This window comes from Stenotrophomonas sp. Steno-C15, assembly GCF_056393265.1.
The window spans coordinates 1-56,438 of sequence record NZ_JBWJPF010000023.1 but is presented as its reverse complement, the minus strand read 5'-3'; the positions used below and the strand labels follow the sequence as shown (position 1 = coordinate 56,438).

General features: G+C 67.7%; 50 protein-coding genes and 1 riboswitch (1 of these 51 running past the window's edge). Of the genes, 25 read left to right on the top strand and 25 right to left on the bottom strand.

What is annotated here, in order from left to right; translation table 11 throughout:
- From AC06FB_RS15620 to ahcY, 3 genes are all read right to left on the bottom strand, one after another.
- Nucleotides 1–74, bottom strand: the 5' portion of a protein-coding gene (locus AC06FB_RS15620) for a hypothetical protein (RefSeq protein WP_459040713.1). Its footprint begins 412 nt before the window's first position; the window shows 74 of its 486 coding nt (coding positions 1–74); the start codon lies at nt 72–74; the stop codon falls past the left edge of the window.
- Nucleotides 74–547, bottom strand: coding sequence for a Cys-tRNA(Pro) deacylase (gene ybaK / locus AC06FB_RS15615; protein WP_180875710.1), 474 nt, complete (start codon nt 545–547; stop codon nt 74–76). The genes AC06FB_RS15620 and ybaK overlap by 1 nt, the downstream gene beginning before the upstream one ends.
- 224 nt (nt 548–771) lie before the next feature.
- Nucleotides 772–2,217, bottom strand: a complete 1,446-nt coding sequence (gene ahcY / locus AC06FB_RS15610) for an adenosylhomocysteinase (protein WP_053516439.1) — start codon at nt 2,215–2,217, stop codon at nt 772–774.
- Nucleotides 2,218–2,253: 36 nt separating this feature from the next.
- A riboswitch (S-adenosyl-L-homocysteine riboswitch) is annotated at nt 2,254–2,337 on the bottom strand.
- Nucleotides 2,338–2,455: 118 nt separating this feature from the next.
- On the opposite strand from ahcY, the gene AC06FB_RS15605 reads away from it, so the two are divergent.
- Nucleotides 2,456–4,972: a S9 family peptidase gene (locus tag AC06FB_RS15605; RefSeq protein WP_478053871.1), complete on the top strand. Its 2,517-nt coding sequence runs from the start codon at nt 2,456–2,458 to the stop codon at nt 4,970–4,972.
- A gap of 169 nt (nt 4,973–5,141) precedes the next feature.
- Nucleotides 5,142–7,853: a phosphoenolpyruvate carboxylase gene (ppc, locus tag AC06FB_RS15600; protein ID WP_459040770.1), complete on the top strand. Its 2,712-nt coding sequence runs from the start codon at nt 5,142–5,144 to the stop codon at nt 7,851–7,853.
- 67 nt (nt 7,854–7,920) lie between these two features.
- Here ppc and AC06FB_RS15595 read toward each other — a convergent pair whose 3' ends face one another.
- On the bottom strand, nt 7,921–8,427 hold the full coding sequence (locus tag AC06FB_RS15595) for an acyl-CoA thioesterase (RefSeq protein WP_053516435.1): 507 nt from the start codon (nt 8,425–8,427) through the stop codon (nt 7,921–7,923).
- Between the two features lie 140 nt (nt 8,428–8,567).
- Nucleotides 8,568–9,779, bottom strand: coding sequence for a methionine adenosyltransferase (gene metK / locus AC06FB_RS15590; protein ID WP_053516433.1), 1,212 nt, complete (start codon nt 9,777–9,779; stop codon nt 8,568–8,570).
- A 337-nt stretch (nt 9,780–10,116) separates the two neighbouring features.
- Here metK and olsF point away from each other — a divergent pair, with 337 nt between their 5' ends.
- The 3 genes from olsF to AC06FB_RS15575 all read left to right on the top strand — a co-directional run bounded on the left by olsF (nt 10,117) and on the right by AC06FB_RS15575 (nt 13,767).
- Nucleotides 10,117–11,826: a bifunctional ornithine lipid synthase OlsF gene (olsF, locus tag AC06FB_RS15585; RefSeq protein WP_340045051.1), complete on the top strand. Its 1,710-nt coding sequence runs from the start codon at nt 10,117–10,119 to the stop codon at nt 11,824–11,826.
- Nucleotides 11,823–12,626, top strand: coding sequence for a UDP-2,3-diacylglucosamine diphosphatase (locus tag AC06FB_RS15580; protein WP_053516431.1), 804 nt, complete (start codon nt 11,823–11,825; stop codon nt 12,624–12,626). The genes olsF and AC06FB_RS15580 overlap by 4 nt, the downstream gene beginning before the upstream one ends.
- Before the next feature lie 64 nt (nt 12,627–12,690).
- On the top strand, nt 12,691–13,767 hold the full coding sequence (locus AC06FB_RS15575; protein WP_053516430.1) for a metal-dependent hydrolase: 1,077 nt from the start codon (nt 12,691–12,693) through the stop codon (nt 13,765–13,767).
- A gap of 27 nt (nt 13,768–13,794) precedes the next feature.
- On the opposite strand, the gene AC06FB_RS15570 is transcribed toward AC06FB_RS15575, so the two are convergent.
- The 6 genes from AC06FB_RS15570 to AC06FB_RS15545 form a co-directional block, all read right to left on the bottom strand.
- Nucleotides 13,795–14,799, bottom strand: coding sequence for a glycosyltransferase (locus AC06FB_RS15570; RefSeq protein ID WP_346475611.1), 1,005 nt, complete (start codon nt 14,797–14,799; stop codon nt 13,795–13,797).
- 11 nt (nt 14,800–14,810) lie between these two features.
- Nucleotides 14,811–16,670, bottom strand: a complete 1,860-nt coding sequence (locus AC06FB_RS15565; RefSeq protein WP_346475610.1) for a DUF7657 domain-containing protein — start codon at nt 16,668–16,670, stop codon at nt 14,811–14,813.
- Nucleotides 16,671–16,833: 163 nt separating this feature from the next.
- A complete protein-coding gene (locus AC06FB_RS15560; RefSeq protein WP_053516428.1) occupies nt 16,834–17,661 on the bottom strand; it encodes a methyltransferase domain-containing protein in 828 nt (275 codons plus the stop codon).
- 51 nt (nt 17,662–17,712) lie between these two features.
- Nucleotides 17,713–18,708 carry a tRNA dihydrouridine synthase DusB gene (gene dusB / locus AC06FB_RS15555; protein ID WP_053516426.1) on the bottom strand — a complete coding sequence of 332 codons (996 nt, stop codon included), beginning with the start codon at nt 18,706–18,708 and terminating at the stop codon, nt 17,713–17,715.
- Between the two features lie 240 nt (nt 18,709–18,948).
- Complete coding sequence (locus tag AC06FB_RS15550) at nt 18,949–19,914, bottom strand: ribokinase (RefSeq protein ID WP_053516425.1); 966 nt, start codon at nt 19,912–19,914, stop codon at nt 18,949–18,951.
- Between the two features lie 25 nt (nt 19,915–19,939).
- On the bottom strand, nt 19,940–21,238 hold the full coding sequence (locus AC06FB_RS15545; RefSeq protein WP_053516424.1) for a NupC/NupG family nucleoside CNT transporter: 1,299 nt from the start codon (nt 21,236–21,238) through the stop codon (nt 19,940–19,942).
- Nucleotides 21,239–21,430: 192 nt separating this feature from the next.
- Between AC06FB_RS15545 and AC06FB_RS15540 the strand changes: the two genes are divergently transcribed.
- The 5 genes from AC06FB_RS15540 to AC06FB_RS15520 all read left to right on the top strand — a co-directional run bounded on the left by AC06FB_RS15540 (nt 21,431) and on the right by AC06FB_RS15520 (nt 26,734).
- The gene (locus AC06FB_RS15540; RefSeq protein WP_053516475.1) at nt 21,431–22,402 is read left to right on the top strand and encodes a potassium channel beta subunit family protein; all 972 of its coding nucleotides are present in this window, start codon (nt 21,431–21,433) and stop codon (nt 22,400–22,402) included.
- A gap of 190 nt (nt 22,403–22,592) precedes the next feature.
- A complete protein-coding gene (hemP, locus tag AC06FB_RS15535; protein WP_005412278.1) occupies nt 22,593–22,787 on the top strand; it encodes a hemin uptake protein HemP in 195 nt (64 codons plus the stop codon).
- Nucleotides 22,788–22,937: 150 nt separating this feature from the next.
- Nucleotides 22,938–25,130: a TonB-dependent hemoglobin/transferrin/lactoferrin family receptor gene (locus AC06FB_RS15530; protein ID WP_478053870.1), complete on the top strand. Its 2,193-nt coding sequence runs from the start codon at nt 22,938–22,940 to the stop codon at nt 25,128–25,130.
- Between the two features lie 4 nt (nt 25,131–25,134).
- Nucleotides 25,135–25,734, top strand: coding sequence for a ChuX/HutX family heme-like substrate-binding protein (locus AC06FB_RS15525; protein WP_065175798.1), 600 nt, complete (start codon nt 25,135–25,137; stop codon nt 25,732–25,734).
- A 73-nt stretch (nt 25,735–25,807) separates the two neighbouring features.
- Nucleotides 25,808–26,734 (top strand): DUF6607 family protein, encoded by a 927-nt coding sequence (locus tag AC06FB_RS15520; protein ID WP_253119377.1) that lies wholly within the window; start codon nt 25,808–25,810, stop codon nt 26,732–26,734.
- A gap of 104 nt (nt 26,735–26,838) precedes the next feature.
- On the opposite strand, the gene AC06FB_RS15515 is transcribed toward AC06FB_RS15520, so the two are convergent.
- Complete coding sequence (locus AC06FB_RS15515; RefSeq protein WP_262101057.1) at nt 26,839–29,346, bottom strand: ABC transporter permease; 2,508 nt, start codon at nt 29,344–29,346, stop codon at nt 26,839–26,841.
- Nucleotides 29,343–29,990, bottom strand: coding sequence for an ABC transporter ATP-binding protein (locus AC06FB_RS15510; protein ID WP_111186297.1), 648 nt, complete (start codon nt 29,988–29,990; stop codon nt 29,343–29,345). Before AC06FB_RS15510 ends, AC06FB_RS15515 begins: the two co-directional genes overlap by 4 nt.
- 75 nt (nt 29,991–30,065) lie before the next feature.
- On the opposite strand from AC06FB_RS15510, the gene AC06FB_RS15505 reads away from it, so the two are divergent.
- The 3 genes from AC06FB_RS15505 (at nt 30,066) to AC06FB_RS15495 (ending at nt 32,940) form a co-directional block, all read left to right on the top strand.
- Nucleotides 30,066–30,710: an arylesterase gene (locus tag AC06FB_RS15505; RefSeq protein WP_053516417.1), complete on the top strand. Its 645-nt coding sequence runs from the start codon at nt 30,066–30,068 to the stop codon at nt 30,708–30,710.
- 88 nt (nt 30,711–30,798) lie between these two features.
- Nucleotides 30,799–31,512 (top strand): response regulator transcription factor, encoded by a 714-nt coding sequence (locus tag AC06FB_RS15500; protein ID WP_002811889.1) that lies wholly within the window; start codon nt 30,799–30,801, stop codon nt 31,510–31,512.
- Nucleotides 31,513–31,668: 156 nt separating this feature from the next.
- Nucleotides 31,669–32,940 carry a sensor histidine kinase gene (locus AC06FB_RS15495; RefSeq protein ID WP_445393851.1) on the top strand — a complete coding sequence of 424 codons (1,272 nt, stop codon included), beginning with the start codon at nt 31,669–31,671 and terminating at the stop codon, nt 32,938–32,940.
- Nucleotides 32,941–33,206: 266 nt separating this feature from the next.
- Here the strand turns inward: AC06FB_RS15495 and AC06FB_RS15490 are convergent, their stop codons facing one another.
- Entirely contained in the window at nt 33,207–33,908 is a 702-nt protein-coding gene (locus tag AC06FB_RS15490; protein WP_322523228.1) for an SGNH/GDSL hydrolase family protein, read from the bottom strand.
- Between the two features lie 212 nt (nt 33,909–34,120).
- Between AC06FB_RS15490 and AC06FB_RS15485 the strand changes: the two genes are divergently transcribed.
- The 3 genes from AC06FB_RS15485 to AC06FB_RS15475 all read left to right on the top strand — a co-directional run bounded on the left by AC06FB_RS15485 (nt 34,121) and on the right by AC06FB_RS15475 (nt 36,724).
- Nucleotides 34,121–34,516, top strand: a complete 396-nt coding sequence (locus AC06FB_RS15485; protein ID WP_053516413.1) for a diacylglycerol kinase — start codon at nt 34,121–34,123, stop codon at nt 34,514–34,516.
- 33 nt (nt 34,517–34,549) lie between these two features.
- Nucleotides 34,550–35,299 (top strand): TerC family protein, encoded by a 750-nt coding sequence (locus AC06FB_RS15480; RefSeq protein WP_004144462.1) that lies wholly within the window; start codon nt 34,550–34,552, stop codon nt 35,297–35,299.
- 264 nt (nt 35,300–35,563) lie between these two features.
- Nucleotides 35,564–36,724: an MFS transporter gene (locus AC06FB_RS15475; RefSeq protein WP_478053869.1), complete on the top strand. Its 1,161-nt coding sequence runs from the start codon at nt 35,564–35,566 to the stop codon at nt 36,722–36,724.
- A 107-nt stretch (nt 36,725–36,831) separates the two neighbouring features.
- Here AC06FB_RS15475 and AC06FB_RS15470 read toward each other — a convergent pair whose 3' ends face one another.
- Nucleotides 36,832–38,667 carry a hypothetical protein gene (locus tag AC06FB_RS15470; RefSeq protein ID WP_478053868.1) on the bottom strand — a complete coding sequence of 612 codons (1,836 nt, stop codon included), beginning with the start codon at nt 38,665–38,667 and terminating at the stop codon, nt 36,832–36,834.
- Between the two features lie 503 nt (nt 38,668–39,170).
- Between AC06FB_RS15470 and AC06FB_RS15465 the strand changes: the two genes are divergently transcribed.
- Genes AC06FB_RS15465 through AC06FB_RS15435 form a run of 7 tightly spaced genes read left to right on the top strand, consistent with a single transcriptional unit; the run spans nt 39,171 to nt 43,977 of the window.
- Nucleotides 39,171–39,791 (top strand): LemA family protein, encoded by a 621-nt coding sequence (locus AC06FB_RS15465; protein ID WP_478053867.1) that lies wholly within the window; start codon nt 39,171–39,173, stop codon nt 39,789–39,791.
- 3 nt (nt 39,792–39,794) lie between these two features.
- Complete coding sequence (locus AC06FB_RS15460) at nt 39,795–40,682, top strand: TPM domain-containing protein (RefSeq protein WP_414488135.1); 888 nt, start codon at nt 39,795–39,797, stop codon at nt 40,680–40,682.
- Complete coding sequence (locus AC06FB_RS15455) at nt 40,682–41,176, top strand: TPM domain-containing protein (protein WP_065182836.1); 495 nt, start codon at nt 40,682–40,684, stop codon at nt 41,174–41,176. The genes AC06FB_RS15460 and AC06FB_RS15455 overlap by 1 nt, the downstream gene beginning before the upstream one ends.
- Nucleotides 41,177–41,236: 60 nt before the next feature.
- Nucleotides 41,237–42,121, top strand: a complete 885-nt coding sequence (gene lgt / locus AC06FB_RS15450) for a prolipoprotein diacylglyceryl transferase (RefSeq protein ID WP_053519680.1) — start codon at nt 41,237–41,239, stop codon at nt 42,119–42,121.
- Nucleotides 42,118–42,912, top strand: a complete 795-nt coding sequence (locus tag AC06FB_RS15445; RefSeq protein WP_193396228.1) for a thymidylate synthase — start codon at nt 42,118–42,120, stop codon at nt 42,910–42,912. The genes lgt and AC06FB_RS15445 overlap by 4 nt, the downstream gene beginning before the upstream one ends.
- Nucleotides 42,909–43,472, top strand: coding sequence for a hypothetical protein (locus AC06FB_RS15440; protein WP_478053866.1), 564 nt, complete (start codon nt 42,909–42,911; stop codon nt 43,470–43,472). Before AC06FB_RS15445 ends, AC06FB_RS15440 begins: the two co-directional genes overlap by 4 nt.
- A 13-nt stretch (nt 43,473–43,485) precedes the next feature.
- Nucleotides 43,486–43,977: a dihydrofolate reductase gene (locus AC06FB_RS15435; RefSeq protein ID WP_478053865.1), complete on the top strand. Its 492-nt coding sequence runs from the start codon at nt 43,486–43,488 to the stop codon at nt 43,975–43,977.
- Between the two features lie 59 nt (nt 43,978–44,036).
- Here AC06FB_RS15435 and AC06FB_RS15430 read toward each other — a convergent pair whose 3' ends face one another.
- From AC06FB_RS15430 to AC06FB_RS15385, 10 genes are all read right to left on the bottom strand, one after another.
- A complete protein-coding gene (locus tag AC06FB_RS15430) occupies nt 44,037–44,684 on the bottom strand; it encodes a DUF1287 domain-containing protein (protein WP_164153075.1) in 648 nt (215 codons plus the stop codon).
- Complete coding sequence (locus AC06FB_RS15425) at nt 44,681–45,703, bottom strand: symmetrical bis(5'-nucleosyl)-tetraphosphatase (protein ID WP_128990584.1); 1,023 nt, start codon at nt 45,701–45,703, stop codon at nt 44,681–44,683. The genes AC06FB_RS15430 and AC06FB_RS15425 overlap by 4 nt, the downstream gene beginning before the upstream one ends.
- A gap of 15 nt (nt 45,704–45,718) precedes the next feature.
- Nucleotides 45,719–46,102 carry a Co2+/Mg2+ efflux protein ApaG gene (gene apaG / locus AC06FB_RS15420; RefSeq protein WP_053519676.1) on the bottom strand — a complete coding sequence of 128 codons (384 nt, stop codon included), beginning with the start codon at nt 46,100–46,102 and terminating at the stop codon, nt 45,719–45,721.
- Between the two features lie 13 nt (nt 46,103–46,115).
- Complete coding sequence (gene rsmA / locus AC06FB_RS15415) at nt 46,116–46,919, bottom strand: 16S rRNA (adenine(1518)-N(6)/adenine(1519)-N(6))-dimethyltransferase RsmA (RefSeq protein WP_065182841.1); 804 nt, start codon at nt 46,917–46,919, stop codon at nt 46,116–46,118.
- A complete protein-coding gene (pdxA, locus tag AC06FB_RS15410; protein WP_478053864.1) occupies nt 46,916–47,896 on the bottom strand; it encodes a 4-hydroxythreonine-4-phosphate dehydrogenase PdxA in 981 nt (326 codons plus the stop codon). Before pdxA ends, rsmA begins: the two co-directional genes overlap by 4 nt.
- A gap of 3 nt (nt 47,897–47,899) precedes the next feature.
- Nucleotides 47,900–49,243 carry a peptidylprolyl isomerase gene (locus AC06FB_RS15405; RefSeq protein WP_478053863.1) on the bottom strand — a complete coding sequence of 448 codons (1,344 nt, stop codon included), beginning with the start codon at nt 49,241–49,243 and terminating at the stop codon, nt 47,900–47,902.
- A complete protein-coding gene (gene lptD / locus AC06FB_RS15400) occupies nt 49,240–51,696 on the bottom strand; it encodes an LPS-assembly protein LptD (protein ID WP_080375337.1) in 2,457 nt (818 codons plus the stop codon). The genes AC06FB_RS15405 and lptD overlap by 4 nt, the downstream gene beginning before the upstream one ends.
- A gap of 89 nt (nt 51,697–51,785) precedes the next feature.
- Nucleotides 51,786–52,724, bottom strand: a complete 939-nt coding sequence (locus AC06FB_RS15395) for a histone deacetylase family protein (protein WP_065176230.1) — start codon at nt 52,722–52,724, stop codon at nt 51,786–51,788.
- A 9-nt stretch (nt 52,725–52,733) separates the two neighbouring features.
- A complete protein-coding gene (locus AC06FB_RS15390; RefSeq protein WP_065176231.1) occupies nt 52,734–53,288 on the bottom strand; it encodes a cob(I)yrinic acid a,c-diamide adenosyltransferase in 555 nt (184 codons plus the stop codon).
- 8 nt (nt 53,289–53,296) lie between these two features.
- A complete protein-coding gene (locus AC06FB_RS15385) occupies nt 53,297–53,881 on the bottom strand; it encodes a hypothetical protein (protein WP_053519669.1) in 585 nt (194 codons plus the stop codon).
- 109 nt (nt 53,882–53,990) lie between these two features.
- Between AC06FB_RS15385 and ubiH the strand changes: the two genes are divergently transcribed.
- Both ubiH and AC06FB_RS15375 read left to right on the top strand, forming a co-directional pair.
- Nucleotides 53,991–55,199: a 2-octaprenyl-6-methoxyphenyl hydroxylase gene (gene ubiH, locus AC06FB_RS15380; protein ID WP_065176232.1), complete on the top strand. Its 1,209-nt coding sequence runs from the start codon at nt 53,991–53,993 to the stop codon at nt 55,197–55,199.
- On the top strand, nt 55,196–56,377 hold the full coding sequence (locus AC06FB_RS15375) for a UbiH/UbiF family hydroxylase (protein WP_197600877.1): 1,182 nt from the start codon (nt 55,196–55,198) through the stop codon (nt 56,375–56,377). Before ubiH ends, AC06FB_RS15375 begins: the two co-directional genes overlap by 4 nt.
- Nucleotides 56,378–56,438: the final 61 nt, after the last annotated feature.

Here is a 56,438-nt window from a genome sequence, read left to right as displayed (position 1 = left end):
AGATCCTGCAGCAGCACGTCGGCCTGTGCATCGTCGAGCCGGGGTATCGGCGCTGCGGACCACGGCCAGCGCATCAGCGGGCCTTGCCGATGGCGGCGTAATGGCCGGCCGTAAGGCGCAGCAGGTCGGCCGGCGCCAGTTCCACTTCCAGTCCACGACGCCCGGCGCTGACATGCAGGCTGGGCAATACCTGCGCACTGGCATCCAGGAACGTGCGCAGGCGCTTCTTCTGCCCGAGCGGGCTGATGCCACCGACCACGTAGCCGGTGGCGCGCTGGGCGGCGTCGGCAGCGGCCATCTCACACTTCCGGCAGCCGGCTGCTTCCGCCAACGCCTTCAGGTCCAACTGGCCGGCCACCGGCACGATCGCCACCAGCAGCTCGTGGGTTTCGGTGCTGGCCAGCAGGGTCTTGAATACCTGTGCCGGGTTGAGGCCCAGCTTGTCGACGGCCTCGCCACCATACGATTCGGCGTGGGCATCGTGCACGTAGCTGCGTACGGTGTGGGCGATCTTCTCGCGCTTGAGCAGGGTGATGGCCGGAGTCATGGGCGCATCGTAGCGTGGGGCGACGCGGCTGCCTTGACCGAGGCTGTTGCCATGATCTGGTAGCGCCGGACCATGCCCGGTGGCGTGGAGATCGTATTGCCTGCGTGTCGATGAGCAGGCGCCCTGTACCCGCCGGGCATGGCCCGGCGCTACCGGCGTGCCGAATGCAGAACGGGCGCCCGAAGGCGCCCGTTCTTTCTGCTTCCGTTACCCCGGGCGCGGCATCAGTAGCGGTAGTGGTCCGGCTTGAACGGGCCTTCCACCGGCACGCCGATGTAGTCGGCCTGTTCCTGGGTCAGGGTGGTCAGCTTCACACCGATCTTCTCCAGGTGCAGGCGTGCCACTTCCTCGTCCAGCTTCTTCGGCAGCAGGTAGACCTTCTTCTCGTAGTTGTCCTTGTTCGCCCACAGGTCGATCTGTGCCAGGGTCTGGTTGGCGAAGCTGTTGGACATCACGAAGCTCGGGTGGCCGGTGGCACAGCCCAGGTTCACCAGGCGGCCCTCGGCCAGCAGGAAGATCGCATTGCCGTTCGGGAAGACGTACTTGTCGACCTGCGGCTTGATGTTGACGTGCTTGATGCCCGGGTAGGACACCAGCGCATCGACCTGGATCTCGTTGTCGAAGTGGCCGATGTTGCAGACGATGGCCTGGTCCTTCATCGCGCTCAGGTGCTCGATGCGGATGATGTCCTTGTTGCCGGTGGTGGTGACGTACAGGTCGGCGCGGCCCAGGGTCGATTCGATGGTGTTGACTTCATAGCCTTCCATCGCTGCCTGCAGGGCGCAGATCGGATCGATTTCGGTCACGACCACGCGTGCGCCGTAGGCACGCAGCGAGGCGGCGCAGCCCTTGCCGACGTCACCGTAACCGCAGACCACGGCCAGCTTGCCGGCCAGCATCACGTCCATGGCACGCTTCAGGCCATCGGCCAGCGACTCGCGGCAGCCGTACAGGTTGTCGAACTTGCTCTTGGTGACCGAATCGTTGACGTTGATCGCCGGAATCAGCAGGGTGCCGGCCTGGGCCAGCTGGTACAGGCGGTGCACGCCGGTGGTGGTCTCTTCGGAGACGCCCTTCCAGTCCTTGACCACGCGGCCCCAGTAACCCGGGCGCTCCTTGGCCACGCGCTTGAGCAGGTTCTTGATGACCTGTTCCTCGTGCGAGGAGGAGGCGGTGTTGACCCAGTCACTGCCGTTTTCCAGCTCGTAGCCCTTGTGGATCAGCAGGGTGACGTCGCCACCGTCATCGACCACCAGCTCCGGACCGGTCAGGGTGCCGTCGGCCAGGGTGAAGGTGAGCGCGTCCAGGGTGCAGTCCCAGTACTCTTCCAGGGTCTCGCCCTTCCAGGCGAACACCGGGGTGCCGGTGGCGGCGATGGCCGCAGCCGCATGGTCCTGGGTCGAGAAGATGTTGCACGAGGCCCAGCGCACGTCGGCGCCGATGTCCTTCAGCGTTTCGATCAGCACCGCGGTCTGGATGGTCATGTGCAGCGAGCCGGTCACACGCACGCCCTTCAGCGGCAGCTCGGCCTGGTACTTGCGGCGGATCGACATCAGGCCCGGCATTTCATGCTCGGCGATGTCCAGTTCCTTGCGGCCCCAGTCGGCCAGGGTGATGTCGCGGATCTTGTAATCGCCTTCGGTGGAGAAGGTCTTGGCAACAGCGTTCATGCAGTAGCTCCGGTTGTGGGCGAGCGGGTGCTCGCATCTAGCCGGGCGCCGTTGTTACAGAGCCACCTCACCGAGCCTGGCCGGCCTCATGGGGGTCCGGTCGCAGCGCCCCTCGGGAGGGGAGAACGGCCATTATATCGCGCGCCCGGTGTTTCATCGGCGTGACCCAACCATCGGCAGATGGGCGCCTGTGCACGGACTGTTAAGGTCGGGTTTTAACGCACCCTCAGGTGGAACGATGAGCATGCATGTACGCCGCAACCGGCGCTTGACCGGCCTGGTCCTGTCCATGGCCCTGTTGGCGGTGGCCCCGCTGGCCTGGGCGGCAGCGCCGCAGCCTGCGGCGGCCCAGGCCCAGGGGGCAAACGGCTACGAGCTGCCCTCGGCCGAGCTGCAGGCGGTGGTCGACGCCCCGCGTGCGCCCTCGCTGTACCTGTCGCCGCGCCGCGATGTGGCCGCGCTGATGCAGATGCCGTCGCTGCCGTCGATCCAGGTGGTGGCCCAGCCGGAACTGAAGCTGGCAGGCCTGCGCATCAACCCGCGCACGTTCTCCGACAGCCGTTTCAGCTTCGGCGAGAAGCTGTGGCTGATGAGCGTGGCCGACGGCAGGGAGCGGCAGATCAGCGGCCTGCCGGGCACGCTGTCGATTGCCAGCCTGGCATGGTCGCCGGACCAGAAGTGGCTGGCCTTCAATCAGGTCGACGCCGCCAGTGGCGCCAATGAACTGTGGCTGGTGGATGTGGCCGCCGGCAGCGCCCGTCGCCTGGTCGCCGGCCTGAACACGGTGATCGGCAGCGGCTACCAGTGGCTGCCGGACAGCCGTGGTCTGGTGGTGTTCACCCGCCCGGCCAACCTCGGCGCCGCCCCGGCCGCCGACGGCATTCCCACCGGCCCCGCCGTGCAGCAGACCAGCCAGGGCGGCGGCGTGGTGTCGATCCGTACCTATCAGGACCTGCTGAAGAACGAGGCCGACGCGCGCCAGTTCGACTACTACGCCACCACCCAGCCGATGGAAGTCAGCCTGGATGGCCGCACCCGCGCGATCGGCGCGGCGGGCATCTTCATGGGCTTCTCGGTATCGCCGGATGGCCGCTTCGTGCTGCGCCAGCCGGTGCAGCGGCCTTACTCCTATGTGGTGCCGGTCAGCAGCTTCCCGCGCCGCATTGAAGTGATCGACCGTGCCAGCGGCCAACTGGTGCACACCGTGGCCGTGCGCCCGCTGGTGGAAGGCCTGCCGACCGGCAACGACGCCGAAGTGACCGGCGTACGCGACATCATCTGGCGCGGCGATGCCGATGCCACGCTGGTCTGGGCCGAGGCCCAGGACGGTGGTGATCCGAACCGCGACGCCAAGGTGCGCGACGCCGTGCTGATGCAGGCCGCCCCGTTCGACAGGCCGCCGGTGACGCTGGCCCAGCTCGGCAGCCGTCTGGCCGGCATCAGCTGGGGCCGTGGCGACCTGGCCCTGCTCACCGAGTCGTGGTGGAAGACCCGCAGGACCAAGACCTGGTTGATTGCCCCGGACAACGCCGGTACCGAGCCGCGCCTGCTGTGGGATCGTGATGCGCAGGACCGCTATTCCGATCCGGGCCGGCCCCAGCTGTCCAGCGACGATCGCGGCCGCTCGCTGCTGCAGACCAGCCCCGATGGTGGCAGCCTGTATCTGGTTGGTGCCGGTGCTTCGCCGGAAGGTGACCGTCCGTTCGTGGACCGCTTCGACATCGCCAGCGGAAAGGCCTCCCGCCTGTTCCACTCGCAGGCGCCGAACTATTCGGTGCCGGTGGCATTGCTGGACAACCAGGGCAGCTCGCTGCTGCTGAGCCGTGAAAGCCCGGACGAGCCGACCAACTTCCATGTGCAATCGCTCACCGATGCCGGCGCGGCACCGCGCGCGCTGACCCACTTCCCGCATCCGCTGCCGCAGCTCAAGGGCGTGCAGAAGGAGCAGATCCGCTACAAGCGTGCCGACGGCGTGGACCTCACGGCCACGCTGCTGCTGCCGCCGGGCTACGATCCCACGCGCGACGGCCCGCGCCCGCTGCTGATGTGGGCCTACCCGGGCGAGTTCAAGAGCGCCGCGGCCGCCAGCCAGGTCACCGATTCGCCGTACCGTTTCAACGCGATCAGCTACTGGGGGCCGCAGGCCTTCCTGGCCAAGGGCTATGTGGTGCTGGCAAGTCCTTCGATGCCGATCATCGGCGAGGGCGACAAGGAACCCAACGACACCTATATCGAACAGCTGGTGGCCAATGCCCAGGCTGCGGTGGACGAAGTGGTGCGCCGTGGCGTGACCGACCGCGACCATATCGCCATCGGCGGCCATTCCTACGGTGCGTTCATGACCGCGAACCTGCTTGCGCATACGCGCCTGTTCAAGGCCGGCATCGCCCGCAGTGGTGCCTACAACCGTACGCTGACGCCGTTCGGCTTCCAGGCCGAAGAGCGCAACTACTGGCAGGCGCAGGACGTGTATCAGAAGATGGCGCCGTTCAACTATGCGGACCGGATCAAGGATCCGATCCTGTTCATTCACGGCGTGGATGACAACAATTCCGGCACCTTCCCGATGCAGAGCGAGCGCATGTTCGCCGCGGTGAAGGGACTTGGAGGGACGGCGCGCCTGGTGATGCTGCCGAACGAATCGCACGCCTATCGTGCACGCGAATCGATCATGACCATGCTGGCCGAGAGCGAGCGCTGGCTGGAGCAGACCATCGGCCCGGCAGCCTCGGGCAAGACGAAGAAGAAGCGCTGACACGTGCATGCCGGCGGCCCCTGCGACGGGGCCGCCCCGGCCCGGTTGCCTCCCACATCGGCAGCGCTGGCGTTGCATGCAGATGAAACCATTTCTGCATCGCAGCACAGCCCCCGATCTGGGATAGGCTTGGATCCAGGATCCGTTGACCGAGGCCCGTGCGTCGCCGATGAACGAGTACCGCAGCAGCATCGAGTTTGCTTCTCCCGATCTTCCGCTCCGCGATGACGTGCGCCGGCTCGGCGCGCTGGTCGGCGACCTGCTGGTCGAGCAGGTTTCGGCAACCTTCCTCGACGATGTCGAGGATGTGCGCACGCGGGCCATCGCCCGCCGCGAAAACCAGGCGCCGCTGTCGGAGCTGGCCGATGGTCTGGCCGGTCGCACGCCGCAGCAGGCCGAGACGATGGTGCGGGCGTTCAGCACCTACTTCCAGGTGGTCAACATTGCCGAGCGCGTGCACCGCATCCGCCGCCGCCGCGACTACCAGCGTGCCGGTACTGCCGCGCCGCAGCCGGATGGCCTGCAGGATGCGCTGCAGCACCTGAAGGCGCAGGGCGTGACGCTGGATGAGTTGGCGCAGTGGCTGCCGCGCATCGATATCGAACCGGTGTTCACTGCGCATCCGACCGAAGCCGTGCGCCGCGCACTGCTGGAGAAAGAGCAGCTGATGGTGGCCAGCCTGGTCGACAACCTCGACGGCCAGCGCACGCCGGGCGAGGCGGCAGCGGATGCTGCACGCTTCCGCATGGCGCTGACCGCTTCCTGGCAGACCACCGACTCCTCGCCGGTGCGGCCGACGGTCGATGACGAGCGCGAGCATGTCGGCTTCTATCTGGTGCAGGTGCTGTACCGGGTGATACCCGTGCTGTACGAATCCCTGCAGCAGGCGCTGCGTGATACCTATGGCGAAGAACTGGCGCTGCCGCGCCTGCTGCGTTTCGGCACATGGGTGGGCGGCGACATGGACGGCAACCCGAACGTGGACGCCCGCACCATCCGCAGCACGCTCGATGCCCAGCGACAGGCAGTGCTGGGGCGCTACCAGAAGGAACTGCTGCAGCTGGCCAGCCTGCTCAGCCAGTCCACCGAGCGGGTGGGCGTGAGCGATGCGCTGCAGGCGCGCGTGTCGCACTACCAGCAGCTGTTGCCGAAGGTGCAGTCGCGCCCGCGGCACGCCGACATGCCGTACCGGCTGCTCAACGACCGCATGCGTGCGCGCCTGCAGGCCACCCTGGACGATGCAGAGGGGGCCTATGCAGGTCCGGACGAGCTGATCGACGATCTGCAGCTGATCCTCGACAGCCTGCGTGCCAACCGTGGCGAGCATGCCGGCGGATTCGCCGTGCAGCGACTGTTGTGGCGGGTGAAGACGTTCGGCTTCCATCTGGCGCGGCTGGACGTGCGGCAGGAATCGAGCGTGCATGCGCGCGCGCTGGCGGCGGTGCTGGGCGGCGAAGCGGCGTGGGACGGATTGGATCCATTGGCCCGCGCCGGCCTGTTGGGGCCACACGCCAGCGGCGAGCAGCCGCTGCCGGTGGGCGATGACGAGGGCAACCAGCGACTGGATGCGGTGTTCGCGGCGCTGGCCGACGCGCGCGCGCGGCATGGCAGCGAGGCGCTGGGCAGCTACATCATCTCGATGGCACATGACCGCAGCGATGTGCTGGCCGTGCTGGCGCTGGCGCGCCGCGGCGGATTGGCTGACGAGGACGGCGCGGTGCCGCTGGACATCGCACCGCTGTTCGAGACGGTGGACGATCTCAAGCGCGGTACCGCGACGCTGCGCGACCTGCTGGCCGATCCGGTCTATCGCGCTCATCTGCGGGCACGCGGTGATGTGCAGATGGTGATGCTGGGTTACTCCGACAGCAGCAAGGACGGCGGCATCGCCGCCTCGCGCTGGGGCCTGCAGCGTGCGCAGGTGGAACTGCTGGACGTGGCGGCGGAGGCCGGCATCCGCCTGACCTTCTTCCACGGCCGTGGTGGTTCGATCAGCCGGGGCGGTGGCAAGACCACGCACGCGGTGGACGCGTCGCCACGTGGCAGCATCGATGGTCGCCTGCGCGTGACCGAGCAGGGCGAGGTGATCCACCGCAAGTACGGCATCCGCGCGCTGGCGCTGCGATCGCTCGAGCAGGCCACCGGTGCGGTGCTGCGGGCCAGTCTGCGTCCGCGTGCCGCGGAACCTCGCGAGGAGGGCTGGCGACCGGTGATGGACGTGGTCGCCGCCACCAGCAGCGAGGTCTATCGCGCCTTCGTCGGCCAGGCCGGTTTCATGGATTACTTCCGAACGGCGACGCCGATCGATGTGATCGAGCGGATGACGCTGGGTTCACGGCCGTCGCGTCGTCTCGGCCAGGATGCGGCACTGGGCAACCTGCGTGCGATCCCGTGGGTATTCGCCTGGAGCCAGGCCCGCGCGGTGATTCCCGGCTGGTATGGCGTGGGCAGCGGCCTGCAGGCGGCGGTGGATGCCGGCCATGAACCTGTCCTGCGCGACATGGCGCGCGACTGGCCGTTCTTCCGCACCTTCCTGGACGACATCGCAATGGTGCTGTCCAAGGGCGATATCACCATCGCCGAACAGTTCTCGCGTCTCTCCGGTGACCTGCACGGGCGCTTTTTCCCGCAGATCCAGCACGAACTGGCGCTGACCCGCCGCTGGCTGCTGGCACTGATGGACCAGCAGACCTTGCTGGAGCACGATGCGCGGCTGGCGCTGTCGATCCGACTGCGCAATCCCTACGTCGATCCGATCAGCGTGCTGCAGGTGGACCTGCTGCAGCGCTGGCGCGAAAGCGGGCGGGAGGACGAAGAACTGCTGCGCGCGCTGGTGGCCTGCGTGAATGGTGTTTCGCAGGGCGTGCAGAACACCGGGTGATCCGCATCCGCCGGGCATGGCCCGGCGCTACCCGCCTCGGTGGGTGCGGGGCTTGCCCCGCACGCTCTCACTCTTCAGGCGAAGGCGGATTGGACGCCAGCAGTTCCAGGTGCCGTTGCTCCATTTCCTGCCGCAGCTGGCGCCGGATCAGCGCGGCGGCCTGCCGGCGCTTCTCGTCCGAACTGGCGGGCTGCAGCGGGGGGACAGGCGTTGGCCGCCCCTCTTCGTCCACCGCCACCATGGTGAAGAAACAGCTGTTGGCGTGGCGCACGCTGCGCTTGAGGATGTCCTCGGCCACCACCTTGATGCCGATCTCCATCGACGAGGTGCCGGTGTAGTTCACCGAGGCCAGGAACGTCACCAGTTCGCCCACCGCGATCGGTTGGCGGAACATCACCTGGTCCACCGACAGGGTGACCACGTAGCTGCCGGCGTAGCGGCTGGCACAGGCGTAGGCAACCTGGTCGAGCAGGCGCAGGATGGCGCCGCCGTGGACCTTGCCGGAGAAGTTGGCCATCTCCGGCGACATCAGCACGGTCATGGACAGCTGGTGGGTTTTGAGTTCGGTCGACATGCACCGATTGTATCGGCGTGGCGCAGCTCGTGTAGAGCCGAGCCCGTGCTCGGCTGCTCTCGGCGCAGGCAAAAGAAAGCCGAGCATGGGCTCGGCTCTACAGAAAGCAGAAGGGCCGCTTGCGCGGCCCTTCGTCTGTCTTACTTCAGCTTCGCATCGGCGCGCAGGGCGGCGGCACGATCGGTCTTCTCCCAGGAGAAGGCCGTGGCGTTGACCGTCTCGCCGGCACCGTTGAGGTAGCTGAACTCCTTCGGCTTGCGGCCGAAGTGGCCGTAGGCCGCAGTCTGCTGGTACATCGGGTGGATCAGGTCCAGCATCTTGATGATGCCGTACGGGCGCAGGTCGAAGTGCTTGCGGATCAGCTTCTCGATCTTGTCGTCGCTGATTTTGCCGGTGCCGAAGGTGGTGACCGAGATCGAGGTCGGCTCGGCCACGCCGATGGCGTAGGAGACCTGCACTTCGCAGCGGTCGGCCAGGCCGGCGGCGACCACGTTCTTGGCGACGTAGCGGGCAGCGTAGGCGGCCGAGCGGTCAACCTTGGACGGATCCTTGCCGGAGAACGCGCCGCCACCGTGACGGGCCCAGCCGCCGTAGGTGTCGACGATGATCTTGCGGCCGGTCAGGCCGCAGTCGCCCACCGGGCCGCCGATCTCGAACTTGCCGGTCGGGTTGATGTGGAACTTGGTGCCCTTGTGCAGCCACTTGGCCGGCAGCACCGGCTTGATGATCTCTTCGCGGACGGCCTCGATCAGGTCCTTCTGCTTGATGCCCGGGGCGTGCTGGGTGGACAGCACCACCGCGTCGATGGCGGCCACTTCGCCGTTCTCGTAGCGCAGAGTGACCTGGCTCTTGGCGTCCGGGCGCAGCCACGACAGCGGCGAGTTCTTCTTCTTGCGGATCTTGGCCTGCTGCTCGACCAGGCGGTGCGACAGGTGGATCGCGGCCGGCATGTAGCTGTCGGTCTCGTTGGTGGCATAGCCGAACATCAGGCCCTGGTCGCCCGCGCCCATTTCTTCCGGCTTCTTGCGGTCCACGCCCTGGGCGATGTGCGGCGACTGCTTGCCGATCAGGTTCAGCACGCCGCAGGTGGCGCCGTCGAAGCCGACGTCGGAGCTGTCATAGCCGATGTCCAGGATGACCTTGCGGGTCAGCGCTTCGAGGTCGATCCAGGCGCTGGTGGTGATCTCACCGGCAACAATGGCCACACCGGTCTTGACCATGGTCTCGCAGGCCACGCGGGCGCGCTGGTCCTGGGTCAGGATCGCGTCCAGCACCGCGTCGGAGATCTGGTCGGCAATCTTGTCCGGATGGCCTTCGGAGACCGATTCGGAGGTGAACAGGTAGCTGGACATCAGGCTTAATATCCCTTGATTCGGATGGAAAGATGGGCGCGCATCATACACGGGGTGCGCCGCCTGTGCATTGTGAACCCGTACGGGTTGCCGGTGGTTAAGGTGACGTGCCCTCTGGCACAAGGCCTGGCGGGCGTCTGCAGGACACGGTGCGCAGGCAGTGTTCCACTGGCGTGACCATTGCCGCAAGGCCGTGTTGCGGGGGGGGAAGGGGCGGTTCCGGCGTTGCCGGAGCGGGACCGGCCGTCATCGTTCTGCCCCGAAACCGCCATCTGCCTGCCGCGTGCCAGGCGCAGGCTGTCGGCCAATCCGGCCGCCGGGTATCAGTGAGCACGCCATGCAGGAACTCGAACAGCGTCTGCAGCAACGCTTTCCGGAGTGGTTCCATGGCCGCCGCGGCCAGCTCGCGCGACCACTGCTGCGCAGTGTCGGTCGCTGGTCGCGGCTGGACCGGGTGGAGGACTTCCTGCGGCGCAACGCGGACGTGCGCGGATTCGGCTTCGTGGCCGCCGGACTGGAGTTCCTGGACGGCCAGTACCAGGTGGATCCGGCAGCCCTGGCCCGCATTCCGGTCACGGGCCGTCTGCTGATCGTGGCCAATCATCCTTCCGGTGCACTCGACGCGCTGGCGCTGCTGGACGCGGTCGGCCGCATCCGCCGCGATGTGCGGATCGTGGCCAACGATCTGCTGGGCGCCATCGGCCCGCTGCAGGACCTGCTGCTGCCGGTCCGCATCCTCGGCGGCAAGGTCCAGCGCGGCAGCCTGCAGGCGGTGGAGCAGGCGCTGGCCGCCGAGCAGTGCGTGATCGTGTTTCCGGCCGGCGAGGTATCCCGGCTGTCGTTGCGTGGCATCCGTGATGGTCGCTGGCAGCGCGGGTTCGTCAGGTTCGCCCGGGCCGCCGGCGCCCCGGTGTTGCCGGTTAGGGTGGAGGCACGCAATTCGGCCCTGTTCTACGGCGCCTCGACCCTGTTCAAGCCAGCCGGCACCGCGCTGCTGGCGCGTGAGATGTTCGCGCGGCGTGGTCGGCCGCTGCGGTTGCGCATCGGTGAACCGATGCAGCTGGGACAGGGCGACCCGGGCGAGCAGCTGCTGGCGGTACGGCGCGCGGTGTATGCGCTGGGGCGCGACCTGCGCCCCGGCGAGACTGCCAGCGCCGGCCCCGAACCACTGGCCGCACCGGTGCCGCCGTCGCAGGTGGCGGCCGCCATCGCTGGCGCTGTCCGGCTCGGACAGACCGCCGACGGCAAGCAGATCCTGCTGGCCAGTTGCAGCGCCGACTCGCCGCTGCTGCTGGAACTGGGACGCCTGCGCGAGCTGACGTTCCGCCAGGTGGGCGAGGGTACCGGCCACAGCCGCGACCTGGACGCCTTCGATCCGCAGTACGAGCACATCGTGATCTGGGACGCTGCCGCGCAGCGCATCGCGGGCGCGTACCGCATCATGCGGGGCGCGCACGCGCTGGCCCGGCGCGGGCTGGCAGGGCTCTACAGCGCGTCGCTGTTCCGCTATTCCGACGATGCCATCACCCATATCGCCGAGGGGCTGGAGCTGGGCCGCAGCTTCGTGGTGCCCGATTACTGGGGCAGCCGCAGCCTGGACTACCTGTGGCAGGGAATCGGCGCCTACCTGCAGTGCCGGCCCGGCATCCGCTACCTGTTCGGTGCGGTATCGATCAGTGCGGCGCTGCCGCGCGATGCGCGCGAGCAACTGGTGGCCTACTACCAGCGCTACTACGGCGGCATCGCCGGCCTGGCCGAGTCGAACCGGCCCTTCCAGTACTTCGCGGCACCGCCCAGTTTCGGTGAACTGGATGCGGGCGCAGCCTTCGACGTCCTGAAGGCCAACCTGGCCGCACTCGGGACCGGCGTGCCGACCCTGTACCGCCAGTACACCGACCTGTGCGAGCCCGGTGGCGCGCGCTTCCTTGCGTTCGGTGTCGACCCGGCGTTCAGCGACTCGATCGACGGTCTGATCGAGGTGGACCTGTGCGCGATCCGACCACACAAGCGCAAGCGCTACCTGCGTGATGCCGGAGCGCAGGCATGAGCGCGCTGGCGACGTTGTCGCCACACCGTCGCGCCGTGTTCGTCTCCGACGTGCATCTGGGGTCGCGCCATTGCCATGCGGCCGAACTGGCCGTGTTTCTCACCCAGCTGCGCTGTGAACGGTTGTACCTGGTCGGTGACATCATCGACCTGTGGTGGATGGCGCATCATCGCGCCAACTGGCGGCAGTCGCACAGCGACGTCATCCAGGCGCTGCATGCACTGCGTCGCAACGGTACCGAGATCATCTACATCCCCGGCAATCACGATGCCTCGCTGCGCCATGTCTGCGGGTTGATGCTGCCGGCGATGCAGGTGCGCCGTCGTGCGATTCATGTGACCGCCGATGGGCGACGGTTGCTGGTCGCCCATGGCGACGACTACGACGGTGTCACCCATTTCGGCGGCCTGCAGGAAAAGTTCGGCGACTGGCTGTACTACCGCATCCTGACCGGCAACCAGGCGCTCAACGCGGTACGCCGCCGGCTGGGCATGCGCTACTGGTCGCTGTCGGAATTCCTCAAGAAGCGCAGTGGTGCGGCCGAGCGCTACATCGAGCGCTTCGTGCAGGCCGGGCTGGACGACGTGCGCCGGCGCGGCCTGGACGGCATCATCTGCGGGCACATCCACCGTGCGGCGCTGGTCGAGCGCGACGGCCTGGTCTATGCCAACGACGGCGACTGGGTGGAGAGCCTGACCGCGCTGGCCGAAGATCATGACGGCGCGCTGCGCCTGCTCGATCACCATGGGCGGACGCTGGTGGAGCTGCCCGGCGCAGCCCGGCGCGCGGCGGCTGCCTGAGCCCAGCGACACCGGCCACCGTCCGGGCTCTGCTGTCGCCCGGCAAAGCCGTTAGCATCGGGCCATGGATTCCTTGACCCAGATCGTTCTCGGCGGCGCCGTAGCCGCTGCCATCGCCCCGCCCGGACATCGCCGCGCGGCCCTGCTGGCCGGTGCCGCACTTGGCACCCTGCCGGATCTGGATGCCTTGTGGCTGGGCTTCACTGCCGAGGATCCCGTAGCGGTGATGGTCGACCACCGCAGCTTCAGCCATTCGCTGCTGGTGTTGCCCTGGGTGGCGGCGTTGATCTGGTGGCTGTTCAAGCGCTACGGCCGGGGGCGGGTGGCGCAGTCGCCGCTGCGCTGGTTCTGGGCCATCCAGCTGGCGCTGGTCACCCATCCGCTGCTGGATGCGTTCACCGTCTACGGGACCCAGCTGTGGTGGCCACTGCGGCCACACCCGACCATGGGATCGAGTGTTTTCATCATCGACCCGGCGTACACGGTATGGCTGCTGCTGGGCTGCGTGGTGGCGTGGTTCGGGCGCGCGCGGCCGTGGGCCGGCAAGGTGCTCGGGCTCGCCCTGGTGCTCAGTACCGGCTACCTGGGATGGGGCCTGCTGGCCAAGGCTCAGGTCGACCGTGCCGCCCAGCAGAGCCTTGCGGCCATGGGGCTGGGCGATGCACCACGATTCTCGGTGCCGATGCCGTTCAACACCCTGCTGTGGCGGGTGGTGGCGATGACCCCGAACGGTTACGTGGTCGGCGATCGCTCGCTGGTGGCCGACCGCGGCCCGATGCAGTTCGAAGGCCACCCGTCCAATGTGCAGGCCCTGCGTGAAGCGCAGTCGATTCCGGCGGTTCAACGCCTGCAGTGGTTCAACCGTGGCTTCATGCGTGCGCAGATAGTGGACGGAATGCTGGTGCTGAGTGATCTGCGCATGGGCCTGGAGCCGGATTACACCTTCAACTTCGCGGTAGCACGGCAGGTCGATGGGCGCTGGCAGGCGATCGTGCCCGAGCAGCGGCGCACGGATTACAGCAGCCCAGCGGCGCGCGCCGATGTCGGCGTCAGGCTGGCCGCGATGTGGCAGCGGATCTGGCATGCGCCGGCAGCGACGGGCGCCACCGGCGGGAGTGCCCCGGTGCACGCGGGCGATTGATCGGCAGGCGGGGATGCTGTGCCGGCGTCAGGCCGGCGGTGCTGTGCGGTTGAGCTGGATCGAGCGATGCAGGACCTGGCGCGGCGCATTGGCGATGTCGAAGCCGACGAATGCCAGCAGGAACTGCAGACCTGAAATCAGCGAAACCATGACGATCATGAGCGTACCGACCGGCGTCGCAACCTCCGCCGATGCCGATGCGATCCAGTGGTACGCGCCGAACACGCCACCGAAGGCAAGCAGTCCCAGCCCGGCGATCAGCTCCAGCGAGGCGATGGTCAGGTCGCGCAGGAAATAGTTGTAGCCGACACGCTTGAGCGTGTTGCGCACGTGCTTGAAGGCGAACTCGCCCAGTACCCGGCTGATGCGCAGGTTGCTGGTCTCGTCGGCATAGCGCGCGTCCATCGCCACGTCCTGCACCACGGCACGCACCGTGTTGAGGCGGAACAGCATGTCGGTCTCGAAGAAGTAACGGTCGCTGATCGCATCAAGGGGCAGGTGGCTGGCAACGCGGGCGTGGATGGCGGTGTAGCCGTTGGTCGGGTCGAACACCTGCCAGTAGCCGGAAGACGCCTTGCTCATGAACGACAGCGCGAGGTTGCCGATCCGCCGCAACAGCGGCATGCGACGGATGTGGCTGAGGTTCCAGAAGCGGTTGCCCTTGGTGTAGTCGGCGTTGCCCTCGGCGATGGGAGCGACGAAGTCCATCAGCAGTGCGGGATCCATCTGGCCGTCGCCATCAACCTTCACCAGGATGTCCATGCCCTCGGCGATGGCCGCGCGGTAGCCGGTCTTGATTGCACCACCGACGCCGCGGTTCTGCGCATGGAACAGCACCCTGACCCGGGGATCGCGCGTGCTGTCCTGGACCATCCGGCCGCTGCCATCCGGGCAGGCATCATCAACGCAGTAGATGGCGGTGACCGCATCGTCGATCGCTGCGAGCACGCCGAGCACGTGGCGGGTCACCCGGTAGCAGGGAATGATGACGGCGATCTTCGGTGGCGTGGCCGGGCGCGCGTAGGCGTTCATCTGCATCGTCCTCAGGGCTGCGGCGGTGCCGGCGGCTGCGCGGGCGCGGACAGCATCGCGGCTGCGGGCACTTCCACCAGGTCGGCGTACATCGAACGGGGTTCGGCGACGTCGCTGACCATCACATGGTGATAGCGGTTGAACGTGGTGTTGAAGCGGTCTTCGGGCATGTCCGGGAAGCGCGCGCGGAAGTACGCCAGCTGCGGGAAATACAGCGTGTGGTTGACTGCCGGGATACCGACGCCGGACAGCAGCGCACCGTAGCGCCCTTCCACCACCAACGCTCCGTCCGCAGCCTGCCGTGCACCGCGCGCCTGCATCGACGCCAGCACGGCGCTGCGGTCCATGTCGAAGATCGGCCGGGCCGACTGCACCGGATTGAACAGCCCGTTGGTCAGCACGTTGCCGAGCGCGGCCACCGCCAGCACCAGCGCCACCGGATGCGCGGCGAGCCGCGGGCGGCGTGCGGCGAAGGCCAGCACGCCCACGCACAGCAGTGGCCATGCATCGGCCGTGGCATGCAGCCGGCTGAAACTGCCCTGGCCGAAGGCGAACTTGAGCAGGCATCCCGCCAGCAGCAGGGCCGCGAGCAGCAGCAGGCGGCCGCGTCCCAGGCGCACCCCGCCGCGCACCAGCACGATCGCGCAGCCGATGTTCAGCAGCAGGCCCAATGCCAGCAACGCACGGGTGGGCGGCACCATCGACAGTCCGGTCAGCTGGCCGATCCGCAGCGGCACCGGCAGGAAGATCCAGCAGGCGACCAGCGCGATGCCGGCGGCCAGCACCGCCAGCGACAGCCGGTGGCCGCGCGCCCAGCGCAGCACCTGCGTCCAGTCGGCGAGGACGGAGGTGAACAGCGGCAGCAGGCTGCTGAACACTGCGATCTCGCAGGCGTTGGACGGCTCGAACGCAGGCAGCGGATAGAACCCGCGCGTCATCAGGTTGGGGAACCCGTGGGTGAGCAGCGCGACCGGGCTGACCCCGCCGCCGGCGCTCTCGCGCTGGCCGGGATAGACGGTGTTGCGGACGATCTCGATCGCTTCGTGGAAATAGCCCAGGAACGCCAGCAACGCCAGGCCGCCGGCGACCGCCGCGTCGAGCAGGCGTGCCACTGTCAACGCATCGCGGCGGAAGGCCAGCACCAGCACGCCCATGGCCAGCAGCGCTGAAATGATGAAGGGCGGATAGGCCACGGCCAGCAGCCAGACCACCAGTGCGTAGGCGCTGGCGAGGATGCGCAGCCAGCGGTTGTCGATCCGCAGCCAGGCCACGGCTACCCACGGGGCCAGCGCGAACGCGCCCCAGTTGGTCGTCCACCACACCTGCACGTAGGGCGAGAAGTACAGGGTCAGCGCGACCAGCACGGCCGCCAGCGGCGGAACCCGCAGTTGGCGCAGGAACAGCGCCCAGCCGCACAGGAACGCCATCGCCATGAACATGAAGAAGAACGAGTAGGCGTTGGCCGGTGGCAGGATGAAGAAGGCCCAGTGGTACGGCTTGAACAGCAGGCCCCAGTCCAGCAGCGGAAGCGCCTGGAACGAGCGCAGCGTCTCGTGGTACGGCGAAAACGCGTTGGTCGCGCCGAAGTCATTGGCCACCGCGATCTGCACGTAAGGGGTGTAGACCATCCACTCGTCCATGCGGATGCCCCGCGCCTTTCCGAGCAGGGGCTCGATCGGCGCCAGCCCAAGGTACTGGCTGGCCATCGCATACGACGAGGGCGTCAGTGCAAATGCGACATACAGCAGGCACAGCACCGCCACGATGCCCAGGCACAGACGGGCCTGGCGGGAGTCGAGGCCATCCAGCAGGCCGCCTTCCCGGGCGGCGAGGGGCAGCGTGCTACCCGGAGTCGTTGCGCGTGCTGTCATCAGGAATCCCTTCAGGCGCGGAGCTCGGTGGTCCCGTTGCCGCGTACGCGGAAGGGGCCGGGTCCAGCGCGCGCCCGTCCTCGACGCCAGCCCGCGACGATTCTAGCGGGTTGCCAGCCATGCGGCGCGTGGCACCGCCGCAGCGCAGCGGTACAGGCGCCGGTCAATACACCGTCGCGCGGCCCTGCACGAACGAGAAGAAGAACACGGCATTGGGATCGTTCTGCACCAACCGGAACTCGCGACGCATGCCCTCCACCGTATCCTCGTCCACGGTGCCGGCCTGCAGCAGCTGCTCGGCGGCCGACAGCAGCAGCTGCTCCCAGAACGCGATCATCGTCTTGCGCCGCGCCGGCTCGCGGTTGTCCAGGTGGATCGTCTTGATCTCGGTATGCACATCGCGGAAACCACCGGCCAGCAGCAGGTTGCCGAGCTTGGCGCCGACGAAGGGATCGCCGCCGTGGTCGTACTGGAAATCATTGAATGCCATCCAGTAACGCCAGATGTGCGGCGAATACGGATCGAGCAGGAACGATGCGTTCATCACTTCGGTGATGTAGACCGGCGATCCCGGTGCGAGTACGCGGCGCACTTCGCTGAGCACGCGGGCCGGCGAAGGTACATGCTCCAGCACCCAGCACAGGAATGCCGAATCGAAGCTGCGTGCCTCGAACGGCAGCTCGCCTGCATCGGCCTGCTGCAGGGTGTAGCGATCGCTGCACCACGGCGTGCGCGCGAGGTTCTCGCGGGCGGTCGCCAGCTGCGTTTCGCTCAGGTCCACGCCGGTCACGTGCAGGTCGGGGAAGCGGCGCAGCAGGATCTCGGTCTGCGCGCCGACGCCGCTGCCGACTTCCAGCAGGCGTCGTGCGCTGCCGTAGTCGATCTGGCCGAAGATGCTCGATTCCAGCAGGCGGGCCTGGGTCATCAGGCGCTGCTGTTCGGTGCCGGAGAACCCGTGCAGGTAGGTGGGGGAGGAAATCGGCGGTGTCATGGTCGCGGGCTCGTGGTGCGTCGTGCGGGGTCGACTGCGGGGCGTGCGGGGTCAGGCAGCCGACGGCAGCGCCGGTTGCCCGGCGATCAGTCGGTCGAAGTACTCGGTGGTCAGTGTGATCTGGCTCTGCGGATCTTCGGCGCGGTTGACCACGGCGCGGAACGCCGCATTCTCGGGCCGGTCCTTGGCGTACCAGCCCAGGTGCTTGCGCGCGATGCGCACGCCCTGCGGCTCGCCGTAGAAGGCATGCAGGGCGTGCAGGTGGCCGAGCAGGATATCGCGCACTTCGGCCAGTGACGGCGGGGCCAGTTCCTCACCGGTGGCCAGGTAGTGCGCCACCTCGCGGAAGATCCACGGCCGGCCCTGCGCCGCGCGACCGATCATCACTGCGTCCACGCCGGTCTGCTGCAGGACGAAGGCGGCCTTGCGCGGCGAATCGATGTCTCCATTGGCGATCACCGGAATGCGCAGCGCGGCCTTGATCTCGCCGATCGTGGCGTACTCTGCCTGGCCGGTGTAGTGCTGATCGCGGGTGCGGCCGTGCACGGCCAGGGCGGCGATGCCGCTGTCCTCGGCGATACGCGCGATCAGCGGCCCATTGCGGTGGTCGCAGTCCCAGCCGGTGCGGATCTTCAGCGTGACCGGCACATCGACCGCGTTGACCACGGCAGCAAGAATGCGCGCCACCAGCGATTCATCACGCATCAGCGCCGAACCGGCCCAGGCATTGCAGACCTTCTTGGCCGGGCAGCCCATGTTGATGTCGATGATCTGCGCACCATGGTCGACGTTGTAACGCGCCGCCTCGGCCAGCTGCTGCGGCTCGGTGCCGGCGATCTGCACGCTGATCGGTGCCGGTTCACCCTCATGGTCCATGCGGTGGATCGACTTGCGCGTGTTCCAGAAGCGCGGGTCGCTGATGGTCATCTCGGAGGCGGCCAGGCCCGCGCCCAGCCGTTTGCACAGCAGGCGGAACGGCTTGTCGGTGACGCCGGCCATGGGCGCCAGCACGACGTTGGGAGCAATGGTGTAGGGGCCGATCTGCATGCGCCCATTGTAGGCCGCAGGCGGTCACATGGCCGGGTCGGCGAGGCGCCGGTTCAGGCCGATCCGGACCGACCTCATGCCGTACGGGCATCAGCAGATGCTTGACGGTTGCTTCCGCCGCCCCCAGTGGCGGGTCATCGTGGGCGGCTGCGGCAGGGCTGCGTGCCCTGCATGGGCGCAGGCAGAAAAAGGCCCGGGCACCTGCGCGCCCGGGCCGGTTCATGCAGCTGCGGCGTGGACCTACCGGATTTCCACGTCGGCCGGGGTCAGCCGTGGCATCGCCGCTGCGGCGCCTTCCTTCTCGGTCGAGCGGCCCGCGAACTGGTTGGCGAAGCGCACATGGCGTGCGAACGGCGCCTCCGGCAGCTGGGCAAGGGAGGCGGCCAGCGCGCCGTTGAAGGCGTCGCCGGCACCGGTGGTATCGATCGCCTGCACCTGCTCGGCACCCACGCGGTAGTACGGCTGGGTGTCGCCGCGCAGGTTCTCATCGGCATGCGAAACGAACACGCCCACCGAGCCCAGGGTCACTACCACGGTACCGTTGCCGACCAGCTTGCGGCACAGCGCATGCAGGCTGGCACCATCCAGCGCGGCCACGTCGTTGGCATCCACGCGCTCGCCGACATGGCGGCCCAGCAGGGCGGCGAACTCGGTCTCGTTCGGGGTGATCACATCGGCCAGCTTGAGCAGGCCGATGGTCGAGGGGGCGTCGGCCGGTGCGGTGTTGAGCACGGTGGTGACACCGGCCTCGCGGGCGGCAGCCAGTGCCGCCTCGATGGTCTGCACCGGCGACTCCAGCTGCACCAGCACCACCCGGGCACCGGTCAGCAGCGCCTGTTGCTGCTGCAGGAAATCGGTGCTCAGGGCGGCATTGGCGCCCGGGCCGATCACGATGGTGTTGCGACCCCGTGCATCGACATAGATGCCGGCGGTGCCGGTCGGTTCGCTGCTGGCTTCGGCGATCAGCGCGAAACCGTCCTGGCCGGCGAGGTCGCGGGCGGTGGCACCGCCGGCGTCATCACCCAGGGCGCACACGAAGTGGGTGTCGGCGCCCGCGCGGCATGCGGCCACGGCCTGGTTGAAGCCCTTGCCACCGGGGCCGGTGCTGTAGCGGCCGGCAATGGTCGCGCCCGGTGCCGGCAGCGACTCGCACCGCCACACGTGATCGACATTGAAGGAACCGACGACAACGACACTGCTGCTCATAGGGAATCTTTTCTCGAACTAGGGTTCAACTGAAATGCGTCAGCACGCCGGCGATGGTCGCCGTCATGAAGGTGGCGATGGTACCGCCCAGTACCGCGCGCAGGCCGAACTTGGCCAGGTCGTGGCGACGTTCCGGGGCCAGGCCACCGATGCCGCCGATCTGGATTGCGATCGAGCTGAAGTTGGCGAAGCCGCACAGCGCATAGGTGGCGATCAGGCGACCTTCGTTGGACAGGGTCACGCCGGCGACCTGGCCGTTCACGATCTGCGACAGCTCGGTATAGGCGACGAATTCGTTGATCACGACCTTCTGTCCGATCAGCGACCCCACGGTGGTGGCGTCGGCCCACGGAGTGCCGATCACCCAGGCGATCGGTGCCAGCAGGTAGCCGAAGATGGTCGACAGGTTGGTCGGCTTGCCGATCTGTGCGGCCAGGCCGGTCACTTCGCCGAGCCAGGTCAGCGGGGCGTTCAGCAGGGCGATCAGGGCGATGAAGGCCAGCAGCATCGCGCCGATGTTCAGCGCCAGCTTCAGGCCGTCGCCGGCGCCGGCCGCCGCCGCGTCGATGATGTTGCTGGAGGTCTTCTCCACTTCCATCTTCACCGTGCCGCGGGTCAGTGGGGTGCCGGTTTCCGGGATCAGCAGCTTGGCCACCACCAGCGTGGCCGGTGCGGCCATGATGCTGGCCGCCAGCAGATGCTTGGCGTAGAACGCCTGCTGGGTCGGGTCGCCCCCGCCGAGCATGCCCACGTAGGCCGCCAGCACGCCGCCAGCGATGTGGGCCATGCCACCGATCATCATGGTCAGCAGCTCGGACTGGGTCATCTTGGCGATGTATGGGCGCACGGTCAGCGGCGCCTCGGTCTGGCCGATGAAGACGCTGGCGCAGACGCTGGTGGTTTCGGCACCGGACACGCGCATCACCTTGGTGATCGCCCACGCCATCACCCGGACGATCGCCTGCATGACGTTCAGGTGGTACATCACGCCCATCAGCGCGGAGAAGAAGATGATGGTCGGCAGCACCTGGAAGGCGAAGATGAAGCCGTAGTTCTGGACGTCCATCAGCGAGCCGAAGATGAACTTCGAGCCCTCGTTGACGAAGCTCAGGACCTTCACGAAGCCGTGGCCGAGCGCATCGAACACGTCGCGGCCGCCGGGGACCAGGATCACCAGCGCCGCAAAGGCGATCTGCAGGGTGATGCCGGTGGCGACGAGCTTCCAGTCCACCGCGCGCTTGTTGTTGGAAAACAACCAGGTGATGCCGATCAGCACCGCCAACCCGAACAGGCCGAAGCCGATCCTGCCCAAACCTTCGACCATGTGAGTGACTCCCCTGGGGCGTCGCGAAAAACGGGAAGCCTAGTGCAGGGCAGGGGCCGGGGCAAGGAAAAGCAGCGTGCGCGCGGCCATCGGCACCGATCGGGCCAGCAACGGCAAGGGGTTGCGGTCGGCACGACGGGTAGAATGGGGCTCGATTCCGGCCCGGATGCGGGCCCGCAGCAGGAGATTCGCATGCATTACCGCCGCCTGGGCTCCACCGGCCTGCCGATATCCGCCCTGTCCTTCGGCGCCTGGGTGACCTTCGGTGACCAGATTCCGCGCGACGAGGCCCGCAACCTGGTTGCTGCGGCCTGGGACCATGGCATCAACTTCTTCGACAATGCCGAGGGGTATGCCAATGGCCGCGCCGAGCAGGTGATGGGCGATGTGATCGCCGACCTGCGCCTGCCGCGCGATGGGTTCTGCGTGTCCAGCAAGGTGTTCTTCGGCAGTGCCAAGGATCCGCGACCGACCCAGCGTGGCCTGTCGCGCAAGCACGTCACCGATGCCTGCCATGCCGCGCTCAAGCGCCTGCGGGTGGACTATCTGGACCTTTATTACTGCCACCGCCCGGATCCCGACGCGCCGATCGCCGAGACCGTGCACGCGATGGATACCCTGATACGGCAGGGCAAGGTGCTCTACTGGGGCACGTCCGAGTGGTCGGCGGCACAGATCCAGCAGGCGCTGGACATTGCCGCGCGACACAACCTGCAGGGGCCATCGATGGAGCAGCCGCAGTACAACCTGCTGCACCGCGAGCGGGTGGAAACCGAGTACGCCCCGCTGTACGCGGGGGCCGGCCTGGGCACCACCATCTTCTCGCCGTTGGCGTCCGGCCTGCTCAGTGGCAAGTACGACCGTGGCATTCCGGCCGACGCCCGGCTGGGCCGCGAGGGCATGGAGTGGCTGCAGGATCTGGTTCTGGGCGCCGATGCACAGGCGCGCCTGGCCCAGGTCCGTCATTTCAGCGCGGTGGCACGCGAGCTTGGCCACGCCCCGGCCAGCGTGGCCATCGCCTGGTGCCTGCGCAATCCACAGGTGTCCAGCGTGATCCTGGGCGCCAGCCGGGTCGAGCAGCTGCTGCAGAACCTGCAGGCCCTGGAAGTGCTGGAGCAGATCGACGCCGCCGGCTGGGCCCGGATCGAAGCCGCCTTCGTCTGACCCGCAGCATTTTCCCGCCGGGTCGAGCTGTGCTCGACCCAGGGTCGCCGCCACCCACCATTCGATTCACAAGATCTATCGAATTTTGGATTTCGATCATTAATCTCATCAATCAAATTGAGAATGGTTGTTGATTGTCAACTGAGAATCATTATCATTTAACTCGTCCCTCGCACGAGTCCAGATGCTCATGAACGCTCAACCTGTACTGCTGCGCCCTGAAACACTGACCCTCCGCGATCGTCCGGTTCGCGTCGTTCCGCCGGAAGAGGTCATCGACAGCGAAGCCCTGCTCAAGGGCCGTCGTGAAATCCTGATCCAGCACGGCGATCGCTTCTATCGCCTGCGGCACACCAGCAACGACAAGCTGATCCTGACCAAGTAACGCGGCCTGGTCGCCCGCCTCCCTCCCTCCTGCCGGGCGCCGCCCGCAGGGTGGGCGACCCGTCCGCTCCTGCTCTCTCCCCCTCGGTCTACCGCGTACGCTCCGGCGTGCCGGTGGCCGGGGGTTCCCCTGCCTGACCGAACGAACCCGATGACCCGCCATACCGCCCTTTGCCTTGCTGTCTGGATGGCGCTGCCGCTGTCCGCCCACGCTGCCACCGCCGCCAGCGCCGCGCCCGATGCGCGCGAATTCGATCGCGTGCAGGTCACCGCCACGCGCACCGAGCGCGCAGTGAGTGACGTCGCCGCGACGGTGGACGTGATCGACCGTGAGCAGATGGACCGGCACCTGGTCCAGGACATCAAGGATCTGCTGCGCTACGAGCCGGGCCTGTCGGTCAGCCGCAGCGCCGCGCGCTTCGGCCTGGGCAGCATCCGTATCCGTGGCCTGGACGGCAACCGTGTGCGGGTGCAGACCGATGGCATCGCGATGCCGACCAGCTTCAACATTGGTTCGTTCTCCAACGCCAACCGCAACTTCACCGATCTGGACACGCTCAAGCGCGTGGAGATCGTGCGCGGCCCGGCCAGCTCGCTGTACGGTTCCGATGCGCTGGGCGGCGTGGTCGCCTTCGTCACCAAGGATCCGGCCGATTACCTGAAGGATGGCAAGGACAGCTACGTCGGCCTGAAGTTCGGCTACGACGGTGAATGGAAGGGCCTGCTCGGCGGTGTCACCACGGCGTTCGGCGGCGAACACTGGAGCGGCATGGTCAACATCAACCATCGCCAGGGCCAGGAAACCGACAACAAGGGTGACGTGCGCAGCAACGACAACACCCGCACCGCCCCCAACCCGCAGGACCGCGACGGTCGCAGCGGCCTGGCCAAGCTGGTCTATGCACCGAGCGAGGACCAGCGCTTCCGCCTGACCGTGGAAGGCAACGAAGACAAGACCGAGACCAACGTGCTGTCTTCGATCGACCGTAGCACCACCACCGGCATGAAGGCGCGCGACAAGCAGAACCGCACCCGCGTGTCGTTCGCGCATGAAATGGATGCGCTGGACAAAGGCTTCGCCGACAGCCTGCACTGGCAGCTGTATACCCAGCACAGCGAAACCACCCAGATCACCGATGAGGACCGTGCCAACCGCAGCCGTCGCCACCGCGAGTTCAACTTCGACCAGCGTGTGTACGGCCTGCAGGCGCAGTTCAACAAGGCCTTCAGCACCGGCAGCGTCGAGCACGCGCTGACCTATGGCTTCGAGGGTGCACGCACCGAGATCCGCCAGAAGCGCGATGGTTTCCAGGTACTGGCCAACGGCCAGACCAGCACCACCATCCTGCCCGATGCCTTCCCGGTACGCGATTTCCCGATCAGCAAGACCACCGAGCTGGGCCTGTATGCGCAGGATGAAATGCGCATGGCTGGCGGCAAGCTGTCGCTGGTGCCGGGCGTGCGCGTGGACCGCTACGAGCTGAAGCCGGAAGTGGACAACATCTTCGCCGAGGACAATCCCGGCGTGGCGGTGGCGAAGCTGACCAAGACCAGCGTCTCGCCCAAGCTTGGCATGGTCTATCGCTTCACCGACGAATGGTCGCTGTTTGCCGGTTACTCGCACGGCTTCCGCTCGCCGCCGTACAACGACGTCAATCTCGGCTTCACCAACTTCGCCTTCGGCTACACGGCCATTCCCAATCCGGACCTGAAGCCGGAAACCAGTGATGGCATGGAACTGGGCCTGCGCTTCCTGTCGCCGGCTGCCTACGTCAGCGTCAGCGGCTACTACAATGAGTACAAGGACTTCATCGAGTCGCAGTCGCTGGTCGGCACCAATGCGCAGGGCCTGATGGTGTTCCAGTCGCGCAACATCGCCGACGCCCGCATCTACGGCGCTGAACTGAAGGCCGGCGTCGACTTCGGCCAGATCAGCCCGACCCTGCAGGGCTGGGCACTGCGCAGTTCCGTGGCCTGGTCGCGCGGCGACAACAAGACCGAGGACACCCCGCTGGATTCGGTCGACCCGCTGCGCGGCACCGTCGGCCTGATGTACGACACCGATGCCTGGGGTGTCGAACTGGCCGGCACGTTCGTCAAGCGCAAGGACCGCGTCGCCTCGGCCACGGTGTACCGCCCGGCCGGCTATGGCGTGGCCGACCTGATGGCACATTGGAACTTCGCCCCGGGTGCGACCTTCAACGTAGGCGTGTTCAACCTGGGCGACAAACGCTACATCGATTGGTCCAACGTGGGTACGACGCTGTCGTCGACCAGCCGCGTGCTGGATCGCTACACCAGCCCGGGCCGCACCCTCTCCGCCAGCCTTGCCGTGTCCTGGTGACCTCATGAGCCGAGCCTTGTCCGCACGCAGGAATGACTCCATCGCCGCGCCGCACCGCGCGGCATGGCCGACCCCGGCACAGCTGGCCACGCTTGGCACCGTGTTGTGTCTCTACCACGCCGACGGCAACGAGCTTGGCGGCTGGCGCCAGGCGGTGCGCGTGCATGCCTGCCAGGGCGTGGACAGCGAGGGCCTGCGCGAAAGCCTGTGCTTCCTTGACGGCCGTGGCCGCTGCGTGTGGCGCCTGTACCTGCTGCCGGACAGCGATTTCCTGGCCTGGGACCGGTTGGTGGCCGCGCTGCCGCCGGGCCCACAGCACGACAGCGACGGCAGTGTCGGTGAACGCCTGTGGCGGCGCCTGGCCGGTCATCTCGGCGGCCAGCGTTGGCGCCTGTGTGCGCTGCGCCTGCATGCCGCCGATGACGGCCGCACCCTGGCGGCCAGCCTGTCGACGCTGTCGTCGCTGGGCGCGGCCACCGCACGCCGCATCGCGCGCCTGGAAGGCGCAGAGGGCGAGCTGGCCATCGACGACTGCTGCTGTGCCGACGCCGCGCGCCGGCCGCCACCACGGATTCCCGGCGACCAGCCGCTGATCCGCCTCTGATCTGTTCCTGATGGAACGCCCGACGGCCACGGATGGCCTCTCAACGAACCTGCAACCCCGAAGGAAGACCCCGATGAAATTCCAGACAGCCAGCGTCCTGCTGTTGCTCGCCGGCAGCGGCGTGGCCAGCGCGCAGCCCTCCGACATCGCCCGCGACCACGACAGCATCCTGGCCATGCAGGGCGAGTACACCGTGGATTTCGCCTTCGACGAAACCGTGCTGCTGAAGCCGGGCTACGAGCGCGCGCCAGCGATGCGCAGCGGCGGCAATGAAATGGTCATCGTGGTCGAGGACACCCCGAAGCGCATCGTGCTGCAACACCTGCTGCTGGACGAGAAGAGCGGCCACATCACCAAGCACTGGCGCCAGGACTGGGTCTACGAGGCCCCGAACCGCTTCGAGTTCAGTGCCGACCAGACCTGGCGGGTGCGCAGCATCCCGGCGGCGGTGAACCAGGGCGCCTGGACCCAGTGCGTGTATGAAGTGAGCGATGCACCGCGCTACTGCGGCACCGGCAAATGGACCTACACCAACAACGTGCCGAGCTGGACCAGCGACCTGAGCTGGCGCCCGCTGCCGCGCCGTGAGTACACCAAGCGCAGCGACTACAACGCGCTGGCGGTGGTCAACCGCCACACGCTCACCCCGAACGGCTGGACCCACGAGCAGTTCAACACCAAGGTGCAGCGCAACACCGACGGCAGCCAGATGGAGATCGCGCGCGAGTTCGGCTTCAACGACTACGTAAAGACCACCGAGATCGACTTCACCCCGGCGCGCGACTACTGGAAGGCCACCGCCGGCTACTGGGCCAAGGTGCGCCAGCGCTGGGACGGTTTCCTGACCCAGGCTCCGGGCGTGCACCTGAAGACCAAGCTGGATGGGATGGCGATGATCATTCCGCTGTTCACCCAGGCGCAGGACCTGCAGGACGGCAAGCAGGTGAAGGACGCGCAGATCGACGAAGTGTTCGCCAGGTACGTGGAAAAGGCCCAGTAGGGTCGAGCCATGCTCGAGGCCACAGCCGGATCCACGCATGGCGTGGATCTACCGCAAGGAAGGGTGCCGGGCTTGCCCGGCACGCCTTGCCGGGCGCGCCTGCGTCAGGCTTCGCGCAGGGCCAGGGCGGGCGGGGTATGCAGGATGCGCCGGGTGCCCCACCAGCCCGCCAGCAGGCTCAGCCCGATGCCGACCACGCCGCCCAGCAGCAGGCCCGGCCACGGCGGCAGCAGCGGCAGCTCGAACACCTTCTGCGACACCACCAGCCCGATCACGGCCGTGGCGCCCACCGCCAGCAGTGCGGCGAGCGTGCCCAGTGCTCCGAACTCGACCAGTACCGCACCGCGCAGCTGGCGCCGGGTCGCGCCCAGCGTGCGCAGTACCGCGCTGTCGTAGCGGCGCTCGCCGGCCGTGGCCTGCAGGGCAGCCAGCAGGACCAGCACGCCGGCCAGCAGGCTGAACACCATCACCAGCTGCACCGCCTGCGCCACCCGTTCCATCACGTCGCGCACCTGCGAGATCACCGCATCCACGTCCAGCAGCGACAGGTTCGGCTGTGCACGCACCAGTTCGCCCAGCCCGGCTGCCTGGCCGGCCGGCAGGTGGAACGCCGACAGCAGGTTGTGCGGGGTGTCGCCCACGGCGTTGGGATTCAACAGCACGAAGAAGTTCGGCCGGAACGTGTTCCAGTCCGCCTTGCGCACGCTGGTCACGGTGAACTCGCGCTGCTGCTCGCCCACGGAAATGCCGATGCGGTCGCCGGTCGAGACGCCGTAGCGTTTGGCCCAGCCGGTTTCCACCGAGGCTTCGGGCGCAGTGCTGTCCGCCTTCCAGAAGTGGCCCTCAAGCAGCGTATTGGCCGGCGGGAAGGTGCTGCGCCAGCTGAAGTTCAGTGGCCGGTTCTCGTCGTCGTCCTCGCGCGGGCCGTTTCCCCGCCCCTGGCCGTCCTGCGCCTGGTCCACGCGCACCGGGGGCTTGCCGTTGATCGCGATCAGGCGGCCGGTGGCCATCGGTTCGATGCTGGCATCGGCAGCACCCAGCGCGCGCAATGCTGCCAGCACGCCGTCGCGTTGTTCGGGCTGGATGTTGATCAGGAAGTAGTTCGGCGTGTTCTCCGGCAGGCGCTCGCGCCACTGCTGCAGCAGCCCCGGCCCGGTCACGGCCAGCAGCAGCAGCGCGCACAGCGACAGCGACAGGCCCACCAGTTGCATCACCGCCAGCATCCGGCGGCGGGTCAGGGCGGCCAATCCCAGCCGCCAGTTGCCGTGCAGGCGGTGCTGCAGGCTGCGCAGCACCTGCAGCAGCACGAAGCCGCCCAGGCCCGCCGCTGCGGCGAGAGCGGCCAGGCCACCCAGCACCCACAGGGCCAGTTTCAGGTCGCCGGTCACCTGCACGGCCAGCACCAGGCTGGCCAGCAGGGCGGCGACGTAGGCCAGCAGCGAGGCGGGCGGCAGAGCAGCGAAGGAGCGGTTGAGCACGCGCATCGGCGGCACGCCGCGCAGGCGCAGCAGCGGCGGCAGGCCGAAGCCGAACAGCAGCAACAGGCCGATGCCTGCACCGGTCAGCGCCGGTGTTGCCTGGGGCAGCGGCAGGCGCTGCGGTATCAGGCTGCCCAGCACCTGTACCAGGCTTTCCTGCGCGGCCATGCCCAAGCCGATGCCGAGCAGGCAGGCCGGAACGGCCAGCATCAGCAGCTGCAGTGCCAGGCCCAGCAGGATGTCGCGCTGGCGTGCTCCCAGGCAACGCAGGATCGCCACCTGGTCGATGCGGCGCAGGGCGAAGCGGTTGGCGGCCAGCGCGGTGGCAACGCCGGCCAGCAGCACCGCCAGCAGCGCGCTCAGGCCGAGGAAGCGCCCGGCCAGATCGAAGGCCTGGCGCACGCCGCGCTGGGTGTCATCCACGCTGAGCAGGCGCATGCCCTTCACCTGTGGCTGCAGCCATTGCCGGAACGCAGCGATCCGGTCGGCCGGCCCGGCGAACATCAGCCGGTAGCTGATGCGGCTGCCGGGACCGAGCAGGCCGGTGCCGTCGACATCAGCGCGATTGACCAGCAACGTCGGCGACAGCGTGAGGAGGTCGCCGCCGGCATCCGGTTCGGCCTCGATGATGCCGGCGATGCGCAGCGTACCGGCGCCGAACTCGAGGTCATCGCCGGCCTTCAACCCCAGCGCCTGCAGCAGGCGGGGATCGGCATAGGCCTGGCCCTGCGGCGGCATGCCGGCATCGTCGATCAGCGCACCACCGGGCGTGCTGCGTACCCGCAGCGTCCCCCGCAGCGGATAGCCGGCCTGTACCGCCTTGATGCTGGCCATCTGGCTGGCATCGCCCTGGAACAGCACGGTGCCGAAACTGGCCATGCGGGTGGATGCCAGTCCCCGCTGCCTGGCCTCTTCGGCGAAGGCGGCCGGCGGGTCGTCACGACCGGCGACGCCGAGGTCGCCGCCGAGCATCTCCGCAGCGCTGCTGGTCAGTGCCAGGTTGACCCGGTTCACCAGCGTGCCGACCGCGGTCATCACCGCCACGCCCAGTACCAGCGCGGCGAACACGGTCAGCAGGTCGCCGGCCAGGGCTTCGCGGCGCAGCGCGCGCCACGCATGCCGCAGCAGGTTCATGCGCGGGCCTCGTGCGCGACCGCCTGCAGGCGGCCGTTGTCGATGCGGTGGATGTGCTGGCAGCGCTGGGCCAGGCGCAGATCGTGGGTGACCAGCACCAGCGTGGTGCCGCTGCCCGCGTTGAGCTCGAACAGCAGGTCGCTGATGTGCTGGCCGGTGCTCTGGTCCAGCGAGCCGGTCGGCTCGTCGGCGAACAGGATGCGTGGCCGGGTGACGAAGGCACGCGCCAATGCCACGCGCTGCTGTTCGCCGCCGGACAGCTGGCGCGGGTAATGGCGGGCGCGATGGGCCAGCCCGACCTGGTCCAGCACGGCGTCCACCCGCGCGCGATCCTCGCGCCCGCCCAGCTCCAGCGGCAGGGCGACGTTCTCGGCGGCGGTCAGCGCCGGCAGCAGGTGGAAGCTCTGGAAGACGAAGCCGACCTCGCGCGCACGCAGCTGCGCGCGGGCTTCCTCATCCAGGCTGGACAGGTCGTGCCCGGCCAGAGCGATGCGACCGCGGCTGGGCAGGTCCAGCCCGGCGAGCAGGCCGAGCAGGGTGGTCTTGCCGGAGCCGGAGGCGCCGACGATGGCCACGCTGGTGCCTTCATGGACCGTCAAAGTGATGTTGTCCAGTATGTGGACTTCACCCTCCGGGCCATGCACGGATTTGCCGACCTGGTCGACGGCGATGGCGACGGGCGCGCTGCGGGGGGACAGGCTGTCGATGAGGAGACTCCAATGCGCAAGACGGGATGGAGCCGGCGAGCCGGCATGATGATGGTGCTGTTGCTAGGGTTCCTGCTGTTGCCCGGGCTGGCCTGTGCCAAAGGTCCGGCCGGTACCGTCCTGGTGCTCGGCGACAGCCTCAGTGCTGCCCACAATATCCCTGCCGATGCCGGCTGGGTCAGCCTGCTGCAGCAGCGGGTCAGGCAGCAGTCGAAAACGCCGGCGCGGATCGTCAACGCCAGCATGAGCGGCGAGACCACCGCCGGCGCCCTGACCCGGCTGCCGGGCCTGCTGGCGAAGGAGAAGCCGGACGTGGTGGTGATCGCTCTGGGGGGCAACGACGCCCTGCGCGGGCTGACCCCGGCGCAGGTGCAGGGCAATCTGGAAAAGATGGTGCAGGCCAGCCAGAAGGCGGGCGCCAAGGTGCTGCTGCTGGGCATCGATGTGCCACCGAATTACGGCCCGGCGTACCGCCAGCGGCTGGCGGCCGCCTACCGCGCGCTGGCCGACCGCTACGCTGTGCCGCTGCTGCCGTTCCTGCTGGAGGGGGTGGCCCTGCAGCCGGGGATGATGCAGGCCGACGGTCTGCACCCCACCGCCCAGGCCCAGCCGAAGGTGCTCGACAACGTCTGGCCCCTGCTCAAGCCGCTGCTCTGAGCAGCGGATCGGACCTCTTGACGGAACTTCACATTGCCTCCACCGTCGATCCGGCATGTTTCACAAAGCTGAAGTTAGAGGGAATCACATGCGTCAGACGAAGGAGACTTCCGGCTTGGTGCTGGTGGTCGAAGACAACCGCAACATCTCCGAGATGATCGGCGAATACCTGGAAGGTCGTGGCTTCGAAGTCGACTATGCACAGGATGGCCTGGACGGCTACCGGCTTGCGGCGGAGAACAGCTATGACGTGGTGGTGCTGGACCTGATGCTGCCGCGGCTGGATGGCATCGAAGTCTGCCGGCGGCTGCGCAACGACGCGCGCAAATCGACGCCGGTGCTGATGCTGACCGCGCGCGATACGCTGGACGACAAGCTCACCGGCCTGGGTTTCGGTGCCGATGACTACCTGACCAAGCCGTTCGCGATCCAGGAACTGGAAGCACGCCTGCGCGCGCTGATCCGCCGCGAACGCCGCCAGGTGGGTTCGGAAGTGCTCAAGGTCGCCGACCTGGTGCTCGATCCGGTCAGCATGCGCGCCACCCGCGCCGGCACCGAACTGCAGCTGTCGCCGATCGGCCTGCGCCTGTTGACGATTCTGATGCGCGAATCGCCGCGGGTGGTCACCCGCCAGGAAATCGAGCGCGAGATCTGGGGCAACGGGTTGCCGGATTCGGACACCCTGCGCAGCCATCTGTACAACCTGCGCAAGATCATCGACAAGCCGTTCGATCGCCCGCTGCTGCATACCGTGCAGAGCGCCGGCTATCGCATTGCCGACATCGCCCAGCCGATGGCCTGAGCAGGGACCGTGCCGGTGCAGCTGCAGGCCCGGTGCGGTAGCGGACGGGCAACAGGGCAGGGGATGACCGACCGGCAGTGTCGGCGGTCATCATCCCTGCACGACCACGGCGCGGTGCGCTGCCTATAATCGCAGCGCTCTGACCGGGACCCCGCAATGCCGCACGGCCTGCCGCGCAAGATCCGTATCGCCTTCATCCTGCAGGCAGTGCTGGCCAGCCTGGGCATCCTGCTGGGCGCATGGCTGGTGTCGCTGGTCATCAAGCACAGCCTGGTCGGTGCAGCGCTGCGCGAGGAAGCGGCGTATTACTGGACGCTGCACGACGCGTCCCCCGCACAGCCTCCCCCCAATACGCAGAACATCCGCGGCTACCTGCTGGAAAGCGGCCAGTCCGCGTTGTCGCTGCCGGCCAACCTGCGCGACCTGGAGCCCGGTTTCCACGAACTGCCGGCGGATGACCAGCTGGTCCTGGTCGATGTGCGGCCGGCCGGCCGCCTGTATCTGGTATTCCTGCGCTCACGCGCGGAAATGCTGGCGTTCTGGTTCGGCATCGTGCCGGTGTTGCTGACCCTGCTGGCGGTGTATGGCGCCAGCTGGATCACCTATCGCGCGTCCAAGCGTCTGGTATCGCCGGTGAACTGGCTGGCGCGGCGCGTGTCGCGCTGGGATCCCGGTCACCCCGAGGCAGCCGATCTGGAACCGAACAAACTGCCGGCGGACATGCAGGGCGAGACCCGGCAGCTCGCCGCGGCCCTGCATTCGCTGGCCAACCGGGTCAGCGCGCATGTCGCCCGCGAACGCAACTTCACCCGCGATGCCAGCCATGAACTGCGCACGCCGTTGACGGTGATCCGCGTGGCCAGCGACATGGCGCTGGGGGATGATTCCCTGCAGCCGCGCCTGCGCCGCAGCCTGCAGCGCATCCAGCGTGCCGGGCGTGACATGGAAGCGGTGATCGATGCCTTCCTGATCCTTGCCCGCGAGGCGGATGTCGAGCCGCAGGTCGAGCTGTTCGATGTCAACGACATCGTCCGTCACGAGGTGGACAACGCCAACGAACTGCTGGGTACGCGCCCGGTCGTGGTGCACCTGCACAGCGACGGACCGGTGAATCTGCATGCGCCGCCGCGGGTGCTGCAGGTGGTGGTCAGCAACCTGGTGCGCAACGCCTGCAGCTATACCGACGAAGGCCGCATCGACGTGCATGTGCGCGATGACCGGGTGGTGGTGCGCGACACCGGCATCGGCATGTCTGCCGAAGCCCTGTCGCGCGCGTTCGAGCCGTTCTACCGCGCCGACCCCAGTCGCCCGCAGGGCACCGGACTGGGCCTGTCGATCGTGCGCCGGCTGTGCGATCGCTTCGGCTGGAAGGTCAGCCTCTCCAGCGAACCCGGGCAGGGAACCGAAGCCACCGTGATCTTCCGCTAGAGGGCTCTTGCCGGGCGGCGCCCGGCACCCATCGAGGCAACATCAACATCAAATGCGGGCATTCCGCGGAATGGCGGGGCGGTGTGGGTTTGCAGGACACGCCGTGAACCCTTCCATGGGGGCTCGATGGCGCCATCCATGGCGCCAACGGTCCTGCAAACCCACACCGTCCCGCCTTCGACAGTTTCCCGCGATCCGCAGTAGTTCCACGCCATGCGTGGATGCCGGGGCGGTAGCGCCGGGCCATGCCCGGCGTGCGCAGTGTCTCAGTCGCAGGTCACCTTCGGTGCCAGCGCGCGGGTCCAGATGGCATATCCGGCGGGCGTCATGTGCAGCATGTCCTCACGGAACAGCGCGCGATCAGGCTGGCCGTCGGCGCCCAGCATCGGCGTGTAGATGTCGGTGAAGCCGGTGTTGGGCAGCCTGGCCAGCGCCGCCTTGACCAGCGTGTTGGCCTCGTTGATCGCCGGCAGCAGGTGCGCCCGTGACGGGCTGGGCTTGATCGACACGTATTCCACCCGGGTCTTGGGCAGGGCGCGATGCACGCGCTGCACGAAGGCGACCACATCGTCGCGCACCTGCACGGCGCTGCGGCCGCTGTTGAGGTCGTTGTCGCCGGCGTACAGGAAGACCTTGCACGGCGCGTACGGGATCACGATCTGTCCGGCATACCAGGTGCTGTCCCGGACTTCCGAGCCGCCGAAGCCCCGGTTGAACACCGGCTGGCCGGCGAAATCGGCCGCCAGGCTGTCCCACATCCGGAACGACGAACTGCCGATGAACTCGATACCACCACGAGGGGGCGGGGCGACCTTGTCGGCGGCGGCGAAGGCGGCCATGTCGGCGGCCCAGGCCACGTTGGAGACCTGCTCGGGAACGCGGGGCGACGGCGAGGGAACGCGTGCCAGCGCCAGCGGCGCAAGGGTCAGCAGGCCCAGCATCAGCAGAGCGGGACGGCGGTGGGACATCGTGCACTCCAGGCAGGAAGGAGGGAGCCATCATAGGAGGCGGGCGCGGCCCGCGCTTGTCCCCGGCAGGCCATTCGGCCCGACCGCGCGGAGTATGGCCGGCGGCCTTGTGGCAAAATGGCGGCTATCTGCCCATCCCTGTGCACCCATGATTCCCTGCCGTGCGTCTGAGCGGTCGCTGCGCCGCGCCCCTGTTGCTGGATGCTCCACCCGTGGCTGACCAGTTCGGCCACATGCCGCGCGGCCCGCGCCGCATCTTCCAGGCCGCGCGCTGGTCCTGGCAGGGCCTGCGGGCCGCCTGGCTGCATGAGTCCTCGTTCCGGCTGGAGGTCTACCTGCTGGTCCTGCTGACCCCGGTGGCGATCTGGCTCGGCCAGACCCCGGTGGAGCGCGCGCTGCTGATCGGCTCGATGCTGCTGGTGCTGGCGATGGAACTGGCCAACTCCGCCATCGAGGCCGTGATCGAGCGCTACGGCAGCGAGATCCACGAGCTGGCCGGGCGCGCCAAGGACATGGGTTCGGCCGCCGTGTTCGTGCTGATGATGAACGTACTGCTTTGCTGGGCCCTGGTCGTGGTCCCGCATGCACTGGCCGGCCGCTACGGCTGAACCCCCATTCCCCCACTGCCTTGAAGAGTTTCCATGTCCTTTGAGTTCCTCGCCGACCCCAACGCCTGGGTGACCCTGTTCACCCTGAGCGCGCTGGAAATCGTGCTCGGCATCGACAATCTGGTGTTCATCTCCATCGCGGTCAGCAAGCTGCCGGAAGAGCGCCGTCCCTTTGCGCGCAAGCTCGGCATCGCCGTGGCCTGCATCACCCGTATCGCACTGCTGGTGTCGCTGGCCTACCTGGCCCACATGTCCGCCAACCTGTTCACCGTGGCCGGCATGGGCATCTCCATCCGCGACCTGGTGCTGATCGTGGGTGGCCTGTTCCTGATCATCAAGGGTTACATGGAGATCAAGGAACTGATCACCGGTGGCGAAGACGAGAATCCGGCGACCAGCAAGGCGTCGGGCGTGTTCGGCATGGTCATCCTGCAGATCGCCATCATCGATATCGTGTTCTCGCTGGACTCGGTGATCACGGCCGTCGGCATCGCCGACCACATCCCGGTGATGGTCGCTGCCATCCTGCTGTCGGTGCTGGTCATGCTGCTGGCGGCCAATCCGCTGGGGCGCTTCATCGACGCCAACCCGACGGTGAAGATGCTGGCGCTGGCCTTCATCCTGCTGATCGGCGCGGTGCTGATCCTGGACGGCCTCGACGTGCACGTGCCCAAGCCGTACATCTACGCCGCGATGGGCTTCTCGGTGCTGGTGGAATGGTTGAACCTGCTGATGCGCCGTCGCGCGCGAGACCACCACGTGCCGGGCGCCGGCGACTGGTAAAGCGTATGACCTCGAACCCCCGGCCCGGCCGGGGGTTCTGCTTTGCGGGCCACCGCGTCCGCCGGGCATGACCCGGCGCTACCGGGGTACGCCACGCCTCGGGCAACGCCGGGCCATGCCCGGCGGGGGCTTTTGCCTGCAATGCCGGCGTACACCTTCACTTGTGAACCCGTATCAACAGTGTTTTCCCCGGACAAGGCTTAATCCGGTGCGGCAAAGCGCGCAGGCTACGCGCTCCCGATTCCCGCCCCCAGGAAGTCCCCCATGAAGTCCAGAGCCGCATTGCTGGCGCTTGCCGTCGGCGCCTTCGCCATCGGCACCACCGAGTTCGCCCCGATGGGCCTGCTGCCGGTCATCGCCGACGGTGTAGGGGTGGGCATTCCCACCGCCGGCATGCTGATCACGGCCTACGCCATGGGCGTGATGCTGGGCGCGCCGGTGATGACGCTGCTGATGGGGCGGTTCGGCAAGCGCACCGCGCTGATGCTGCTGATGTCGATCTTCGTGGTCGGCAACCTGCTGTCGACGCTGGCGCCGAACTATGGCCTGCTGCTGTTGTCGCGGCTGGTCACCAGCCTCAACCACGGTGCCTTCTTTGGTATCGGTGCGGTGGTCGCCGCCAGCCTGGTACCGAAGGACAAGCAGGCGGCGGCGGTGGCCACGATGTTCATGGGCCTGACCATCGCCAACATCGGCGGCGTGCCGCTGGCAACCTGGGTCGGCCAGCAGCTGGGCTGGCGCCTGTCCTTCGCCGGCACCGCAGTGCTGGGCGTAGTGGCGATCATCGCGCTCGGCCTGGCCCTGCCGGCCTCGGCACCGGGCCCGCGCCCGGACGTGCGCCGTGAACTGAAGGCGATCCTGCAGCCGCAGGTACTGCTGGCGATGGCCACCACCGTGCTGGGTGCCGGTGCCATGTTCACCCTGTACACCTATGTGGCACCGGTGCTGACCGAACTGACCGGCGCCTCCAATGCCTTCATCGCGATGTCACTGGCGCTGATCGGTATTGGCTTCACCGTCGGCAATGGCATCGGCGGGCGCATGGCCGACTGGTCGCTGGATGGCGCCACGCGGATCCTGCTGGCGGCGCTGGCCGCGTTGATGTTCGTCCTGCCGCTGGCCTTCATGAATCCCGTGACCGCGGCGTTGGGTGTGCTGCTGTTCGGCGCGGCGACCTTCGCCATCGTACCGCCGCTGCAGATCCGGGTGATGGAAGCGGCCACCGAGGCGCCGGGCCTGGCGTCGTCGATCAACGTGGGCGCGTTCAACCTCGGCAATGCCGTGGGTGCGGCGCTCGGCGGTGCGGTGATCAGCTCGGGCCTGGGCTACGCGGCCATTCCGGTGGCCGGTGGCCTGCTGGCGGCATCGGGCCTGCTGCTGGCGTGGCTGGGGCGTCCCCGCACTGCGGTGGCCGAAGCCTGCTGAGGGTGAGGCGGTGAAACGGCGGAGACGCTCCGACACCGGCACAACCTGCAACGCCCTGTTCGCCTTGCCGGCCCTGCAGAGACGACTGCGCGGATAGCCCTGACCAACTAGTGTTTTTTCAACAGCGCCTCGTCAGGGCTCCAGTTGTCGTCTGCACGGTCCTGCAGTGATTCCGGCACTGTCCAGATAAGTGCGCCGGAGTTCCCGTCGGCGAGTTGATGTGCATGGACCCAGAGCTCCGTCCCGGCTCGATTGAATGCGAGGGATCTCAATGCGATTCCCTCTGGAACGGTGAGGCGTGAGACGTGCTTGCCGGAATCCATCCGCCAGACATCGACGTAATGGCCCGGTGAAGCGCCTGTAGCCGCAATCGCGAGCAGCCTTCCACGAGCCGTGCGTGCCAGTGCTTGAGTACCGGTTTTTCGTTTCACCTCAAATGCCGCTTCCCCGGTGGAAAGACGATGAATGCGAAAAACCTTCCTCTGATCTGTTGGATCACGGGCCTCTTCGGCAACCCAGTCGCCCGCGGTGCTCCCCAATACCAAGCGTCCAGTGCCTCCGGACCTCAGTGGAAAGCTCCTGACCACATCGCCTGACGCAGGTGCAACACCGACCAGGCCACAACTTGTGAACCAGAAAAGTCCGTCACCCAGATCCGGTGCCGGACCTGAGGAGCAGGATTGCATGTAGCCAAAGACGCGCTGTCGCAAACGGGTTCTGTCGATCCAAAGCTCCTTCATCTCAATGGCTTGTCCTGATCCTGTGTCCATGATCCGCTCGGGGAAACGGTCCTCCGTCGCCATATGAGACTCCGAGTAAAGATAGGAATTGCCATCGCGATCGAGGTGCCATCGTTGATCCACGGTGCTCTGCATGCAATGGTCGCTTCGGATCGACCCGGTCGCGTTACCGCTGATCCGTATAGGACAGGAGGTGAGAATCTGTCGCGTCAGGCTTGGCTCGAGTGCTGTCAGAGCCCATAACCGCCCCTTTCGGTCGACCTTCGTCTCGATGACCTGCTGGCCTTCTCCCATCTGCCAGGCCGCGACGCCCTCGCCCTTCTTCGCGGCGATATAGCCGTATGAACTGTCGCTGCCTGACGGGATATGGAACTGATCATTGGACAGCGAACGAATCTGGCCAGAGTCGCTGCCGGGTTGAATCCCCTGGATTGGGAGCCATCGAAGCATCATCGTCGCGCCATCCTCGGGTGCGCGGGGGGCGATGTGCTGCACCGGTGGCTCGTCGCTTGAGTTGAACAGATTCGAGATGACATCCAGTGACGCTTCGGGGCCAGCGGGGAAGGTCGACACCAGCGCCCGCACCTGGGCTGAGAATTCCTGGCTGGCGCCGTTCTCTGTGATCAGCTGGGTTTCCCAGTGTGGGCGGGGGACAGCGGTGACCCCGGGAATGGATGCAAAGGCTTTCCATTTGACACGGCGTTGCTCCTGGCGCCGTTCTGCATACCAGAGCAGCGTCTGCGAAGGAGCGCCTGTCAGGTCCGTCAGGTCGATCAGAACAACGTGCTTATCGCCTGAACTGCTTCGCACAGCGTCAAAATTGGAACTGGAGAACGTCCGCCGATCCACAGTCAGATCAGTGAACGCGGCGCCTTTGGGATCGAGATCAGATGGAGACAGCTGTTCCAAGTAAGTACGCCAGCGCGATTGCTCTTCGGGCGAGATGATCCCCACCGATGCCGCCGCGTCAATGGCAGCAAGGTTCTGTGCAAAAGCGATTGCACTCTTCTCAGGGTGGAAGTGTCCGTAGACCTTCATCCAGTCCCGCTCCAGGTCCCCCAGGATAGGTTGAGTGTCATCCATCAGGCGGAATGAGCTGGAAAAATAGCTTCGCGTGCGTAGCGCGCTGCTGACCTCGTGCGTCGGCGCTGACACGATGTAGGCCTTGCCCATGAAGCTGTCACGCCCTACGTGAAGCAGCATGTCCCGAGCCTGGGTATCGTCTGGCGCGATGAGGACAGGCGCGGGCGTCGGAGTGACCCCCGTGGGGTCCCGGGTTGGCGGGGCGCAAGCCGTTGGCATGAGCAGAGCGATGATCGCTGCTGTTGGAAGGATTCTGTGCATGATTGAGGTCGATGTCCCCTCCCGACCGATGGCTGCTGAATCTGAGCGGGGCGGGCGGTTCAAGTGCAGGATCCGTGTACTATCTGATGCAGAATCTGCGTTGGGCCATGCAACAAGTACGAAATGGGCCCTTAATTGACCTGCGCGGGGAACCTTGCCGGCCGAACGCGGGAGCCAACGGCAGAGCAGCTCGCAGTCCCGGCGCTGGCGCGCTGCCCCGGACCAGGCAATGCGTCAGACCCTTGGCATCGGCGGCCTGCTGGTCTGGAGCCGTTGGCCCTGCCGGAGTGCTGTTCATCTCCACACGCTCGTTAACACTGGTCATGGCATGCTCGGCGCCAAGCCCACCCGGAACCTCCGCCATGCGCCTGTTCACCCGTGTCCTGTCCCTGATGCTGCTGGCCTCCCTGCTGTCCGGCTGCGGCTACAACGCGATCCAGCAGAAGGATGAAGCGGTCAAGGCCAGCTGGTCCGAAGTGCTCAACCAGTACAAGCGCCGCGCCGACCTGGTGCCCAACCTGGTGCAGACCGTGAAGGGCTTCGCCAGCCAGGAAGAGCGCGTGCTGACCGAAGTCACCAACGCCCGCTCGCGTGTCGGCCAGATCAACGTCAACGCCGATGACGAAGCCTCGCTCAAGCAGTTCCAGCAGGCCCAGGGCGAACTGGGTAGCGCGCTGTCGCGGCTGCTGGTCGTCACCGAGAACTACCCGGTGCTCAAGTCCGACCAGAACTTCCGTGACCTGCAGGCCCAGCTGGAAGGCACCGAGAACCGCATCACCGTCGCCCGTGGCCGCTACATCCAGCAGGTGCAGGACTACAACACCTACATCCGCTCGTTCCCGCAGGTGATCACCGCCAAGCTGTTCGGCTACAAGACCAAGCCGAACTTCACCGTGGACAACGAAGCGCAGATCTCCAACGCACCGGCCGTCGATTTCGGCAACGCGCCGCAGCAGCAGCCGGCACCGCAGCCGGGCCATTGAGCCATGCGTCTGGCGACGGCACTGCTGGTCATGCTGCTGTGGCTGCCGCTGGCCGGCCACGCACAGTCGCTGGCGCCCATCCCCGCGCTGGACTCGCCGGTGGTCGACACCACCGGCACGCTGGACGCCGCGCAGAAGCAGGCGCTGGTGCAGCAGGCGCTGGACCTGCAACAGCGCAAGGGCAGCCAGCTGCAGGTGCTGGTGGTGCCCACGACGCAGCCGGAGGACATCGCGCAGTACACGACGCGGGTCTTCGACCAGTGGCAGATCGGCCGCAAGGGTGTGGATGACGGCGTGCTGCTGGTGGTGGCCAAGGATGACCGGCGTGTGCGCATCGAGCCGGGCTATGGTCTTGAAGGCGCCATCCCCGATGCCATCGCCAACCGCGTCATCCAGGAATACCTGGTGCCACGCTTCCGCAGTGGCGACTACGCCGGCGGCATCACCGATGCCACCGCCGTACTGGTCGGGCTGATCGACGGCGAGTCGCTGCCGGCGCCGGTCAGTGGCCAGCGCGGGCGGGAGGCCGACGGCGGTGGCGATACCTGGATCCTGGCGTTGTTCATCGGCGTGTTCGCAGGCACGGTGCTGCGGGGCGTGTTCTCGCGGGTGCCGCGGCCGGTGCGCGGGCTGCTCGGAGGTGCGGGTGCGGCGGTTGCTGCCTTCCTGTTCACCTCCACCCTGCTGGCCAGTGGCCTGGCCGGCGTTGTCGGGCTGGTGGTGGCGATGCTGTCCGGTCATCCCGGCCGCTTTGCCGGCGGCAGTGGCTGGGGCGGCGGCAGCTGGGGCGGTGGGGGCGGGTTCGGGGGCGGCGGTGGTTTCGGCGGCGGTGGCGGCTGGGGTGGCGGCGGTGGCCGTTCCGGCGGCGGTGGTGCTTCGGGAGGTTGGTGATGATCCGTCGTCTTTGCCGTCATCTGTTCTCGCCCTCGGTACGACGGGCGTTTCCCCCCGCGACGCTGCAGGCGATCACCGCGGCCATCGCTGCCGGTGAGCAGCGCCACGGCGGCCAGGTGATGTTCGCTGTCGAAGCCGACCTGCCGCTGCACGCGGTCTGGCGCGGAATCACGCCGCGCCAGGCGGCGGAGCAGGCGTTCGCCCACCTGCGTACCTGGGATACCCGGCACAACAACGGCGTACTGATCTACCTGCTGCTGGCCGACCATGCCATCGAGATCGTCGCCGACCGGGGCCTGAGCGACCGGGTCAGCGCGGCGCAGTGGCAGCGGGTGTGCACCCACCTGCGCGAAGGCCTGCGCGGCGCCAGTCCGGTGGATGCGCTGCGCGATGCGATCGACGAAGTCTCCAGCCTGGTGGAAGGGCACTTTCCGGCCTCGACGCGGTCGGAGGATGACGCGCTCCCGAATGCGCCGCAGATCCTGGGCTGAGCCCCGGTCCCGGGCCGGGTCGGGGCGCTAAAATACCCGTACTCCTGCCAGGCGTCTTCCATGATCTATTTCCACGACATCGACCCCATCGCCCTCTCGCTGGGGCCGATCAAGGTGCATTGGTACGGCATCATGTACCTGCTGGGTTTCACCGCCGCCTGGCTGCTCGGTCGTCGCCGGATCGCCGCCGGGCGCCTGCCCGGCGTCGATGCCAACGGATTCTCCGACCTGCTGTTCTACGCCATGCTCGGCGTGGTGCTGGGTGGGCGCATCGGCTACATGCTGTTCTACGCGCTGGGCGATTTCCTGCACAACCCGCTGCTGCTGTTCAAGGTGTGGGATGGCGGCATGAGCTTCCACGGCGGCCTGCTCGGCGTGCTGGGCGCCTGCTGGTGGTGGTCGCGCAAGCACGCGCTGCACTTCTTCGACACCATGGATTTCATGGCGCCGCTGGTGCCGCTGGGCCTGGGCTTCGGCCGCATCGGCAACTTCATCGGCGCCGAGCTGTGGGGCAAGTACACCGACGGCACCTGGGGCGTGGTGTTCCCGTCCGGCCTGCCGGCGCCGCTGAACCAGCTGGACCACGCGACCCTGCAGGCGCAGTTCGCGACCGGCGCGCTGAACCAGTACGCACGCCACCCCTCGCAGCTGTATGAAGCCTTCCTCGAAGGGCTGGTGATGTTCGTGGTGCTGTGGGCGGTGTCGGCCAAGCCACGCCATCGCTATCTGGTGGGGGGGCTGTTCGCGCTGATGTACGGTGTCTTCCGCTTCGCGGTGGAATTCGTGCGCATGCCCGACAACGGCATCTACGTAGCGTTCGACTGGCTCACCCGCGGCCAGATCCTCAGCCTGCCGCTGATCGCGCTGGGCCTGGTGCTGCTGGCGATGTCGCGCCGCGCACCGGTACTGCAGCCGCAGCCGCTGGCGGTGGAGGGCAAGGCATGAAAGCCTACCTGGACCTGCTCTCGCACGTGCTGGAGCACGGGACGGAGAAGAGCGACCGCACCGGTACCGGCACCCGCAGCGTGTTCGGCTGGCAGATGCGCTTCGACCTCAACGAAGGTTTCCCGCTGGTCACCACCAAGAAACTGCACCTGCGCTCGATCATCCACGAGCTGCTGTGGTTCCTGAAAGGCGATACCAACATCGGCTACCTGAAGGACAACCAGGTACGGATCTGGGACGAATGGGCCGACGGCAACGGTGATCTTGGCCCGGTGTACGGCAAGCAGTGGCGCAGCTGGGCTACTGCTGACGGTCGCGAGATCGACCAGATGCAGTGGCTGGTGGACGAGATCAGGCGCAATCCCGATTCGCGGCGGCTGGTGGTCAGCGCCTGGAACGTGGGCGAGCTCTCGCAGATGGCGCTGATGCCCTGCCACAACCTGTTCCAGTTCTACGTGGCCGATGGCAGGCTCAGTTGCCAGTTGTACCAGCGCAGCGGCGACATCTTCCTCGGCGTGCCGTTCAACATCGCCAGCTATGCGCTGCTGACCCACATGGTTGCGCAGGCCACCGGCCTGGGCGTGGGCGACTTCGTGCATACGCTGGGCGATGCGCACCTGTACTCCAACCATTTCGAGCAGGCCCGCGAGCAGCTGGCGCGCGAACCGCGCGCGCTGCCGAAGCTGTGGTTGAACCCGGACGTGACCGACCTGTTCGGTTTCCAGTTCGACGACATCCGCATCGACGGCTACGACCCGCATCCGGCGATCAAGGCGCCGGTGGCGGTATGAGTATCCGCCTGATTTCCGGGAGCCTGCTGGCGCTGTGCGGCATGCTGCCGCTGGCCATGGTGCAGGCCGGACCGGCCGATGCGCTGTCGCTGGCCCGGCAGGTCAATGAGCAGATCGTGCACACGCACATGCGCGAGGAAGTGCATGCGTTCGCCGGGGCATTCAACGGCAGCACCATGATGCCCCCGGATGTCCCGGAAGGATGCCGGGCGCAGATGCGTGAGGCGGTAACGGGCATGTACACGGCAATGACCGACCACCTGAAGGCCGGTATTGAGGATCCGGCCTATCAGCGCACGCTCGAGCAGCAGCTTGCCAACGTCTATTCCAGCGACCAGTTGCAGGCGTTTCTGGCACGTCGTGCCAGCACCGATACCGCCGCGCTGTCGGCAGAGATCCTGTCAGGACCGGGCCTGAAGGATATCGAAGAGGCGCAGAAGCAGAAGATCCTGGGTGGCCTGGACGAGCAGTCCACGTCCAGCCCTGCGCTGGCTGCGGCGTTGCAGGCCACCAGTGCAGCGAACGCTGCCTGCGAACGCCTGCAGATCGATGCCAACTGAGGAGGTCGCAGCATTGAAGCTTTCGATGATCGTGGCGCTGGATCGCAACCGTGGCATCGGCCAGGGCAATGCCATGCCCTGGCACCTGCCGGATGACTTCAAGCACTTCAAGGCGCTCACCCTGGGCAAGCCGATCCTGATGGGGCGCAGGACGGCCGAGTCGATCGGCCGCGTGCTGCCGGGGCGGACCAACCTGGTGCTGACCCGCAGCGGCCAGGTGCCGTTCGAGGGCATGCGCGCGGTGGCCTCGCTGGACGAAGCGGAGGCGATCGCTGAAGGCGAGGGTGCCAGTGAGCTGTGTGTCATCGGAGGCGGCGAGATCTTCCGCCAGCTGCTGGACCAGGCCAGTGACCTGTACCTGACCTGGGTCGATGCCGAAGTGCCGGCCGACACCCATTTCCCGCAGGTGGACCCGCAGCTGTGGCGGGAAACAAGCAGTGAGTCGCATCCGGCTGACGAACGCCACGTCTACGCGTTCCGCTTCGTGCATTACGTGCGGCGCTGATCGCCGCACCTGTGGAGCCGAGCCATGCTCGGCCTCGTTCCTCAAGGTTACAGGATCGTTTACGGCATCCGGTAATGCCCGATGATGGCGTGCTGGAACAGCAGGTTCTCTTCCCGGGTCCCGCGCGCGATGTTGTGCAGTACCAGCGGTGTCCCGTCGGCCAGCTGCCGGTCGGAGACGATGCCCACGTGCAGCAGGCCGTTGCCATTGAGCTTCCAGGCGACGATGTCGCCTGCCGCGTAGTCGGCGGCGAGGGCCGTGATGGGCTGCTGCCAACCCTGCCGCTCGAACCAGCGCATCAGGTTCGGTACGCGGCGATGATCGATGTTGCGATCCGGCCGTGACAGGCCCCATATCGCGGGATAGGCGCCGAAACTGCTGCGCATGTCTTCATGCACGCGCGCCTGCAGATCCAGTCCCAGATCGCGCAGGGCGCGCACCACCACGTCGGTACACACACCGCGATCAATCGGGACGTCCCCGCCGGGATAGGCCAGCACCCGATAGGCCGGGTCGTAGCGGGTGGTGACGCCGATCTGTGCGCGCGCCGCGGTCACCAGCGGCGGCGAAGATGCCTGCGGTTGCGATGGTGCGTGGCCGGCGTTTTCGCCGCCGGAGGGAACCGGGGCCGGACCGGGCTGGCAGCCGCTGGCCAGGGCCAGCGTCAGCAGCAGCACCGTCCATGGTGCCCGACCGCGCGCGGTCATGCCTGCGGCGGTGTGCCGGTGCTGTTGCCGCCACCCGTACCGCCACCACCACCACCACCGCGCCGACGGCGGCGACGTGGGCCGCGGTTGCCCGGGTTGGCAGCGGTGTTTCCGCCGCCCTGTTCCTTGCCCTGTGCCGCAGCTGTAGACCGCTCGTGGGCCGGTCGCGCCGGCGGCCGGGCATTCGGAACCGGGGCAGGAACATCACGGCCGGGCACCTGCACCACGCGCAGCTCATCGGTATCGAGCTGGATCGCGGTCAGCTTGCCGCCCCACACCGCGCCGGTGTCGATGGCGTGCACGCCCTGGGTGATGGTCAGGCCCAGCGCCGACCAGTGGCCGCATACGACCTTCAGGTCGCGCTCGACCCGGCCGGGCACTTCAAACCACGGATACAGTCCCTGTTCCTGCGTGCCCGGCGTGCCCTTGTCCTCGATGCCGATGCGTCCGCGCGGAGTGCAGTAGCGCATGCGGGTGAGCACGTTGATGATCGCCCGCGAACGGTCGTAGCCGGACAGGTTCGGTGCCCAGCTTGGCTTGTCGCCATACATGTTGCGGAACAGCTTGCGGTAGCCCGCACCGTGCAGTTGCACCTCGACTTCGGCCGCATGCTTTTCGGCCATCTGCGTGGTCCACTTCGGCGCGAGGCCGGCGTGCACCATCATCCAGCCCATCTCGCGGTCCACATGCACCAGCTTCTGCAGGCGCAGCCAGTCCAGAAGTTCGTCGCGGTCCTCGGCCTGCACGATGCGCAGCAGGTCCGGATTGACCTTGCGCTGCTCTTCCTCGGTGCGTGCACCGACCGCCAGCAGCGAAAGGTCATGATTGCCCAGCACGACCACGCTGTGCTCGCGCAGCGAATGCACCAGCCGCAGCGTTTCCAGGGATTGACCACCGCGGTTGACCAGGTCGCCGCAGAACCACAGGGTGTCCTGCGCGGGGTCGAAGCGGAGCTTCTCCAGCAGTCGCTGGGTCACGTCATAGCAGCCCTGCAGGTCGCCGATCGCCCACACACTCATCGTCCGGCCTCCGTGTCAGTGCAGGGTACGTGGGATGGCCAGCACGAACGGTGCGACCGGCGCGGCGAATTCGGTGCCGTCATCGGCGACCATGTCGTAGTGGCCCTGCATGGTCCCGTGATCGGTCGCCAGCATGACACCGGACGTGTAGTGGAAGTCTTCACCGGGACGCAGCCGCGGCTGCTCACCGATCACACCTTCGCCATCGACGTGCTCGACGCGGCCGTTGGCATCGGTGATGCGCCAGTGGCGCGCGACCAGCCGCGCGGCCACCCGGCCCTGGTTGTGGATGCGGATCGTATAGGCGAACGCATAGCGGCCGTCTTCCGGCACGGACTGGTCATCGAGGAATCGCGGTGCGACCTCGACGGAAATGGCGTAAACGTCAGCGTCTTCCATACCGGCAGTGTAATCAGGAGGCATTGGCCAAGGCGATGAATTCGGCCACGTCCAGCTGTTCGGCACGGGCATCGGGGCGCACGCCGGCAGCGGCGAACTGGTCGGCCGACACCACGTTGTTCAGTGCGTTGCGCAGGGTCTTGCGGCGCTGGCCGAAGGCGGCCTTGACCACTTCGGCGAAGCGGGCGTGGTCACGGATGCCGACCGTGGCCGGATCATGCGGCACCAGCCGCACCACGGCCGAATCGACCTTCGGCGGTGGCCGGAACGCACCCGGCGGCACCACGAACAGCGAGGTGACGGTGCAGTAGGCCTGCAGCATCACGCTGAGGCGGCCGTAGACCTTGCTGCCGGGGCCGGCTGCCATGCGGTCGACCACTTCCTTCTGCAGCATGAAGTGCATGTCGCGGACCACGGCGGCATGCTCGAGCGCATGGAACAGGATAGGCGAGGAGATGTTGTACGGCAGGTTGCCGACCAGACGGATCGGCTGTCCGGCCGCCAGTTCGGTGAAGTCCACGCGCAGCACGTCGCGGTGGACGATGGTCAGCTCGCCCAGCGGCTCGGCGGCGGCGGTCAGCGGCGCGATCAGGTCGCGGTCGAACTCGATCACCGTCAGTGCCGGATGCACGCGCAGCAGCGGCAGCGTGATCGCTCCCTGGCCGGGGCCGATCTCGACCAGGCGGTCACCGTCCTTGGGGTTGACCGCCATCACGATCTTGTCGATGTAGTGGCGATCGGCCAGGAAATGCTGGCCAAGCTGCTTCTTGGCCGGGGCGGTGAACACCGGGCCGGAGGGGGAATGCGGGGAATTCATGCGCTCAGTGTACGTTGCCGCGCAAGCTGCGCACACAGCGTCGTTGCCGCCTGCAGGCTGGATGGATCGGCAATGCCGCGGCCGGCCAGGTCCAGCGCGGTACCGTGATCGACAGCGACGCGCGGGTAGGGCAGGCCCAGGGTCAGGTTCACGGCCTGCTCGAAGCCGGAGTACTTCAGCACCGGCAGGCCCTGGTCGTGGTACATGGCCAGGACCGTATCGAAACCTGCCAGCTTGCCTGGCAGGAACGCGGTGTCGGCCGGCAGCGGCCCGACCAGATCCATGCCTTCAGCGCGCAGGCGCTGCAGCAGCGGGATGACCAGATCCAGTTCCTCGCGGCCGAGGTGACCGTCTTCACCGGCGTGCGGGTTCAGGCCGAGCACGGCGATGCGCGGCGATGCCAGCCCGAACTCGCGGCGCAGCGCGGCGTGCACGGTGCGCAGGGTGTGCTCCAGGCCGGGTGCGGTGATCGCATCGGCGACCTCACGCAGCGGCAGGTGGGTGGTGGCCAGGGCCACGCGCACGATGTGATTGGCCAGCATCATCACCACCTTCACCCCGGCCTGGTCGGCCAGCAGTTCGGTGGTGCCGCTGTAGGCGATGCCGCCCTCGTTGATGACCGCCTTGTGCACCGGGCCGGTGACCACGCCGTGCAGTTCGCCCGACAGGCAGGCCTGGCCGGCGCCGAGCAGGGCGCCGATGACCGCGCCGGCATTGGCCGGATCGGCGTGGCCGAAGCGGCTCCGGACGGCATTGGCCACGACGCGCAGACGCAGGTCGCCCGGGAAGCGGGCTTCCGCTTCCTCGGGCAGCAGTTGCAGGGGCAGGTCCAGCGCGGCGGCGGCTGCGCGCAGGGTATCCGGGTCGGCGAAAGCCAGCAGCCGGCAATCATCGCGCGGCTGCTGGATCAGGCGGATGCACAGCTCCGGGCCGATCCCGGCGGGCTCGCCCGGTACCAGAGCGAGCTCGGGGCGCATCGGTCAGGACTGCGGCGGCGTCGCGGTGTTTTCCGCGCGGTCACCGCTGCGGAAGCTGACGTAGGCTTCGCCACGCAGCTCCTGCAGGAAACGGTTGTATTCGTCTTCCAGCTTGCGGCGGCCGATGGTTTCGCGGACCTGCGCACGCTGGTTGTCGTTGGTCACGTCGGTCTGGCGGGTCGCCACGCGCTGCACGATGTGCCAACCGGCGTCGGTGCGGAACGGCTGGCTGACACCGCCGTCCTGCACGCTCTGGACCTGCTGGCCGAAGGCCGGACCGAACGCATCGGCCGGGAACCAGCCCAGATCGCCGCCCTGGCCCTTGCTGTTGTTGTCCTCGGACGACTCCCTGGCCACCGTCTGGAAGTCGGCGCCGCCGGCAATGCGGGCACGCAGGGTGTCGATCTTGGCCTTGGCGGCCGCATCGGTCTGGTTGTCGTCCACGCGCACCAGGATGTGGCGGCCGTGGAACTCGGTGACGGTATGGGTGCCGGCGGCGGCGCTGGAATCGCGCACTTCCACCAGCTTCAGCAGCTGGAAGCCGCTCGGACCACGGATCGGGCCAACCACGTCACCGGCATTCATCTTTTCCATCAGCTGCGCGAACGCGGCCGGGATCTCGTCCATGCTGCGCCAGCCCAGGTCGCCGCCTTCCAGTGCATTGGGGCTGTCCGAGTAACGTACGGCGGCGGCATTGAAGTCCAGCTCACCCTTGTCCAGCAGGGCCTTCACGCCGTCGGCCTTCTTCTGGCCGGTGGCGATCTGCTCGGCATTGGCGCCGTCGGGCAGGGCGATCAGGATGTGCGCCAGGTGGTACTGGTTGCCGGCGGTGGCCTGCTGCTTCAACGCGGCATCGACTTCGCCCTCGCTGACGCTGATGCGGCTCTGCGCGAAGCTCTGGCGCAGGCGCTGCACGGTGATCTCGTCACGCACCGAGGCGCGGAAGTCGTTGAAATCGATGCCGTCACTTGCCAGGCGCTGGCGCAGCGCGTCCAGATTGGAACCATTCTGCTGGGCGATGGCATTCATCGCCTGGTTCAGCTCCTGGTCGCTGACGCGGATGCCGCTGCCCTGCGCACGGGCCACCTGCAGCTTGACCAGCACCAGGCGCTCGAGCACCTGCCGGCTGAGTACGTCATCCGGCGGCAGCTGGGCCTCGCGGCCGGCGTACTGCGCCTTGATGTTGGCGATGGCGCGCTGGAGTTCGCTCTGCAGGATCACGTCCTCATCGACGACAGCGGCGATGCGGTCCAGCGGCTGCGCCTCCTGGGCAAATACCTGCAGGGGGGCGGACACGCTGGACACCGCCAGCAGCGAGGCGAGAAGAACGGGGAAGCGCTTGGTCATGGGATCAGATTCGGATCGTAGTCGTCCCGGGTCGTCCCGGTATTGCTGGGGGGCACGAGATAGAGGTCGTCGCGGTTGTAGCCGAGGATAGCACGGCGCAGGGTGCGGTCCGTGTCCTGGCCCAGGGAGCTGAGGCCCTTCAGCACGAACTCCAGCTGGATGGAATTGTTCAGCTCGCCCTCGCGGTTGCGCACGTAGCGGCGGGCCACCGCGCGCACGGCCAGACAGCAGCTGTCCCACTGGACGCCACCGATGATTTCCAGCGGCTTCTTGTCTTCCAGCGAGTAGTAGTAGCGGCCGACCAGGCTCCAGCGGGGGTTCAGCGGGTACAGGAACGACAGGTCGGCCTGCTTCAGCAGGTCGGTGCCGTCCGGGTTGATGCGGTGGCGGTAGGTCAGGTTGACCACGCCATCGTTGGGCATCAGGTAACGGGCGCGGAAGCTGGCCAGGTCCTCACGCTTGTATTTGGGGTCCCACTGGTAGGTCGCGCTGAGGGTCCAGCGGTCGTTGACCATGTAGTTGGCATCGGCGATCCAGGCCGACTTGCCCTTTTCCACCGGCGGGCCACCCGGCACGGCGGTCACCCGCGATTCGTCGAAGTACTGGATCTGGCCGATGGCCGCCGAGAACCGCTCGCGGCCGGTGGTCTGGTCGATGAAGCGGGTGCCCAGCGCCATGGTCAGCTGGTTGGCGTCGTTCTGGCGGTCGGCGCCGGTATAGCGCGAGTCGCGGAACAGCTGGCCCCAGCTGAAGGTGAAGTCGCGGGTATCGAAGATCGGCAGCTCGTCCTGGTTGCGGTAGGGCGTGCGCAGGTAGAACAGGCGCGGTTCCAGGGTGTGCAGGAACGAGCGGCCGCCGATGGTGGTCTCGCGGTCGAAGAACAGGCCGGCATCGATGCTGCCGATCGGCAGGCTGCGGCTGGGCGAGGTGTTGCCGCGCAGCTGCTCGGGGGTAGCGGTGGCCGGATCAACGCCCTGCGAAACCAGCACGTTGCGGCGGATGCTGTCGGCCAGCTGCCGGTCCAGGTCGTAGGCGGTGTAGCGGTAGGCCAGGGTCGGGGTCACGTACCAGGCCGCACCGCTGAACGGCAGCGACACATAGGGTTTCAGGTCCAGGCGTGCGCCGCCGTACATCCGCTGGGTCTGGCCGGTACGGGTGTACTCGAGGTCCGGTCCGGCCTCGGGGCCGTACTTGAAGTTGATGTCTTCATGGGTAAAGCGCACGGCTTCGGCGTACACGCCGGTTTCCAGCCACGACAGGACCGGCTTGTCCCAGTTGAAGTACAGGCGCGGCTGGCGGTTGTAGGCCAGCGCGCTCTCGTTGAGCGTGTAGTCGGTCAGCTGCCAGCGGTCGGCCATGATTCCGGCCGTCCAGTTCTGGCCGGTGCCGTAAAGGCCAACGGTGCTCTGCAGGTTCGAGGCGGTCACGCCCACCAGGCGGTTGGCGAAGTCCTCGACGTAGCGCTCGTCGCTGACCCAGGCCAGGTTGGCACGTGCCTGCCAGTGGCTGTCCACGTTGTGGTAGCCGCTGAACATGACGCGGCCGCGATCGCGGTCGCGCAGCTTGTCGTTGGGGATGTAGGCGGTCAGCAGTTCGCCGCGGCCGCCGTTGTAGAGGTAGCGGAACTCGTTGTCGAGCATCAGGCCGCGCCGGCTCATGTAGCGCGGCATCAGCGTGTCGTCGTAGTTCGGCGCCAGATTCAGGTAGATCGGCTGGGTGTAGTCGAACCCGTTGCGCCCGGACATGCCCAGCTGCGGGAACAGCAGGCCGGTCTTGCGCCGGTCGTCGATCGGGAACTTGAAGTACGGTGCCCACAGCACCGGCACCTTGCCGATGCGCAGCACGGCATTGCGCGCCGTGCCGAAGCCCTCGTCGTTGTCCACTTCGATCTGCGGCGCCGACAGCTTCCACACCGGCTGCGACGGGTCGCAGGTGGTGTAGGTGGAGCGGTGCATCTGCCCGACCGCGCCCTGCAGGTCGACCGATTCGGCGTCGCCGTTGCCACGGCGGGACACCAGCTGGTACTGGATGTCGGTGATCTTGTGGGTGTCGCTTTCCTGGTTGCCCTCGGCGCGCTTGGCGACCATCCGGATCGACGCGTCCTGGTAGCGGACATTGCCATCGGCGATGTAGTTGCCGGACTCGGTGTCGAAGCTGAGCTTGTCGGTGCCGACGAACTGGTCGCCGCGACGCAGGGCGACGTTGCCCTCGTACTGCGGCACCGTGGTGGTACCCAGCAGCTGATCGCCCTCGATATCGGTCGGCTGCTGCTCGCGCGCGGCGCTGGCGGCGGCCTTGTCCTGGCCCGGAACCGGGGTCGGGGCGTCGGTGAACGCGGGAATGACGTCGGTTGCCGGGCACAGGCCCCAGTTGAGCGGCTTATCATCGGCCATCGCCGGCAGGCAGACGGCGATGCTCAGAGGCAGGGGAAGCAGGCGGAGGGCTCGGCGCACGCGGTTCGGATTCGGGCGAAAACGGACGGTAGCTTGCCCCATCCCTTGCATAGGGGCAATGAAGGCGGCCCGGTCGCACCGGTTCGGGTTCATCCAGCCGGGGGGGACGCCGCCGGCGACATCAGGGCCTGCACGTGGGCCACGCTGCATTCGGCCAGGGCCTGCAGGTCGTAGCCGCCCTCCAGCATCGACACCACCCGGCCGGCCGCATGGCGACGCGCCAGCGCATGCAGTTCGCGGGTGATCCAGGCGAAATCCTCGGTCTCCAGCATCAGATCCGCCTGGGGGTCGCGCAGATGGGCGTCGAAGCCTGCCGAGATCAGCATCAGCTGCGGGCGGAAGTCGTCGATGGCCGGCAGCATCTCGTCGGCCCAGACATTGCGGAAGCGGAATCCGCCACTGCCCGGCGGCAGCAGGATGTTCATCAGATTGCCCGCGCCACGGTCACGGCGCAGGCCGGAGTTGGGGAACAGGCCGGCCTGGTGGGTGCTGTAATACGACACCCGTGCGTCGTGCTGGAAGATGTCCTGGGTGCCGTTGCCATGGTGGACGTCGAAGTCGACCACCGCGATCCGCTCCAGCCCGTGGCGGTCGCGCGCGTAGGCTGCGGCGATGGCGATGTTGTTGAGCAGGCAGAAGCCCATGGCCGTGCTGCTGGTGGCATGGTGACCCGGCGGGCGCACCGCGCAGAACGCCAGCGGGTCCGCGCCCAGCATCACCGCATCCACCGCGGCCACACCGGCACCGGCAGCATGCACCGCCGCGCTGGCCGAGCCGGGCGAGGTCCAGGTGTCCATGTCCAGCTGGCGCAGGGGCACGGTCTGCGGTTGCAGCACGAAGTCGAGCAGGGCGCTGTCGTGGACCCGGCTCAACTCGCCGAACTTGGCGGGTGGGGCCTCGCGCCAGTCCAGCTGGCCGGGGAATGCGCCGCGCAGGGCGTCGAGCACGCCCTGCAGCCGTTGCGGGCATTCGGGATGGCCCGGACCGGGATCGTGCAGCAGGCAGGACGGATGGGTGAAGACCAGCATCGTACGGACTCAGCCCTGCCGGTGCTGGGGCTGCCAGAGCGCCTCGCCCTGCCCATCGGCGCGGGCCAGCACCCGGGCCAGCACGAACAGCAGGTCCGACAGCCGGTTGAGATACTGCAGCGCTTCGCTGCGCACGTTCTCATGGCGGGACAGCGTCACCGTCTCGCGCTCGGCGCGGCGGACAATGGTCCGTGCCAGGTGGCAGCGTGCGGCGGCTTCGCCACCGGCGGGCAGGATGAACTCCTTCAGCATCGGCAGCGTGGCGTTGTAGTGGTCCAGCTGCTGTTCCAGCGCCGAGACATCGGCGGCATGGATCGCGGCATGGCCGGGGATGCACAGCTCGGCGCCCAGGTCGAACAGCTGGTGCTGCAGATGGACCACCAGCGCGCGCACGTCGTCCGGAAGCGGTGCGGCCAGCAGCAGGCCCAGCGCCGCGTTGGCTTCGTCGACGGTGCCATAGGAGGCGACGCGGGCATCGTCCTTGGCTACACGCTGGCCATCGCCCAGTCCGGTGCTGCCGTCGTCACCGGTGCGGGTGTAGATGCGCGAGAGGCGATGGCCCATGGCGCAGCTCAGTGCCGGATGTCGCGACGGGCCTGCTGGAGCTTGAGCACCTGCTCCACGGCCAGTTGCAGGGCGGCGGCCAGCGCCACGTAGATCGCCGTGGTCCGCAGGTAGGGGCCGAACCACTGTGCGTAGTTCTGCGCCCAGCCCGCCAGCGTCGGCTCGGCAACGTTGCGGGTGGTCCAGTAGAAGCCCCCCTGCGCAAGCAGGTGGCACAGCGCCACCGAGGCCACCAGCAGGAGCGCACCCTTGGCCAGCACCGGCCAGCGCGCGCCGCGGTAGTTGTGGCCCAGCAGCATGCCGCCGGCCCACAGCGAGAAGTACGCCGGCAGCAGCAGCCAGTAGCCGGGCGACACGCAGTAGTGCTGCCAGAAATCCAGCCCCGCGCTGCGGATCACGATCCAGTCGACCAGCACCGCGAACAGCATCAGCAGCGGAAAGGCCCAGCGCGTCCAGCGCGCGAGGTAGAAACCGCCGATGAAGAACACCGCCCAGGAGGCATCGGGGATCGCCGCGAAGTGGTTGACCCGGGTCGCCGCCAGCAACAGCACGAGCACGGACAGGACGAAGGCACGATTGGCGGTGTCGGACATGGCGGCGGGCCCGGAGCGGATTCAGCTTTCATTCTAGCCCGCCGCGCGGGTTGGCGCAGGCAGCGTCGCGTTCGGTGTACAGCCGGGGCGAGCGCGTATCATGAACGCCATGAGTGAACGACATGACGTGCTGATCGTCGGCGGCGGACTGGTGGGTGCCAGCCTCGCCATCGCCCTGGACCGCCTGGGCCGCGACGTGGGCCTGATCGAGGCCAGCCCTGCCGGTGGACTGCCGGCGGTGTTCGACCAGCGCAACCTCAGTTTCGCCGCCGCCACCGTCAACGCGCTGACCGCGCTGGGGGTGATGCAGAAGCTGGCGATGGCGCCGGGACCGATCCGTCGCATCCATGTCAGCCGCGCCGGCGACTTTGGCCGGGTGCAGCTCGATGCGGCCGATTACAACCGGCCGTGGTTCGGCCAGGTGGTGGTCGCACGTGACTTCGGTCATGCGCTTGAGGCACGCCTGCAGGAACTGCCGCGGCTGCGGCGTTACCGGCCGATGCGTTTCCTCGGCCTGGGCGGGGTGGTGGAGGGCTGTCGCCAGGTGCATGTGGCCGACGACGCCGGCGAGCGCACGCTGCTGGCACGGCTGGTGGTCGGTGCCGATGGCACGGCCAGTGCGGTGCGGGAGGCGCTGGGCATCGAGGTCGACCGCCACGATTTCCAGCAGACCCTGTTCGTGGCCCGCGTGCGCAGCCAGCGCGCGCCCGACGGCACGGCCTGGGAGCGCTTCACCGATACCGGCCCGACGGCCCTGCTGCCGCGCGGCGACCGCCATTTCGGCACGGTGCATGGGGTGGCGCGCGAAGACGCCGACGCGGTGATGGCGCTGGACGACGCAGCGTGGCTGCAGCGCCTGCAGCATGCCATCGGCTGGCGTGCCGGGCGTCTGCTGGAGTCGGGTCCGCGCAGTGCCTACCCGCTGATCCAGGTGCTGGCGCGCGCCCTGGCAGGCGAGCGCGCGGTGCTGCTCGGCAATGCCGCACAGACCATCCATCCGTTGGGCGCGCAAGGCTTCAACCTGGGCCTGCGCGATGCGCTGACCCTGGCCGAACTGCTGGAAGACGATGCAGGCGATGCCGGCAGTGATGCGCTGCTGCGTGCGTATGTGGCCCGTCGGGAAGAGGATCGCCAGCAGACGGTGGCGTTCTCCGGAGGACTGGCGCGCCTGACCAGCAATCCTGCGCCGTTGATGCGCCCGTTGCGCAGTCTCGGCCTGGTGGCCGCGCAGCGCGGTTCGGTGCAGTCGATGCTGGTCGGCGGGGCGATGGGTTTCCGTGGCGTCGTGCCGCGACTGTGCCGCGGAGAAGCCGCATGAACCGCCGCGCGCGCCTGGACGTGGTCATCGTGGGAGGCGGCGTGGTCGGTGCCGCGTGTGCACTGGCGCTGGCCGATGCGGGGCTGGCCGTCGCCCTGGTGGAGGGCCGTGAGCCCGCGCCCTGGCAGGCATCGCAGCCGGACCTGCGCGTGTTCGCCTTCGCGGCTGACAACGTGCAGCTGCTGGACCGTCTCGGCGTGTGGCCTGCGATCGTACAGGCGCGGGCCTGGCCGTATCGCCGCATGCAGGTATGGGATGCCGCGGGAGGCGAGGACCTGCTGTTCGATGCCGACCGCCTGGGGCGTCGCGAGCTGGGCTTCATCGTCGAGAACGGGCTGTTGCAGGATCGCCTGTGGGCGGCACTGCCGGCGGCCGGGGTGCAGCTGCATTGCCCGGCACGGGTGGAGGCGCTTGAGCAGGACGAGGAAGGGGTGCGACTGCGCCTGGATGACGGACGCAGGCTGGAAGCGGCCCTCGCCGTGGCCGCCGATGGTGCCGAGTCGACGCTGCGCGAGCTGGCGGGCATCGACGTGGTGCGCCACGACTATCACCAGCGTGGCGTGGTGGCCTACGTCGACAGCGAGCTGCCCAACCAGGCCACGGCCTGGCAGCGTTTCCTGCCGACCGGTCCGCTGGCGCTGCTGCCGGTGGCCGAGCGCCGCAGCTCGATCGTGTGGACCTTGCCTGACGAAGAGGCGGTGCGCGTGCTGGCGCTGGAGGAGGAGGCATTCAATCGCGAACTGACCCGCGCCTTCGCCGCACGGCTGGGCGAACTGCGCCTGGTGTCGCCGCGCGCCGCGTTCCCGCTGCGCCGCCAGCTGGCCCGCCACTATGTGGCCGGCCGCGTGCTCGCACTCGGCGACGCCGCGCATGTGGTGCATCCCCTGGCCGGGCAGGGCGTGAACCTGGGGCTGCGGGATGTCGCTGCCCTGCGGCAATGGCTGGCGCCGTCAGCCGAGCGCCGTGGCCAGCCGCGCCTGTCGCCGCAGCGCCTGCAGCGCTGGGCCCGCGAGCGGCGCAGCGACAACCAGGTGGCCGCCTACAGTTTCGATGCGATCAACCGCCTCTTCTCCAACGACGAGATGCACCTGACCCTGGCCCGTGGCCGCGCGCTGGGCTGCGTCGGCAAGTGGCCGCCACTGGTTCAGGCGTTCTGGAAGCGCGCCGCCGGGATATAACGGTACGCCGTTCGGCGGATCACCCGCCGGTAGCGGGGGGGGGGGGGGGGGGGGGGGGGGG

Excerpts from the sequence above, each read along its gene's own strand:
- ybaK (WP_180875710.1), bottom strand. The coding sequence starts at position 547 with ATGACTCCGGCCATCACCCTGCTCAAGCGCGAGAAGATCGCCCACACC.
- ahcY (WP_053516439.1), bottom strand. The coding sequence starts at position 2,217 with ATGAACGCTGTTGCCAAGACCTTCTCCACCGAAGGCGATTACAAGATC.
- AC06FB_RS15605 (WP_478053871.1), top strand. The coding sequence starts at position 2,456 with ATGAGCATGCATGTACGCCGCAACCGGCGCTTGACCGGCCTGGTCCTG.
- ppc (WP_459040770.1), top strand. The coding sequence starts at position 5,142 with ATGAACGAGTACCGCAGCAGCATCGAGTTTGCTTCTCCCGATCTTCCG.
- AC06FB_RS15595 (WP_053516435.1), bottom strand. The coding sequence starts at position 8,427 with ATGTCGACCGAACTCAAAACCCACCAGCTGTCCATGACCGTGCTGATG.
- metK (WP_053516433.1), bottom strand. The coding sequence starts at position 9,779 with ATGTCCAGCTACCTGTTCACCTCCGAATCGGTCTCCGAAGGCCATCCG.
- olsF (WP_340045051.1), top strand. The coding sequence starts at position 10,117 with ATGCAGGAACTCGAACAGCGTCTGCAGCAACGCTTTCCGGAGTGGTTC.
- AC06FB_RS15580 (WP_053516431.1), top strand. The coding sequence starts at position 11,823 with ATGAGCGCGCTGGCGACGTTGTCGCCACACCGTCGCGCCGTGTTCGTC.
- AC06FB_RS15575 (WP_053516430.1), top strand. The coding sequence starts at position 12,691 with ATGGATTCCTTGACCCAGATCGTTCTCGGCGGCGCCGTAGCCGCTGCC.
- AC06FB_RS15570 (WP_346475611.1), bottom strand. The coding sequence starts at position 14,799 with ATGAACGCCTACGCGCGCCCGGCCACGCCACCGAAGATCGCCGTCATC.
- AC06FB_RS15565 (WP_346475610.1), bottom strand. The coding sequence starts at position 16,670 with ATGACAGCACGCGCAACGACTCCGGGTAGCACGCTGCCCCTCGCCGCC.
- AC06FB_RS15560 (WP_053516428.1), bottom strand. The coding sequence starts at position 17,661 with ATGACACCGCCGATTTCCTCCCCCACCTACCTGCACGGGTTCTCCGGC.
- dusB (WP_053516426.1), bottom strand. The coding sequence starts at position 18,708 with ATGCAGATCGGCCCCTACACCATTGCTCCCAACGTCGTGCTGGCGCCC.
- AC06FB_RS15550 (WP_053516425.1), bottom strand. The coding sequence starts at position 19,914 with ATGAGCAGCAGTGTCGTTGTCGTCGGTTCCTTCAATGTCGATCACGTG.
- AC06FB_RS15545 (WP_053516424.1), bottom strand. The coding sequence starts at position 21,238 with ATGGTCGAAGGTTTGGGCAGGATCGGCTTCGGCCTGTTCGGGTTGGCG.
- AC06FB_RS15540 (WP_053516475.1), top strand. The coding sequence starts at position 21,431 with ATGCATTACCGCCGCCTGGGCTCCACCGGCCTGCCGATATCCGCCCTG.
- hemP (WP_005412278.1), top strand. The coding sequence starts at position 22,593 with ATGAACGCTCAACCTGTACTGCTGCGCCCTGAAACACTGACCCTCCGC.
- AC06FB_RS15530 (WP_478053870.1), top strand. The coding sequence starts at position 22,938 with ATGACCCGCCATACCGCCCTTTGCCTTGCTGTCTGGATGGCGCTGCCG.
- AC06FB_RS15525 (WP_065175798.1), top strand. The coding sequence starts at position 25,135 with ATGAGCCGAGCCTTGTCCGCACGCAGGAATGACTCCATCGCCGCGCCG.
- AC06FB_RS15520 (WP_253119377.1), top strand. The coding sequence starts at position 25,808 with ATGAAATTCCAGACAGCCAGCGTCCTGCTGTTGCTCGCCGGCAGCGGC.
- AC06FB_RS15515 (WP_262101057.1), bottom strand. The coding sequence starts at position 29,346 with ATGAACCTGCTGCGGCATGCGTGGCGCGCGCTGCGCCGCGAAGCCCTG.
- AC06FB_RS15505 (WP_053516417.1), top strand. The coding sequence starts at position 30,066 with ATGCGCAAGACGGGATGGAGCCGGCGAGCCGGCATGATGATGGTGCTG.
- AC06FB_RS15500 (WP_002811889.1), top strand. The coding sequence starts at position 30,799 with ATGCGTCAGACGAAGGAGACTTCCGGCTTGGTGCTGGTGGTCGAAGAC.
- AC06FB_RS15495 (WP_445393851.1), top strand. The coding sequence starts at position 31,669 with ATGCCGCACGGCCTGCCGCGCAAGATCCGTATCGCCTTCATCCTGCAG.
- AC06FB_RS15490 (WP_322523228.1), bottom strand. The coding sequence starts at position 33,908 with ATGTCCCACCGCCGTCCCGCTCTGCTGATGCTGGGCCTGCTGACCCTT.
- AC06FB_RS15480 (WP_004144462.1), top strand. The coding sequence starts at position 34,550 with ATGTCCTTTGAGTTCCTCGCCGACCCCAACGCCTGGGTGACCCTGTTC.
- AC06FB_RS15475 (WP_478053869.1), top strand. The coding sequence starts at position 35,564 with ATGAAGTCCAGAGCCGCATTGCTGGCGCTTGCCGTCGGCGCCTTCGCC.
- AC06FB_RS15470 (WP_478053868.1), bottom strand. The coding sequence starts at position 38,667 with ATGCTGCTTCACGTAGGGCGTGACAGCTTCATGGGCAAGGCCTACATC.
- AC06FB_RS15465 (WP_478053867.1), top strand. The coding sequence starts at position 39,171 with ATGCGCCTGTTCACCCGTGTCCTGTCCCTGATGCTGCTGGCCTCCCTG.
- AC06FB_RS15460 (WP_414488135.1), top strand. The coding sequence starts at position 39,795 with ATGCGTCTGGCGACGGCACTGCTGGTCATGCTGCTGTGGCTGCCGCTG.
- AC06FB_RS15455 (WP_065182836.1), top strand. The coding sequence starts at position 40,682 with ATGATCCGTCGTCTTTGCCGTCATCTGTTCTCGCCCTCGGTACGACGG.
- lgt (WP_053519680.1), top strand. The coding sequence starts at position 41,237 with ATGATCTATTTCCACGACATCGACCCCATCGCCCTCTCGCTGGGGCCG.
- AC06FB_RS15445 (WP_193396228.1), top strand. The coding sequence starts at position 42,118 with ATGAAAGCCTACCTGGACCTGCTCTCGCACGTGCTGGAGCACGGGACG.
- AC06FB_RS15440 (WP_478053866.1), top strand. The coding sequence starts at position 42,909 with ATGAGTATCCGCCTGATTTCCGGGAGCCTGCTGGCGCTGTGCGGCATG.
- AC06FB_RS15430 (WP_164153075.1), bottom strand. The coding sequence starts at position 44,684 with ATGACCGCGCGCGGTCGGGCACCATGGACGGTGCTGCTGCTGACGCTG.
- AC06FB_RS15425 (WP_128990584.1), bottom strand. The coding sequence starts at position 45,703 with ATGAGTGTGTGGGCGATCGGCGACCTGCAGGGCTGCTATGACGTGACC.
- apaG (WP_053519676.1), bottom strand. The coding sequence starts at position 46,102 with ATGGAAGACGCTGACGTTTACGCCATTTCCGTCGAGGTCGCACCGCGA.
- rsmA (WP_065182841.1), bottom strand. The coding sequence starts at position 46,919 with ATGAATTCCCCGCATTCCCCCTCCGGCCCGGTGTTCACCGCCCCGGCC.
- pdxA (WP_478053864.1), bottom strand. The coding sequence starts at position 47,896 with ATGCGCCCCGAGCTCGCTCTGGTACCGGGCGAGCCCGCCGGGATCGGC.
- AC06FB_RS15405 (WP_478053863.1), bottom strand. The coding sequence starts at position 49,243 with ATGACCAAGCGCTTCCCCGTTCTTCTCGCCTCGCTGCTGGCGGTGTCC.
- AC06FB_RS15395 (WP_065176230.1), bottom strand. The coding sequence starts at position 52,724 with ATGCTGGTCTTCACCCATCCGTCCTGCCTGCTGCACGATCCCGGTCCG.
- AC06FB_RS15390 (WP_065176231.1), bottom strand. The coding sequence starts at position 53,288 with ATGGGCCATCGCCTCTCGCGCATCTACACCCGCACCGGTGACGACGGC.
- AC06FB_RS15385 (WP_053519669.1), bottom strand. The coding sequence starts at position 53,881 with ATGTCCGACACCGCCAATCGTGCCTTCGTCCTGTCCGTGCTCGTGCTG.
- ubiH (WP_065176232.1), top strand. The coding sequence starts at position 53,991 with ATGAGTGAACGACATGACGTGCTGATCGTCGGCGGCGGACTGGTGGGT.
- AC06FB_RS15375 (WP_197600877.1), top strand. The coding sequence starts at position 55,196 with ATGAACCGCCGCGCGCGCCTGGACGTGGTCATCGTGGGAGGCGGCGTG.